Annotated in this window: 40 protein-coding genes, 1 tRNA gene and 1 pseudogene (1 of these 42 running past the window's edge); 27 read left to right on the plus strand and 15 right to left on the minus strand. The window is 58.5% G+C overall.

From position 1 onward, the window contains the following. Positions 1 to 153, minus strand: partial view of a sodium/glutamate symporter gene (gene gltS / locus RTE01_RS15490; protein WP_134528182.1) — the 5' portion only. Its footprint begins 1,050 nt before the window's first position; only the first 153 of its 1,203 coding nucleotides appear in the window; the start codon lies at positions 151 to 153; the stop codon falls past the left edge of the window. Between the two features lie 286 nt (positions 154 to 439). On the opposite strand from gltS, the gene RTE01_RS15495 reads away from it, so the two are divergent. The 4 genes from RTE01_RS15495 to RTE01_RS15510 all read left to right on the plus strand — a co-directional run bounded on the left by RTE01_RS15495 (position 440) and on the right by RTE01_RS15510 (position 6,846). Then, positions 440 to 1,831: a nucleobase:cation symporter-2 family protein gene (locus RTE01_RS15495; protein ID WP_141335150.1), complete on the plus strand. Its 1,392-nt coding sequence runs from the start codon at positions 440 to 442 to the stop codon at positions 1,829 to 1,831. Positions 1,832 to 1,988: 157 nt separating this feature from the next. Next, complete coding sequence (locus RTE01_RS15500) at positions 1,989 to 3,692, plus strand: AsmA family protein (protein ID WP_141335152.1); 1,704 nt, start codon at positions 1,989 to 1,991, stop codon at positions 3,690 to 3,692. A 201-nt stretch (positions 3,693 to 3,893) separates the two neighbouring features. Then, entirely contained in the window at positions 3,894 to 5,453 is a 1,560-nt protein-coding gene (locus RTE01_RS15505) for a PTS transporter subunit EIIC (protein WP_041143255.1), read from the plus strand. Between the two features lie 13 nt (positions 5,454 to 5,466). Continuing rightward, positions 5,467 to 6,846 carry a family 4 glycosyl hydrolase gene (locus RTE01_RS15510; RefSeq protein ID WP_141335154.1) on the plus strand — a complete coding sequence of 460 codons (1,380 nt, stop codon included), beginning with the start codon at positions 5,467 to 5,469 and terminating at the stop codon, positions 6,844 to 6,846. An 86-nt stretch (positions 6,847 to 6,932) separates the two neighbouring features. Here RTE01_RS15510 and RTE01_RS15515 read toward each other — a convergent pair whose 3' ends face one another. Then, on the minus strand, positions 6,933 to 7,670 hold the full coding sequence (locus RTE01_RS15515; protein WP_134528185.1) for a MurR/RpiR family transcriptional regulator: 738 nt from the start codon (positions 7,668 to 7,670) through the stop codon (positions 6,933 to 6,935). Positions 7,671 to 7,741: 71 nt separating this feature from the next. On the opposite strand from RTE01_RS15515, the gene RTE01_RS15520 reads away from it, so the two are divergent. The 3 genes from RTE01_RS15520 to RTE01_RS15530 all read left to right on the plus strand — a co-directional run bounded on the left by RTE01_RS15520 (position 7,742) and on the right by RTE01_RS15530 (position 9,659). Further along, entirely contained in the window at positions 7,742 to 7,942 is a 201-nt protein-coding gene (locus RTE01_RS15520; RefSeq protein ID WP_134528187.1) for a hypothetical protein, read from the plus strand. Positions 7,943 to 8,121: 179 nt separating this feature from the next. Then, a tRNA-Sec gene (locus tag RTE01_RS15525) sits at positions 8,122 to 8,216 on the plus strand. Between the two features lie 417 nt (positions 8,217 to 8,633). Then, positions 8,634 to 9,659 carry a virulence RhuM family protein gene (locus RTE01_RS15530; RefSeq protein WP_134528190.1) on the plus strand — a complete coding sequence of 342 codons (1,026 nt, stop codon included), beginning with the start codon at positions 8,634 to 8,636 and terminating at the stop codon, positions 9,657 to 9,659. Between the two features lie 100 nt (positions 9,660 to 9,759). Here RTE01_RS15530 and RTE01_RS15535 read toward each other — a convergent pair whose 3' ends face one another. Continuing rightward, positions 9,760 to 10,956 (minus strand): porin family protein, encoded by a 1,197-nt coding sequence (locus RTE01_RS15535; protein ID WP_134528193.1) that lies wholly within the window; start codon positions 10,954 to 10,956, stop codon positions 9,760 to 9,762. A 438-nt stretch (positions 10,957 to 11,394) separates the two neighbouring features. On the opposite strand from RTE01_RS15535, the gene RTE01_RS15540 reads away from it, so the two are divergent. The 4 genes from RTE01_RS15540 (at position 11,395) to RTE01_RS15555 (ending at position 15,614) form a co-directional block, all read left to right on the plus strand. Continuing rightward, a complete protein-coding gene (locus RTE01_RS15540) occupies positions 11,395 to 12,402 on the plus strand; it encodes a zinc-binding alcohol dehydrogenase family protein (RefSeq protein ID WP_076946305.1) in 1,008 nt (335 codons plus the stop codon). Position 12,403: 1 nt separating this feature from the next. Further along, positions 12,404 to 12,703, plus strand: a complete 300-nt coding sequence (locus RTE01_RS15545; RefSeq protein ID WP_134528196.1) for a putative quinol monooxygenase — start codon at positions 12,404 to 12,406, stop codon at positions 12,701 to 12,703. 496 nt (positions 12,704 to 13,199) lie between these two features. Next, positions 13,200 to 14,291 (plus strand): acyltransferase family protein, encoded by a 1,092-nt coding sequence (locus tag RTE01_RS15550; protein WP_134528199.1) that lies wholly within the window; start codon positions 13,200 to 13,202, stop codon positions 14,289 to 14,291. Positions 14,292 to 14,564: 273 nt separating this feature from the next. Beyond that, on the plus strand, positions 14,565 to 15,614 hold the full coding sequence (locus RTE01_RS15555) for an NAD(P)-dependent alcohol dehydrogenase (RefSeq protein ID WP_041143271.1): 1,050 nt from the start codon (positions 14,565 to 14,567) through the stop codon (positions 15,612 to 15,614). Here the strand turns inward: RTE01_RS15555 and RTE01_RS15560 are convergent. Both RTE01_RS15560 and RTE01_RS15565 read right to left on the minus strand, forming a co-directional pair. Further along, on the minus strand, positions 15,611 to 16,564 hold the full coding sequence (locus tag RTE01_RS15560; RefSeq protein ID WP_041143272.1) for a GlxA family transcriptional regulator: 954 nt from the start codon (positions 16,562 to 16,564) through the stop codon (positions 15,611 to 15,613). The two genes, RTE01_RS15555 and RTE01_RS15560, sit on opposite strands and share 4 nt — an antisense overlap. 26 nt (positions 16,565 to 16,590) lie before the next feature. After that, positions 16,591 to 17,370 (minus strand): MBL fold metallo-hydrolase, encoded by a 780-nt coding sequence (locus RTE01_RS15565; protein ID WP_041143273.1) that lies wholly within the window; start codon positions 17,368 to 17,370, stop codon positions 16,591 to 16,593. Positions 17,371 to 17,539: 169 nt separating this feature from the next. On the opposite strand from RTE01_RS15565, the gene RTE01_RS15570 reads away from it, so the two are divergent. Beyond that, the gene (locus RTE01_RS15570) at positions 17,540 to 18,094 is read left to right on the plus strand and encodes an NUDIX domain-containing protein (protein ID WP_041143274.1); all 555 of its coding nucleotides are present in this window, start codon (positions 17,540 to 17,542) and stop codon (positions 18,092 to 18,094) included. Here the strand turns inward: RTE01_RS15570 and RTE01_RS15575 are convergent. The 5 genes from RTE01_RS15575 to RTE01_RS15595 all read right to left on the minus strand — a co-directional run bounded on the left by RTE01_RS15575 (position 18,086) and on the right by RTE01_RS15595 (position 22,726). Further along, positions 18,086 to 18,946 (minus strand): DMT family transporter, encoded by an 861-nt coding sequence (locus RTE01_RS15575; protein ID WP_134528203.1) that lies wholly within the window; start codon positions 18,944 to 18,946, stop codon positions 18,086 to 18,088. The genes RTE01_RS15570 and RTE01_RS15575 overlap by 9 nt on opposite strands. A 24-nt stretch (positions 18,947 to 18,970) precedes the next feature. After that, entirely contained in the window at positions 18,971 to 19,780 is an 810-nt protein-coding gene (gene nlpA / locus RTE01_RS15580; RefSeq protein ID WP_041143276.1) for a lipoprotein NlpA, read from the minus strand. A 107-nt stretch (positions 19,781 to 19,887) separates the two neighbouring features. Further along, positions 19,888 to 20,937, minus strand: coding sequence for a bifunctional transcriptional activator/DNA repair enzyme AdaA (locus RTE01_RS15585; protein ID WP_134528206.1), 1,050 nt, complete (start codon positions 20,935 to 20,937; stop codon positions 19,888 to 19,890). Further along, a complete protein-coding gene (locus RTE01_RS15590) occupies positions 20,924 to 21,697 on the minus strand; it encodes an isocitrate lyase/PEP mutase family protein (protein WP_134528209.1) in 774 nt (257 codons plus the stop codon). Before RTE01_RS15590 ends, RTE01_RS15585 begins: the two co-directional genes overlap by 14 nt. Positions 21,698 to 21,820: 123 nt before the next feature. Continuing rightward, complete coding sequence (locus RTE01_RS15595) at positions 21,821 to 22,726, minus strand: AraC family transcriptional regulator (RefSeq protein WP_041143278.1); 906 nt, start codon at positions 22,724 to 22,726, stop codon at positions 21,821 to 21,823. A 117-nt stretch (positions 22,727 to 22,843) separates the two neighbouring features. Here RTE01_RS15595 and RTE01_RS15600 point away from each other — a divergent pair, with 117 nt between their 5' ends. Next, positions 22,844 to 23,380 carry a carboxymuconolactone decarboxylase family protein gene (locus tag RTE01_RS15600; RefSeq protein WP_134528212.1) on the plus strand — a complete coding sequence of 179 codons (537 nt, stop codon included), beginning with the start codon at positions 22,844 to 22,846 and terminating at the stop codon, positions 23,378 to 23,380. A gap of 20 nt (positions 23,381 to 23,400) precedes the next feature. On the opposite strand, the gene RTE01_RS15605 is transcribed toward RTE01_RS15600, so the two are convergent. Both RTE01_RS15605 and RTE01_RS15610 read right to left on the minus strand, forming a co-directional pair. Then, a complete protein-coding gene (locus RTE01_RS15605) occupies positions 23,401 to 23,871 on the minus strand; it encodes a nuclear transport factor 2 family protein (protein ID WP_041143280.1) in 471 nt (156 codons plus the stop codon). Continuing rightward, positions 23,864 to 24,496, minus strand: coding sequence for a pyridoxamine 5'-phosphate oxidase family protein (locus RTE01_RS15610; RefSeq protein ID WP_123552567.1), 633 nt, complete (start codon positions 24,494 to 24,496; stop codon positions 23,864 to 23,866). Before RTE01_RS15610 ends, RTE01_RS15605 begins: the two co-directional genes overlap by 8 nt. Positions 24,497 to 24,598: 102 nt before the next feature. Between RTE01_RS15610 and RTE01_RS15615 the strand changes: the two genes are divergently transcribed. Beyond that, the gene (locus RTE01_RS15615; RefSeq protein ID WP_134528215.1) at positions 24,599 to 25,513 is read left to right on the plus strand and encodes a LysR substrate-binding domain-containing protein; all 915 of its coding nucleotides are present in this window, start codon (positions 24,599 to 24,601) and stop codon (positions 25,511 to 25,513) included. Here the strand turns inward: RTE01_RS15615 and RTE01_RS15620 are convergent. Next, positions 25,510 to 27,003: an MDR family MFS transporter gene (locus tag RTE01_RS15620; protein WP_134528219.1), complete on the minus strand. Its 1,494-nt coding sequence runs from the start codon at positions 27,001 to 27,003 to the stop codon at positions 25,510 to 25,512. The two genes, RTE01_RS15615 and RTE01_RS15620, sit on opposite strands and share 4 nt — an antisense overlap. Positions 27,004 to 27,083: 80 nt before the next feature. Between RTE01_RS15620 and RTE01_RS15625 the strand changes: the two genes are divergently transcribed. Then, complete coding sequence (locus RTE01_RS15625) at positions 27,084 to 27,731, plus strand: TetR/AcrR family transcriptional regulator (protein WP_041143284.1); 648 nt, start codon at positions 27,084 to 27,086, stop codon at positions 27,729 to 27,731. Positions 27,732 to 27,801: 70 nt separating this feature from the next. Here RTE01_RS15625 and RTE01_RS15630 read toward each other — a convergent pair whose 3' ends face one another. Continuing rightward, positions 27,802 to 28,218, minus strand: a complete 417-nt coding sequence (locus RTE01_RS15630) for a GNAT family N-acetyltransferase (protein ID WP_134528222.1) — start codon at positions 28,216 to 28,218, stop codon at positions 27,802 to 27,804. A 377-nt stretch (positions 28,219 to 28,595) separates the two neighbouring features. Here RTE01_RS15630 and RTE01_RS15640 point away from each other — a divergent pair, with 377 nt between their 5' ends. From RTE01_RS15640 to RTE01_RS15675, 8 genes are all read left to right on the plus strand, one after another. After that, entirely contained in the window at positions 28,596 to 29,720 is a 1,125-nt protein-coding gene (locus RTE01_RS15640) for an efflux RND transporter periplasmic adaptor subunit (RefSeq protein ID WP_134528225.1), read from the plus strand. Continuing rightward, positions 29,720 to 32,827, plus strand: coding sequence for an efflux RND transporter permease subunit (locus RTE01_RS15645; protein WP_135183803.1), 3,108 nt, complete (start codon positions 29,720 to 29,722; stop codon positions 32,825 to 32,827). The genes RTE01_RS15640 and RTE01_RS15645 overlap by 1 nt, the downstream gene beginning before the upstream one ends. Positions 32,828 to 32,830: 3 nt before the next feature. After that, the gene (locus RTE01_RS15650) at positions 32,831 to 34,195 is read left to right on the plus strand and encodes an efflux transporter outer membrane subunit (protein WP_134528228.1); all 1,365 of its coding nucleotides are present in this window, start codon (positions 32,831 to 32,833) and stop codon (positions 34,193 to 34,195) included. A 48-nt stretch (positions 34,196 to 34,243) separates the two neighbouring features. Further along, positions 34,244 to 35,407 carry a multidrug effflux MFS transporter gene (locus RTE01_RS15655; RefSeq protein ID WP_134528231.1) on the plus strand — a complete coding sequence of 388 codons (1,164 nt, stop codon included), beginning with the start codon at positions 34,244 to 34,246 and terminating at the stop codon, positions 35,405 to 35,407. 163 nt (positions 35,408 to 35,570) lie between these two features. Next, positions 35,571 to 36,473, plus strand: coding sequence for an N-acetylmuramic acid 6-phosphate etherase (gene murQ, locus RTE01_RS15660; protein ID WP_041143289.1), 903 nt, complete (start codon positions 35,571 to 35,573; stop codon positions 36,471 to 36,473). Positions 36,474 to 36,497: 24 nt separating this feature from the next. Further along, positions 36,498 to 37,931: a PTS N-acetylmuramic acid transporter subunit IIBC gene (gene murP, locus RTE01_RS15665; protein ID WP_141335156.1), complete on the plus strand. Its 1,434-nt coding sequence runs from the start codon at positions 36,498 to 36,500 to the stop codon at positions 37,929 to 37,931. Positions 37,932 to 38,077: 146 nt separating this feature from the next. Further along, positions 38,078 to 38,980, plus strand: a complete 903-nt coding sequence (locus RTE01_RS15670) for an EamA family transporter (RefSeq protein WP_167691000.1) — start codon at positions 38,078 to 38,080, stop codon at positions 38,978 to 38,980. Positions 38,981 to 39,080: 100 nt separating this feature from the next. Further along, positions 39,081 to 39,371 carry a YicS family protein gene (locus RTE01_RS15675; protein WP_041143292.1) on the plus strand — a complete coding sequence of 97 codons (291 nt, stop codon included), beginning with the start codon at positions 39,081 to 39,083 and terminating at the stop codon, positions 39,369 to 39,371. A 129-nt stretch (positions 39,372 to 39,500) separates the two neighbouring features. On the opposite strand, the gene RTE01_RS15680 is transcribed toward RTE01_RS15675, so the two are convergent. After that, a complete protein-coding gene (locus RTE01_RS15680; protein WP_041143293.1) occupies positions 39,501 to 40,442 on the minus strand; it encodes a LacI family DNA-binding transcriptional regulator in 942 nt (313 codons plus the stop codon). A 294-nt stretch (positions 40,443 to 40,736) separates the two neighbouring features. On the opposite strand from RTE01_RS15680, the gene RTE01_RS15685 reads away from it, so the two are divergent. The 4 genes and pseudogenes from RTE01_RS15685 to RTE01_RS15700 all read left to right on the plus strand — a co-directional run. After that, positions 40,737 to 41,051, plus strand: coding sequence for a PTS sugar transporter subunit IIB (locus RTE01_RS15685; RefSeq protein ID WP_041143294.1), 315 nt, complete (start codon positions 40,737 to 40,739; stop codon positions 41,049 to 41,051). Positions 41,052 to 41,062: 11 nt separating this feature from the next. Continuing rightward, entirely contained in the window at positions 41,063 to 42,388 is a 1,326-nt protein-coding gene (locus RTE01_RS15690; protein WP_041143295.1) for a PTS sugar transporter subunit IIC, read from the plus strand. Between the two features lie 133 nt (positions 42,389 to 42,521). Continuing rightward, positions 42,522 to 42,824 carry a PTS lactose/cellobiose transporter subunit IIA gene (locus tag RTE01_RS15695; RefSeq protein WP_041143296.1) on the plus strand — a complete coding sequence of 101 codons (303 nt, stop codon included), beginning with the start codon at positions 42,522 to 42,524 and terminating at the stop codon, positions 42,822 to 42,824. A gap of 92 nt (positions 42,825 to 42,916) precedes the next feature. Beyond that, a pseudogene (locus tag RTE01_RS15700) lies at positions 42,917 to 43,015 on the plus strand (carbohydrate porin); the annotation flags it as partial.

Raw genomic sequence — 43,015 nt, forward strand, 5'->3', positions numbered from 1 at the left:
CACCAGCAGCGCAAGCGCCACCAGCAGGCCGCCGGCAACGGGCTCAGGGATAGTATATTTTTTCAGGAAGGGGACGGTGTGGACGAGCTTTCTGCCCAGCAGCAGCACCAGCGTGGCGGCAACGAGCGTCGATAAGGTATCGAGATGAAACATAAAAAGAGCTCCTTAAAGGCGCATGATCCATTCACACGCGACGATATTCCCGGTGTCGATTGTTTCTCATCATGAGTAATCAGGGACGGATTTTAAGCAGAAACTGGCATAAAAAAACAGGGAAACATATTTTGTATTGCTGATGATGCGATTTAGCATACAAAATGTTAATGACTTATCCCCCCATATTTGCGGCGGAAATATTTTGTCTCAAACACTGGCAAACGTTTGCTTTTGCACTACAGTCCGATAAAATTCCCGCTTTGCCACCTTGGGATTGCTTGTGATGTCCGTGAATACCGCCGAGCCCGAAAATGCGCAACCGGTTGCGCATAAACAAACCAGCGAATTAATCTACCGCCTCGAAGACCGCCCCCCGCTTCCACAAACGCTGTTCGCCGCCTTCCAGCACCTGCTGGCGATGTTTGTTGCGGTGATCACGCCGGCGCTATTAATTTGTCAGGCTCTGGGTCTTCCCGCCCAGGATACGCAGCACATCATCAGCATGTCGCTGTTCGCTTCCGGTGTGGCATCCATTATTCAGATTAAGGCCTGGGGACCAGTAGGCTCCGGGCTGCTCTCCATCCAGGGCACCAGCTTTAACTTCGTCGCCCCGCTGATCATGGGCGGTACCGCGCTAAAAACCGGCGGCGCCGACGTGCCGACGATGATGGCCGCGCTGTTCGGCACCCTGATGCTGGCCAGCTGCACGGAAATGGTCCTCTCCCGCGTCCTGCACCTTGCGCGACGCGTCATTACCCCGCTGGTCTCCGGCGTGGTGGTGATGATTATCGGCCTGTCGCTGATTCAGGTTGGCCTGACCTCCATCGGCGGCGGCTACTCGGCGATGGCCGACCACACCTTCGGCGCGCCAAAAAACCTGCTGCTGGCGGGTATCGTGCTGGGGCTTATCATTATTCTTAACCGCCAGCGCAACCCGTACCTGCGCATCGCTTCGCTGGTTATCGCGATGGCGGCCGGCTACCTGGCGGCATGGCTGCTCGATATGCTCCCTGCCAACACCGCGCCAGCCGACAGCAGCCTGATTATGGTGCCCACCCCGCTCTATTACGGCCTGGGGATCGACTGGAACCTGCTGCTGCCGCTGATGCTGGTGTTTATGATCACCTCGCTGGAAACTATCGGCGATATCACCGCCACTTCCGACGTCTCCGAGCAGCCGGTTTCCGGCCCGCTGTACATGAAGCGTCTGAAGGGCGGCGTGCTGGCCAACGGCCTGAACTCGTTTGTCTCCGCGGTATTTAATACCTTCCCGAACTCCTGCTTCGGTCAGAATAATGGCGTGATCCAGCTCACCGGCGTGGCCAGCCGCTACGTCGGTTTTGTGGTAGCGCTGATGCTTATCGTGCTCGGGCTGTTCCCGGCGGTGAGCGGCTTTGTGCAGCATATCCCTGAGCCGGTGCTCGGCGGCGCAACGCTGGTGATGTTCGGCACCATCGCCGCATCCGGCGTGCGTATCGTCTCCCGCGAGCCGCTGAACCGCCGGGCGATCCTGATTATCGCCCTGTCGCTGGCGGTCGGTCTCGGCGTCTCCCAGCAGCCGCTGATCCTGCAGTTCGCCCCGGACTGGCTGAAGAACCTGCTCTCCTCCGGTATCGCCGCCGGCGGTATTACGGCGATTGTGCTGAACCTGGTCTTCCCGCCAGAGAAAAACTGATCCCACCGTACTCCCCGGTCGCGCACGGCGGGCCGGGGCAGCCCGAAGTTTTCCCTCCTTAACGCCCTCACATCATCTGATTACACAATTCCTGTCTTGAGGATCGCGCATAATTCGGGCATAACAGCCTTATGTGCCTCGCTCAGGATGTAAGACCATGAAATTTCCTGGAAAGTTGATTCTCTGGCTGCTGACCGCTCTGCTGGTCGTCATCGTAGCCGCCTGGTTCCTGCTACAGACTCACTGGGGCTCGCGTCAGGCCAGCGCCTGGCTGAGCGACGGCACCGGCTGGCAGGTCTCCTTCGATGCGATGGATCACGACTTCTCTTCGCCTCTCCACCTGCAGCTGCAGAACGTGACGTTTGGTCGCGACGGCAAGCCGCCGACGCTGGTTGCCAAAACGGTGGATATCGGCTTCAGCACCCGCCAGTTCAGCGATCCGCTGCATGCCGATGAGATTGTGCTCAGCGACGGAACGTTAAACCTCTCCCCCTCTTCCGCCTCTCTGCCTTTTGCCGCCGACCGCCTGCAGCTGCGCAATATGGCGTTTAATAGCCCGGAGACCGGCTGGGACCTGAGCGCGCAGCGGGTAACCGGCGGCGTCAGCCCGTGGGCGCCGGAAGCGGGCAACGTGCTGGGGAAAAAAACGCAGATTCAGATGAGCGCGGGCTCGCTGACGCTTAACGGAGTTGAGGCCAGTAACGTCCTGATTCAGGGCGCTATCGATAATGGCGAAGTCACGCTCTCCACCCTTGGGGCCGATATCGCTCGCGGAACGCTCACCGGCAACGCCAAACGCAGCGCCGACGGCAGCTGGCTGGTCGATAACCTGCAGCTGAATGAAACCCGCCTGCAGAGCGATAAGGCGCTGGCTGACTTCTTCACCCCGCTGACCACCGTCCCTTCGCTACAGATTGGCCGCCTCGATGTGACCGATGCCAGCCTGCAGGGCACCGACTGGGCGGTCACCGGCCTCGACCTCAGCCTGCGCAACCTGACCCTGAGCCACGGCGACTGGCAGAGCGAGGACGGAACCCTGTCGATGAACGCCAGCGAATTCATTAACGGCTCGCTGCACTTCCTCGATCCTATCCTGAATGCCGAGTTCTCGCCGCAGGGTATCGCCCTGCGTCAGTTTACCTCGCGCTGGGAAGGCGGGATGGTGCGCACCTCCGGCCGCTGGCTGCGTGATGGCAAGGCGCTGGTGCTGGATGACGCCGCTTTTGCCGGGCTGGAATATACCCTGCCGGAAAACTGGAAACAGCTGTGGATGGAGCCGCTGCCAACGTGGTTACAGAGCCTGACGCTGAAGAAATTTGGCGCCAGCCGCAACCTGGTTATCGATATCGACCCGCAGTTCCCGTGGCAGGTCACCGCCCTCGACGGATACGGCGGCGAGCTGCAGCTGGTGAAGGATCGGCGCTGGGGCGTATGGAACGGCAGCGCGACGCTCAACGCCGCTGCCGCCACCTTTAACCGCGTTGACGTCCGGCGCCCGTCGCTCAAGCTCAGCGCCAACGCCTCAACGGTCAATATCAACGAGCTTAGCGCCTTTACCGAGCGCGGTATTTTACAGGCTACCGCCGCGGTGTCGCAGCTGCCCCAGCGCCAGGTCAACCTCAGCCTGAACGGGCGCGGCGTACCGCTAAGCGTCCTGCAGGCGTGGGGCTGGCCCGCGCTGCCGGTTACCGGTGACGGTAACTTCCAGCTAACCGCCAGCGGCAGCGTGCTGGCCGACGCGCCGCTCAGGCCGACGGTGAACGGCCAGCTCAGCGCAACCAATATGGAAAAACAGCAGGTTGCGCAGGTGATGCGCAGCGGTGAGGTGAGCGGCGCCCAGCTCGCGCCTGTCGCGCCTTAATTTCCTCGTCCTCCAGCCTTCTCCCTGCGGGGAGAAGGCCCACGATATTTCCCTCCCCCGAAACCTGTTGCCATTTTGCGGCTGTTTGTACCTATTTCCCGCAACCTGTTCCTTTCAAATAGCAGAATTGCTATAACCAAAACACTGGAAGTCAAAAAAATAATTAAAGTCCCTGTACCTACAAAAATAAAAGGAACAACTATGTCCGCAATACGTCAACATGCTCTGGAGAATATGCAGAAATTCTCCAGAGCGATGATCGGTGCAGTATTGTTCTTGCCGGTCATCGGTTTAATTCTGGCACTCAGCTCTGTATTAACCAACCCAACCTTAATTTCTGAAACCAGTTTTTTACACCAGCTTGGGCAGCTGCTCGGCGATACCTTCTGGCCATTATTCGGCAACCTCGGTTTACTCTTTTGCGTCGGTATTAGCTACGGTCTGGCAAAAGATAAAAAAACGGAAGTGGCGCTGGTTTCGGTCATGTGTTTTATCATGTTTCTGGGCGCCAACCATTCGTGGCTGGAGCATACTCACGGCATTGCCGAGAAAATTAACGGCGAATATTACGGCACCGGTCAGACGCAGATCTTAGGGTTTGTGGTGGTCGATATGGGGGTGTTCCTCGGTATTATTCTCGGCTGCACCATCGCCTGGGTACATAATAAAGTCTCCACCATTGAGCTACCCGGCGCGCTGTCGATGTACGGCGGTGCGAAGCTGACCCTGGTGGCCATGACGCCCGTCATCATCTTCTACGCTATCGCCTTCACCTGGATCTGGCCGTTTATGACCCACGGTATCGCGGCGTTAACCGGGTTTATGAAAAACGCCGGCGTCGCGGGCGTCTTCGTCTACGGTTTCTTTGAAAAATTCCTCATCCCCACCGGCCTGCACCATTTCGTATGGTCGCCGTTCCAGCTAACGCAGATCGGCGGCACGCTGAACGTTGACGGCCAGGTCGTTTCCGGTACCCAGGCCATTTTCCTCGCCTATATGCGCCATCCGGACCTCACCCCGGTGATGAACGACGCCCTGCGCTTCTCCCAGCAGGGGATGACCACGATCTTCGGCCTGGCCGGCGCCTCACTGGCGTTTTACCACACCGCGAAGCCTGAGAAGAAAATGCTGGCCAAGGCGATTCTGCTGCCCGCCATTATCACCTCCATGCTGACCGGGATTACCGAGCCCATTGAGTTCACCTTCCTGTTTGTTTCACCCCTGCTGTGGGTGATCCACGCCACGTTAACCGCCGCCTCGCAGGCCATTTGCGACATCTTTACCGTTCGTCCGTGGGGCGCATCCGGGCTGATCGAGTTCCTGATTTATAATCTGCCGCTGCCGGTTTCCCTCACCCGCTGGCCCGGCTACGTGCTGATCGGCATCGGGCAGTTTGCCGTCTACTACGTTATTTTCCGCACCCTGGTAGTAAAACTGAATTTAAAAACCCCGGGCCGCGAAGACGACGAAAATGTGAAGCTATATAGCAAAGCGGACTATCGTAAAAAGATGAACGATAAGTCGGCGGTCACCGATGAAATTATTAATGGCCTGGGCGGTAAGGATAATATTATTTCCGTTGATAACTGCTTCACCCGCCTGCGGGTGGCGATTAAAAATATGGATCTGGTTGACGACGATATATTAAAAAGCACCGGTGCCAATGGCGTCGTGCGCAACAGAAATGAAGTACAGGTTATTTATGGCGTCAAGGTGGGACAGGTTCGTTCCCGGGTTGATAGCTGGCTCGCAGAAAATTAATCAGGAGTTATTTATGAAATTAACCGTATTAGGCGGGGGCGGCGTTCGCTCCGCGTTCCTGGCAAAATCACTGGCTTATAACGCGCATCGCATTGGTTTAACGGAAGTGGTATTTCTCGACAGCTCCGCGGATAACCTGGCCGTCTTCGGGGAAATCGCCCGCTACGTCTTTCAGGCTATCCGCCCGGATATTGATTTCAGTATTACCCGCGACCCGGTCTCGGCGCTGACTCATACCAACTACGTCATTACTACCCTGCGGGTCGGCGGCGACGAAAGCCGTATTCGCGACGAGCGCATTGCGCTTGAGCATAATACCTTAGGCCAGGAGACCACCGGCGCCGGCGGCTTTGCCATGGCGATGCGCTCAATACCGGCGATTCTGGACTACTGCCGGCTGATCGAAGAGCACGCCGCCGAGGACGCGATCCTGTTTAACTTCACCAATCCGTCGGGTCTGGTGACCGAGGCGATTATCAAGTCCGGCTTTAAGCGCCGGGTGTACGGTATCTGCGATGCGCCGTCGGAGCTGATTCGCGAGCTGCCGGAGATCCTCGGCTGCGACGAGCGTGACCTTGGCGTCGAGTGCTACGGCCTGAACCACTTCTCGTGGTTTACCCACTTCACGGTGCGCGGCGAGGACGTGACCGAACGCCTGATCGCCAGCCCGGACCTGTATCGTAAAACGGCGATGCAGTATTTCTCGCCCGAGCTGGTAAAACTGTGCGACAAGCAGCTGCTGAACGAATATCTCTACTATTACTACTACCGCGAAGTAGCGTTAAAAGCGATTCAGGAAGCGCCCGAAACCCGCGGGGAGCAGATCGCCCGCATCAACCGCGATATGCGCGATGAGCTGCATACCGTTGATGTACAGGCCAATCCGGAGGCGGCGTTCAATATCTGGATGAAGCACTACCTGCGCCGGGAAAACAGCTATATGCAGAATGAGTCGCGGCAGGAGAAGTTCCATACCCGCGAGCCGCTCACCCTGCAGCAGTTTATCGAAGAGCCGGATACCGGCGGCTACGCGGGCGTGGCGCTGGATATTCTGGAGGCGGTCAACAGCACCACCACCAAGCGTATCGTGGTGTCGATATCCAACAACGATACCCTCGACTTCCTGCGCCCGGATGACGTGATTGAGATTAGCTGCGATCTGAGCAAAGATGGCCTGAAGCCGGTCACCCCGGCGCACGTGCCGACGGCGCAGAAGAACATGATCGCCAGCGTCAAAGAGTATGAACGGCTGGCGGTGGCGGCGATCCTGCAGCGGGATAAGTCGCTGGCGATACGGGCGCTGATGGCCCACCCGCTGGTCGGCTCCTGGTCGCTGGCACAGAAGCTGGCTAACGCCTATCTCGACGATAAGCTGTTTGCCGACTGGCGGTAATCTTCGCCTGTCTCCCCGCTAGCGGGATGTTAGTTGCCCGGGCTGCCGCTTCAACGCCGCAGCCCGGAAGCGCTGCAGCGCCGCATCTAGAGGGCGTCGCCCGTCCTGCCTTTTGCGGTCTGAATAAACCACATCTTCAGAAAGCGCTCAAAGCCCAATATGCAGTAGCCGAAAAACGGGTTGCTCCAGTAAATATCGTCATCAAACTTCTGCGGGTCGTGAATAATAAACGCGGTATCCGCCGCCTGGGCCAGCGGGCTTTGATAGTCGCCGGTAAAGCAGACCAGGTTAATCTCTTTGCCCTCCAGCTCCTTCACCCAATTTAGCGCCGAACTGCTGCGCCCGGATTTAGAAATTATCCAGATCGAGTCAAATTTAGCGGCGTTTTTCTGTTCAAGAATTTCATAATCCGGCCACAGCGCGAGGCTGGCGTTAACGCCGGTCACCAGAAACTTATTATAAATATATTGCGCAATCAGCTGCGAGAAGCCGCTGCCGTGGACCAGGATGCGGTGCTGCTGCAGGCTTTCCAGCAGCGGGGTGACCCGCTCCGCCGGCAGAATGCTCATATAGTCGATGTCGTTGGTAACATCGAGCTTAGGCATGGTGATATTGAATTTAATAAAATAGACCAGCTCCAGCCAGCCGCTGAACTTGAGCTTCTTTGCCAGGCGCACCAGTGAAGAGGGGTTGCTGTAGCAGCGCTCGGCGACGGCGCGGATCCCCTCCCGCACGCAGCGTTCAGGATCGTGCTGAATAAAGCGCAGGACGGTCATTTCCGTTTTGCTCAGCTTAACGTCACGAAAGATGTTTTCTAAATCCATTCCGGGCTCCTCTCAGCGGCAGAGTACGCTATCACCGAACGGCAAAACTGTCTGTGGCGTGAGTCACCGCAATGAAACAGATATTACTTTTTGCTAATAAATGGAATAAAAAAACCTTTCATCGCTGCCGTATCGGCTGCGGCCAGAAGCAAAAACGCCGCCATCGTCCTTCCCGGGGAACGGCGCTTCAGGCTTTTCTGAACGATAAGGCATCGTTCACCGCATCTTTGCGGGCTTTTTGGACGGGCAAATCGACGCGGCAACTCCTTTGAAGACGATATTGCGCTAACGCGCGAGAATGTAAAAAAGTGTAAGCCACGGATTTTGAAAGGGTTTGCCCAGGAGTGTTCTGTAAAGTCCAGTTTTAACAGTAAAAAAGTGCGTTTAGGTATGTGGTAAATGACTGAAAGTAGCTATAATGCGCCCCGCCTCCATGTAGCAATCGAGGCGCGGAAGATCGTCATCTCCGGTGAGGTGGCTGGACTTCAAATCCAGTTGGGGCCGCCAGCGGTCCCGGGCAGGTTCAACTCCTGTGATCTTCCGCCAGTTGCTCCCTCTGCGATACCCTTCTTATCGTCAATTCTGTACCAGGCGTTCTATCGCTTGTAATAGCTCATTCAGTCCACCATTAAAATCCGTTCTGAAATCTGCATATTTTTTAGTTTTCAAGAGTTCAGGAATCTGACAGTTTTTCAGTAATACTGGTAAAAGGTGTATACGCCCTCTTTCAATTTCCACCCAATATTTGGTTTGCCATGCCCTTTCGGGCTCGTCGAGAAGAGACGGCATTAACTCAGATAAAGCCATTCCTTAAAACGTTTGCCAGATGTTCATATTGCCTGCTCTCAACGTCAAAACTTTGAGTAGCCGCTCCCGGATGCTCCATGTTAACCCGTTGGCTGATGAAATTAATTTGCGGTTTCTGGCATACTGACCATTCAAAGCTGGTTACCTGGAGGCCATATGACAGATGAAAACCTGACGCTATCACCGGCAGGGGAATTTGTAATTTTCAGCAGCGGTGATGGAGAGGTACGTATTGAATGCCGCTTCGAACAGGAAACATTATGGCTGCCACAGGCAACGATCGCGCATCTGTATCAGGTAACACCTCAGGCCATCACACAACATATAAAAGCTATTTATGAAGAGGGGGAGCTTGAACAAGATGCAACCTGTAAGCCTTACTTACAGGTTCAACAGGAAGGGGATCGTAAAGTAAGTCGCAAGACTCTTCATTACAACCTTGCGGTCATTCTCGCCGTTGGCTATCGCGTCCGCTCGCCTCGCGGGGTTCAGTTCCGCCAATGGGCCACCCAAACGCTGCAGGAATATCTGATCAAAGGCTTTGTTATGGACGATGAGCGGTTGAAGAATCCGCCCGTTGGTCCATCCGCGGTACCTGATTATTTCGACGAGATGCTTGAACGTATCCGCGATATTCGGGCCAGCGAGCGCCGGGTTTATTTACGGGTGCGGGAGATCTTTGCGTTAGCTGCCGACTACCAGCCGTCGCTGAAGGAAACGACGCAGTTTTTTCAAACCATCCAGAATAAGCTGCATTTCGCCTGTACGGGCTATACCGCAGCCGAACTCATCCAAAATCGCGCTGACGCCAATAAACCGCATATGGGTTTGACCAGCTATAAAGGTGAAGAGGTGCGTAAAAGTGATGTCACGGTAGCAAAAAACTACCTTAATCAGAATGAAGTCAGCGAGCTTAATCGGGTCGTGAATATGTGGCTGGATTTTGCCGAAGACCAGGCACGCCGTCGACAACAGGTATTTCTGCACGACTGGCAGGAAAAACTCGATCAGTTTCTTCAATTTAACGATCGTGAAGTTCTGCAGGGCCCCGGTACAATCGGTAAGAAAACAGCCGACGAAAAGGCACAGGCCGAATATAGTCAGTTTGCCGAGCAGCGGCGACGATTAAAAGAAGCCGAGGGAGAAAAAGATATTACCGCTTTGCGGCAGTGGGAAAAATAAGGTGAAAAATAACGCGCCACAAACAGCCAGGAGTAGATCAAAGAGGCACTAATCCTCCCGGTCGTACCGTCGCAGCAGGGCCTCCTTGCCCAGCTTCTCATCAGAAGTAATAGCCAATATTGACGTTAGTGCGGAAATACCATTTGCCGCTGCCCTCGGACTCGGTGCTGGTCCAGCCCGTAGCGTTCAGCGCGCCGCCCCATGGATTGGCGTTCTTCGCCCAGCTGAGGTCGACCCACAGCATCACCGGCAGGGCAAATACCTGCACCCCAAGGGTATTCATCTGCGAATCCTGCCAGCCGCTTTTGTCTTTCCACAGCACGCTGTAGTCGTTATAGAAACGCAGCTTTGATACCGCTCCCCACTTCACATCGAGGTCGCGGGCGAGGTTTAGCGACGCGGTGGTACCCTTGGCCGGGATGAGATAGGCCGGCGTCAGGCCGTTGCCGCCCATCAGGATCGTATCGTCGCTGACGCCTGCGGGGTTCTTAGGATCGTACTGATAGCGAATCACCTGTGACGTGAGCTGCCACGGCCCGTTGTGCAGCATTCCGTGCAGGCCTGCCGCCCAAAAGGTGCCGTCATCGTCCGTTTCGCGATTGTGCAGACGCGCCAGCGCCAGCGAGCCGCCCAGCTCGTTACTCCAGCCTCCGCCGCGAAACTCCCGGGTGATGCGGACGTTAACCTGATCGCGCTTCTCGTTACGCTGCTGGTGCTGGCTGGGGTAGAAGGTGTTCTTCAGGCGGCTGTAATCGCCCACCTCCGGCGCGTAGCGCAGGTTTTCCGGCGCCATCCACGGGAAATAAGCTACATCCAGCGACCAGTTTTTATCGTGATATTGATAGTTCACCCCGCTACCGGCGTTAACGCCAAAGCCTAAATAAAAGGGAATGCCGTAGGACCAGCCGAATTGCGGATAGGGTTCAAGGCCAAAGGGTTTACCCGGAATACCGAGCGTAATATTATTATTATCGTTTAAACGATATCCCACATAGGCCCGGTCGACGGCATATTTATGGTGATCCTGAAACCAGAATCCGGCGTCGAAGAAATAGTTATTATAAAACCCGCTGCTGTCGATACGAAAGGTATCGAAACGCAGATGCGGCGGATTGCGATAATTACTGCCCTGCCAGTCTTCATAGCGGTAGTTTGCCCGCAGGGCGCCGCCGAAATCCACCCCGGCGAGATTATCGGCGCTGCGCCAGCCGATATGCGGAAACGGCTTTGCTTGCTCCACCTGCGCGAAGCTTCCGGTACACGCGCCCAGCAGCAGCGCGATCGTTATTTTACGCATAGCACATGCCTCACTTTATATTTTAATAAGCAACAGAAGATCGCCGTCGCTAAATAGCGTCGTTTTAATTAATTTGTCTCAGCAGTGAAACATTCAGCTAAATATTGCGATGAGAATATTTTTGTCTCAAATATGAAACTCTGTTTATTATTTGATATAAAGAAAGTCGCACGCAGCGTAGTGAGAGTCAAGGCGTAAACTTTGAGCTATAACGCAATATTATTATTCAACGCCAGAGGAATTAATATTTTTGAAGTTCACGCAAAATTATTCTCAAATATGAAACAGCGGGGCCCATAGCGTCCTAACCTTGTGCCGTGAGCTGATTTTCTCTTTTTGAATATAACTCTTATCGCCGTCGGGCCGTTTTTCCCCGGCCGACGCCGGTCTATCCTCGACGCATTCAACCGATGAACCTATTTGAAAACCGGAGAGTATATGAAAGCAATCGCCATCACCCGCGCAGCGGCAGAAGGCCACAATATCCCCTTTTTAAACGCCATCGAGCTGCCGGTTCCGACCGCTGAGGGCCATGACCTGCTGGTTGAGGTCAAGGCCATTTCCGTTAACCCGGTGGACACCAAGGTGCGCGCCGGATTCGATGCCGATACGCCGCGCGTGCTGGGCTGGGATGCGGTTGGTACGGTCAAAGCCGTTGGCGATGCGGTCACCCTGTTCGCTCCGGGCGATGAAGTCTGGTACGCCGGCGCGCTGGGCCGGCCGGGAAGCAACGCGGAGTTTCAGCTGGTGGACGAACGGATCGTCGCCCTCAAGCCGCGCTCGCTGGATAACGCTTCCGCGGCGGCCCTGCCGCTCACCGCCATTACCGCCTGGGAATTATTATTTGACCGCCTGGGCGTCCAGGAAGGCGGCAACGCGGGCGACACGCTGCTGATCGTCGGCGCGGCGGGCGGCGTTGGCTCCATCCTGACCCAGCTGGCTCGCAGGCTAACCGGAATGACGGTGATCGGGACGGCATCGCGTCCGGAGAGCCAGAAATGGGTGCTGGACGCCGGTGCGCATCACGTAATTGACCACAATAAGCCGCTAAGCGAAGAGCTGGCTCGTATCGGAGTGAAGGAAGTGACCCACGTCGCCAGCCTGAACAACACCGAACAGCACTATCTGCAGCTGATTGCCGCCCTTGCGCCGCAGGGCAAGCTGGCGCTGATCGACGATCCGCAAACCCTCGACGCCCGGCCGCTGAAGGCCAAAAGCATCTCGCTGCACTGGGAGTTTATGTTTACCCGCTCGATGTTTGAAACGTCGGATATCGTTGCCCAGCATCAGCTGCTGACCCGCGTCGCCGCGCTGATTGATGATAAAACGATTAAAACCACGCTCGGCGAACACTTCGGTGCGATCACCGCGGAGAACCTGCAGAAAGCCCATGCGCAGCTCGAAACCGGCCGCGCCGTTGGCAAAATCGTGCTGGAGGGGTTTTAAGATGACGGCGGAAGTGATTTCTATCATCGCGGTACTGAAAGCGAAGCCGGGAAAAACCGCGGCGCTGCGCCACGCCCTGCAGGCACTGCTGCTGCCTACCCGCCAGGAGCCGGGCAACGTCGATTATGCCCTGTTCCAGCTGCGCGATACGCCGGATACCTTCTATATGCGCGAGTCGTGGCGCGGCCAGGCGGCGCTGGAGGAGCACATCGCCCTGCCGCATTTTCAGGACTTTATCGCGCAGATGGACGGCCTGCTGGCCGAGCCGCTGCGTCTGGATTATCTGACGGCCGTTGAATAATTATTCTCGGATCTCCCGCAACCCGGGGGATCCGTAAATCTCTCTCGCAATTACCCTCTATAAGCAACGCCCCCCACTCCCGATCTCTTTCTCATTGCTAAATTAATCGCCATTAAAAAATATTTTCCGTGTCCACAGCGAAAAAAAGACTCATATTTTTCATCCAACTTCCAGTCCTGATATTTAAACTGTGACAGCCATCAATTTATTGTAACTTTTTTCACGTTTATTATTCGGAGCATTCTGATATGATTGCGCGAATAATAAATATGATTTCGTACTGTTTAAACATACCAACGCGCTAAGCATCCTTAACAAGACAGTGTATGTCATGGCGATAATGATAATCATAAAGGCCTGCTAAACAGACGGGCTGATAGTCATTAAATTAATATAATTAATTCATGTGTTAAGCACATTTAAAACTCAAATTGATTATTAAAAAATAATAATTCAGGAATGGTCATGTATAAAATATTATGCATAAGGGGTGGTATTGAAACTCTATGATGCCCTAAAAAAAGACAGCAATAACATAGATTTATTTAGGGTTATTGCGGCTTGTATGGTGATTTATGGTCATGCTTACGCAATTTCACCCCAGGCAGGTAAAAGTGATTTCATCAGTCACCTCATTCCTTCAGATTACTCAGGTTCAATTGCGGTAAAGATATTCTTCTTCCTGAGCGGACTGGTTGTTACTAACTCATTGATGAATAATGGAGATTTGGTCAGGTTTGCGATTTCTCGCCTCTTCCGAATTTGGCCTGCGCTCATTCTATCAAGCCTGGTGACCGCGTTTGTTATTGGGCCGTTATTCACTTCGCTTTCGGCGACAGATTATTTATCCCGGACAGAGGTGTATAGCTATACGTGGAATATCGCGACGATGACTCCGCAGTTTACCCTTCCCGGATTATTTTCCACAAACCCGTATCCAAATGTCGTCAATGGCTCACTGTGGACCATCCCGTACGAGGTGTTTGCCTATGTGCTGCTGTTTTCTCTCTACGCCACAGGGCTGCTCAAGGCCAAGACGCTGACCTTCCTGCTCTTTGGCCTCATTCTGGTTGAGCCCTTTTTGACATCCAGAGTGCTGTTCCCTTGGGTGATACCTAACCCTGAGGTCGATTTGCTTTCTCCCTGCTTTGCATTTGGCGCAATGATGGCACTGAATCGCGAAGCTATAGAGATAAAAATTAGCCACTGCGTAGGATTCGCAACACTATATTATATTTTTCACGGCACGATGTACGCCCCCTATTTTGCATATGCCTGTATTTTCTTAACGTTGCTCTATATCTCATCACATAAAACCATTTTGCGCCTGAAGCCCAAAGTAGATATTTCTTACGGGGTTTATTTATGGGGCTTTCCGGTGCAACAGATAATAGCGAGCTACTTCAAAGATCACGGCATTCTCTTCAATCAGCTCGCCTCACTTGTTGTGGCCCTCATTCTGGGCTATCTCTCATGGCATTTGTGCGAAAAACACTTTATCCGATACGGTTCAGCGCTAGCGTCCTTTATTAAGAGAGCCAGGCCGCCGGTACTTCATATACCGACTAATCACGATCTTGGAACCTAGCCTATACGTTTCCATCCTGTAAAACGCCGCTGAGCCGGCGTTTTTTTCTTCTAACGACATAAGCCTGCCGGCAACCAACCTCCTGCCAGGCCGTCGTTTTCACATCAACAATGCAACGCAATCTGCTGCTCATAACGTAACCGAATAAATAATATATACCGGCATATTTCCCCTCCCGTCCGGCGCTAGCCAGGCTACGCTTAGCGTTGCCGCGCAAAAAACACGCACCTCCCTCCGCCCCATTCAGCACGTTTATTCAGAAGAGGTTTCGCTATGCAGATCAACGCTATTGGTACCCATTCCGCCAGCCAGCCGCTGGCCGCGATGGCCATCTCCCGCCGCGAGCCGGGGCCGCACGATGTGCAGATCGCCATCGACTACTGCGGCGTCTGTCACTCCGACCTGCACCAGGCCCGCTCCGAATGGGCCGGGACAGTCTATCCCTGCGTGCCGGGGCATGAAATCGTGGGTCGGGTCACCGCCGTCGGCGACCACGTTACCCGCTACGTCGTGGGCGACCTGGTGGGCGTCGGCTGCATGGTCGACAGCTGTCAGCAGTGCGAAGAGTGTGAGGAAGGGCTGGAAAACTACTGCGACCAGATGGTGCTCACCTATAACGGCCCCACTCAGGATGCGCCCGGCCATACGCTGGGAGGCTACTCTCAGCAAATCGTGGTTCACGAGCGTTACGTGCTGCGCGTGCGTCACCCGCAGGAGCAGCTGGCCGCCGTAGCGCCGCTGCTCTGCGCCGGTATCACCACCTACTCGCCGCTGCGCCACTGGAACGTCGGGCCGGGTAAAAAAGTGGGCATCGTCGGCATCGGCGGGCTGGGACACATGGGGATCAAGTTGGCCCACGCCATGGGCGCTCACGTGGTGGCCTTTACCACCTCGGAATCCAAGCGTGACGCGGCCAGAGAGCTGGGGGCGGACGAGGTAGTCGTATCGCGCAACGAGGCGGAGATGGCCGCGCACGTCAAAAGCTTCGACTTTATTCTTAACACCGTGGCGGCGCCACACAACCTCGATGCCTTCACCACGCTGCTTAAACGCGACGGTACCCTGACCCTGGTGGGCGCGCCAGCGACCCCGCATCCGTCGCCGGAAGTGTTTAACCTGATATTTCGTCGCCGGTCGATTGCCGGGTCGATGATTGGCGGGATCCCGGAAACCCAGGAGATGCTCGATTTCTGCGCCGAACACGGCATCGTCGCCGATATTGAGCTTATTCGCGGGGATCAGATCAACGAAGCGTGGGAAAGAATGGTGAAAGGTGACGTCAAATATCGCTTCGTGATCGACAGCGCGACCCTCGCCGGCTAAGCCCCGCGGCGAAAGGTCCGCCGCCACTCTCCCGGGCTGACGCCAAAGCGGGACTTAAACTGCTGGCGCCAGGTGACGGCGGAGCGAAACCCGACCATTTCCGCCACCTGCTCAACGGGCATCTCGCCCGCTTCGAGCAGGATCTGGCTGCGCCGCAGCCGCTCGGCGGTGAGCCAGTCGGCAATGCTCATCCCGGTGGCCTTGGCAAAATGACGGGTCAGGGTGCGGCGACTCATCGCCACCACCTGCGCCAGCGAATCGAGATTATGCGCTTCGTGAATATGCTGCTGGAGATACTCAAGCAGGCAGTTAATGCGCGCATCGCGGGTGCTTTTCGGCACCGGCTGGGCGATAAACTGCGCCTGGCCGCCTTCGCGATGGGGCGGAACGATCATCCGACGGGCAATCTGGTTAGCCGCCAGGCTGCCGAAGCGCTGGCGAATAATATACAGGCAGCAGTCGAGCGCCGCCGCCGTGCCCGCCGAGGTGATAATTCGCCGGTCATCGACGTACAGCGCGTTGATATCCAGCTGCACCTGCGGGAACAGGCGCTGAAAATCCTGCTCAAACTCCCAGTGGGTCGCCGCTCGCCTGCCGTCCAGCAGCCCGGCGTAGCCCAGCACGAACGCCCCCAGGCAGAGACCGACAATTTCAGCGCCGTTATCGTGCGCCCGCACCAGGCTATCGAGCAGCGCCTGCGGCGGACGCTGATTGACCGCGCCCCAGTAGGGCACCACCACAATATCCGCCCGCTCAAGGGCGGTAAAATCATCCCGGGCGTGAAGCGCAAAGCCGTCGCGGGCGGCCAGCAGCCCCGGCCGCTCGGCGCACAGGTGCAGGTTAAAACGCTTCGTTTCTGACACGCTATCGCCAAACAGCATGCAGGGAACGGAGTAGTGAAACGGGCTAAACCCTTCCACCGCGACAATCGCCACTTCGGTTAATTTCATCGCTGCCTCCCCTCCCTGTCAGGAGCTTAAAATACCATGCTTTCCCCATCCTGCGGGATGCTGACTACCCCGGAAATCTGGTTGTCAGCCACGTACTCACTCAGCTCCCGGCGGCTCAGCAGGCAGTGGTTCACCGCCTCCATATGGCCCACCACGATCTGCGCTTCCGGCAGGGTAAAGTGCGTTTTCAGCACGTCTTCTTTGCCCATGATGATCGGCCCAAAGCCGATGACGTGGGCATATCCGGCGTTAAGCACCACCACGTCGGGGCGCAGGCGGATCATGTCGGCTTCGATTTCATCGCGCCAGATGGTGTCCCCCACCAGCCACAGCGTTTTCTCCTGCGGATGGCGCAGCACCACGCCGCAGGCTTCACCCAGACGCTCCGCCATCGCCGGCACGGCATAGGTACGATCGCTCCCGTGCTGCCCGGAGGTGGTTTTCAGCAGGGTCACGCCTGCAAATTCGCTGCTCTCAGACAGCAGGCGAATATCGCTAAACCCCTGACCGCGCAGCAGCCGGGCGTCGGCATCATGCTGGACAAAAACCGGCAGCGCCTTGGGGATCGCGGCGATCGCCGCCGCGTCCCAGTGATCCTCATGGGTATGGGTCACAATCACGGCGTCAACGTCAATAATGGCAGAGAGCGGTAAGGGGAGCGCCACCAGCGGGTTACGCAGCTCGCTGCGGGCGGTACCGGCAAATCCAGGCCAGGCGGCCTTATCCGCCAGCATCGGATCGATCAGGAATTTTTTACCTGCATATTCAATAATCTGTGTCGCGTTACGGATGTGGGTGATGTTCATGGTGCGTATGCCTCTTCGGGGTAATCAGGCGAACATCGTACGTCCCACAAGCCTGGCGCAATATGGGCATTTGGGCAATGATCGATGAGATTGGGCCAACTTTCCCCGCTTGCCAGCCGCCGCCGGCTATGGTGTGCTGAACGCTCAATTTTCTGCACAAGTGGCCCCGATGAAAAAGAGACTGACCGCCGACGATATGCACGACGCCGAAGTGATTGCCCATACTCCGTGGTTCAGTATGCGCAAGGTGGCTATCGACATCACCGCCGACGAACGCCGCGACTTTTACGCCATCCACTACCCGCGCCCGGCGGTAGGCATAGTGGCAATGCAGCAGGGTAAAGTGCTGCTGATCCGCCACTACCGCTATCTGATTGACCAGGTGGTGTGGGCCATCCCGTCAGGCGGCGTCGATGAAGACGAAGAGCCGCGCGCGGCCGCCCTGCGTGAGCTGCGCGAGGAGACCGGCTGGCAGGCTAAAAACGCCGAAGAAATTATCCGCTACAACCCCTCCTACGGCAGCAGCGACCAGCTGTTCATTACCTGGCTTGCCCGCGATCTGGAGTACGTTGGAATGGACGCCGATCAGGATGAGGTGATGGAAACCGGCTGGTTTACCTTCGAAGAGATCGGGGCGCTTATCGCCCGCGGCGAGATGCCTGACGGGCTATCGCTGGTGCCGCTGCTGCACCTGATGGCGCAGCAGCGCGGTGGTTTAGCGTAGCGGCTTAAGCATGCGCCAGCGGAACCACAGCTGGGCGACCAGGATCAGCACGCCGCCGACAATTTTCTGCAGCGGCAGCTGTTCGTGATACCACAGGGCGGCGGCAATTACCGTCAGCAGCGGTTCGAGCACCATAATAATCGCCGCGCTGGCAACCGCCGCGTACTTCTGCCCCTTCATCTGCAGGCCGAAGCGCAGGCTGGTAGCGATAACGATACTGGCGAGCAGCCAGCCGAACGTCGGCAGGGTAAACGGCCGATCCCAGCTTTCCACCGCCGCCGAGATTGCCAGCCCCACCAGGCCGGTGATCCCCAGCTGCACGGCGGTCAGCGGGATCAGCGGCACCTCGCGGGCGCAGCGGCTGGTGTAGCAGAACCAGATTGACTGCACCAGCGCGGTAAGCAGAAACCAGCCCTGGCTGGGGTGGAAGGCAATCGGCATATGCAGGCTCAGCAGGGCAAGACCGACGATCGCCAGCGGCAGGCACTCCCAGTAAGCGCGCGCCGGGCGCGTTTTCATCATCACCCATGCGGTCAGCGGTACGAAGAGCATCGACAGGCTCATGATAAACGCCCCCTCGCCCAGCGACGGCGTGGTCGACACCGCATAAATCCACAGGCACAGGTTGAGCGCAAACCACAGGCCGCTGATGAGTATCGGCGGCCACTGGCGTTTCTCGACGCGAAAACCGCGACAGAAAGGCAGCAGCAGCAGCGCGGCGAAAAAGAAGCGCAGGCCGAGGAAGGCAAAAACCGGCATCCCGGCGATGGCTTCACGCGAAAATATCCACCCGCAGGCGGCGATGAGCGTGGCGGCGACCAGCAGCATATCCGCCTGACGTTGCCGAATCATATACAGCTCTCCCTGCGTGAGTGATTACCAGCCCGGCACCGCGCCGCCGTTGAAGATCGTCTCCGCCGCCTTCGCCACTTCCGGCGACTGGTAGGACTGCATAAACTCCTTCACGTTCTGCGCATCTTTATTATCTTCGCGGGTGACGATGATGTTCACGTAGGGCGAGTTTTTATCCTCGATAAAAATGCCGTCGCGCACCGGAGAGAGCCCGGTCTGCTGGAGGTAGGTGGTGCTGATAATCGCCACATCAACCTTGGGATCGTCGATCACCCGCGGCAGCTGCGCGCCTTCCAGCTCCATGATTTTCAGGCTGTGCGGGTTGGCGGTGATATCGATTGCCGTCGGCAGCAGCCCGGTACCGGCCTTGAGGGTAATCAGCTTCTCCTGCTGCAGCAGAAGCAGCGCGCGGCCAAGGTTGGTCGGATCGTTAGGAATGGCGATGGTCGCTCCGTCTTTCAGCTCAGCGACCGATTTAATCTTGCGCGAGTAGCCCGCCATCGGGAACACGAAGGTGTTGCCGACCGCCACCAGGTGATAGCCGTGCGCTTTATTATCCTGTTCGAGGAACGGCCGGTGCTGGAAGACGTTGGCGTCCAGATCCCCGGCGTTAGTCGATTCGTTCGGCAGCAGGGAGCCGCTAAAACCAACCAGCTCAACGTCGAGGCCATACTTCTCTTTCGCCACCTTCTTCGCCACTTCCGCCACATCCTGTTCTGCGCCGTTAATCACGCCAACTTTAATGTGTTTTGCATCGCCGTCTTGCCGATCGCAACCCGCCAGCAGCAGGCCCGCCAGCACCACCACGGCGGCTGTCCGTAAACGCAATTTCATTGTTTTCACCCTGTTAGTCCATTAGAAAGTCATTATTATTTTCGTGCGAAACTATAACGGCTTTATGGTCAGCTTTTAAACATCAAAAGCAGTAACAGGAAATAAAATCATCTGCTGAATTTCGCCTCATGGGCCAGCAGCCACTCTTTGCGCGCCAGGCCGCCGCCGTAGCCGGTGAGTGAGCCATCTTTGCCGATAATCCGGTGGCAGGGAATAACGAGCGCCAGCCGGTTGGCGCCGTTGGCATTGGCCACCGCGCGCACCGCCCCCGCGTTGCCCATCAGCTCGGCAAGCCCCTGATAATGCTCGGTCGTGCCGTAGGGCACCGCCCGCAGCTGCTGCCAGACCGCCTGCTGAAAATCGCTGCCCGGCGTCTCAAGAGTGAGGGAAAAGCGCTGCCGCTGGCCGGCAAAATACTCCCCGACCTCCGCCACCGCCTGGCGCGTATGGGCGTTTTCCCCGGCAATAATATTGGCCGCCAGCAGGCGCTGAAGGTCGCGAAATTCGCTCTCCAGCATCCGCCGGTCAACAAACTCCAGCAGGCAAACCCCGCGCTCGGTGGCGCAGACAAACATCGGCCCGATGGGGGTGGTAAAGCGCTGGATCAGGATAACCCGCCCCGCTTTGCTCGGCGCCCGGCCGGTGAGCTTTTTGCAGGTATAGCCGAAGCCGCTGAGCGAGTCGTAGCCGCTATCAAACGCCACGTCGGTCGCGCTGCGCCCGCGCTGTAGCTCCTGCAGGGCGGTATTGACCCGCAGCATCCGCTGGAAGGCCTGAAACGTCATACCGTAGTTCTGGCTAAACCAGCGGCGCATGCGTTCCGGGCTGATGTGCTGCTGACGCAGCTGGTCATCGCTGATCCGCACCTTGGGCGCGGCGCGCAGCTGCTGCATCACCTGCTCCACCATCGGCGGCGCAGAGCTGGCGTTTTCCGTCGGTCGGCAAATTTTACACGGACGAAAGCCGGCGCTGAGCGCGGCTTTGAAATCGCTATAAAACTCCACGTTTTCCCGCTTTGGCTTGCGGGCGCGGCAGGTGGCGATGCAGAACACGCCGGTGGTTTTCACGCCGACGTAAAACAGCCCGGCGTACTGGGATGAGCGGGCCACCAGTGCCTCATACCAGGTATCGCATAACCCTTTATCAATCACCTGCATGGCTGAACACCCCGTTAAACGATTGCTGCTGCCTTACGTTATGTAGCAGAGAGTGCAGATACCCCTGCAGGGCACTATGCAGCGCGTTGCCCATAGAAACCCGCTTCACTCCGAGACGAGTCAGCTGGTCAATATCGGGCAGCGCGGGCATCGCCATGACGTTCAGCGGTAGCGCAACCGCCGCCGCTATTGCCGCAATATCCGCCGCCTCGGTAACGCAAGGGACAAACAGGCCGTCGGCCCCATTTCGCGCATACAGCTGACCTCGGGCAACCGTCTCAGCCAGCGCCTGCGGTCGGTTAAGCAAAAAAGGATCGGTACGAATATTAAGAAACAGCGCGACACCCGCCTGCTCCAGTCCGGTTTTAACCGCCCGCAGGCGGCGGGCATAGGTTTCAGCATCCACCAGGCGCCGCTCACCGTCGGCCACCAGGCTGTCCTCGAGATTAACGCCTGCCACGCCGGTTTGCGCCAGCGCTCGCAGATTATCTACCACCTCTGCGACGCTGGCACCGTACCCGAACTCCATATCCACGCTCAGCGGCAGCGCAACCTGCCCGCGGATACGCGTGACGAGCAAGAGCAGCTCAGCAAACGAGAGCTCTTCACCATCGTTATAGCCAAAGGTGTTGGCAATAGCAGCGCTGGAAGTGCCCAGGGCCGAATAGCCCGCTGCAGCCGCGGCTCTGGCGCTGGGGACGTCCCAGACGTTAGCCAGCAGAACTGGCGTGGCCTGGTGATGTTGTTGTGCGAAATCCATATGTCCTCCGGTTTTGTTGTTATGCGCAGGATTCTGGCGCTTCGGCCCTAAAGACGACAACCGAAAACCGGACGACTATTTTCGCCTGAACCAGCGTCCGGTCGGGCGCAACATCACCTTGCTCTACCGACGTCGCCACTCGCCGGGCGTCATCGCGTAGAGCTTCCTGAAGGCCTTCGAGAAGGAGGCCAGCGACTGAAAGCCGCAGCGGTCGGCGATAACGTCCAGGTTGGCCTGCCGCTCCAGGCGCAGCAGGCGGGCGGCCATCGCCATGCGCAGCTGGGTAAGCCACGCCTGGGGAGTGAGATGATAGACGCGGGCGAAATGGCGGGCAAAGGTCGCCCGCGACAGGAATGCCCGCGCGGCCATGGTTTCCAGCGTCCAGGGCTGCTCCGGCGCCGCCAGCACCGCCAACACCGCTGGCATCAGGCGCTCGTCGCTCATCAGCCGCAGCAGACCGCCCGGCGGCTGCTCCGTACCGAGCAGCGTGCGCAGCAGCAGCACCAATAGCGTATCGCCGAGGCTGCGAACGATGGCGCCGCCGCCGGGGCGATCGGCGAGGCTTTCCCGCACCAGCACGTTGAGCAGGATCTCCAGCTCCGGGCACTCCCGGCGCTCGTCGGTATGCAGGTGCACAAGCTCGGCCTCTTCGGCAAACAGCCAGCTGACGTGCGGGCCAAAGTAAAACTCGCCGCACAGCATCTCCAGCGCATCGCTGTCGCTGCCGGTTCGCATCTCGGTCAGCGTGCCGTTAAAGCGGTGCGCAACCGGCAAAATCTGCCCCCATTCGAGCAGGCTTTCCATCAGGTGCGGCGAGCCGTGCGGCAGCAAAATAACGTCTCCCGCCCGCATATGTCGGGTTTGATGGCCAACGGTCACCCGCCCTTCGCCGCGCAGGACAAAATGCCACGGCACCACGCCGCCGGGCATCTGGTCATGGCCGGCCTGCCAGCGGCCGCCAAAACGGCAGTGCAGATTGACTTCGCAGCGCGGGGCCAGCAGCGCCAGCAGATGACTGAGACTATCCATACCTCTCCTGAGACGATAAGACAAAAAGGTGAGACGCAGAGCGCGAGTCTAGCACGCCGCCGGCGCCTAAGATGTCCCCACTGCCACGACATACCCTCAAATACACAGGAGTTAACCATGAGCCGTTTAGCTGAAATTCGTGAACAAGATGCCACAGGTAAAGCCGCAGAAATTTTTGGCGGGATTAAAAAAGCAATGGGCAAGGTGCCGAATGCTTTTCTGACCATCGGCGGCCACTCTCCGGCAGCGCTGCAGCAGGCGCTGGCGCATAACGCCATGCTGAGTAAGGGCAGCCTGAATGCAAAAGAGCTGGAAGCTATCAACCTGGCGGTGAGCGAAGCCACCGGCTGTGATTACTGCCTGGCGGCGCACACCATGATGGCCAAAAGAGCTGGCTACAGCAGCGAGCAGATCCACGCCCTGCGCCGCGGCGAGTATCCGCAGGATGCGCACCTCGATGCGCTGGCAAAATTCGTTCAGACCCTGGTGAGCACCACCGGCACCCTGCCGGAAGCCGACGTCAGCGACCTGCGCAGCGCCGGATTCAGCGACCAGCAGACTATCGAGATTATCAGCGCGGTCAGCGCCATTCTGTTCACCAACATGGTGAACCGGGTTAACGATACGGTTGTCGATTTCCCGAAAGCCGATTAACCCGTAAGTTAACGCCTGCTTTACAGCCCCAGTGCGCTGAGCCCCGGATGGTCATCAGGCCGGCGGCCCTGGGGCCAGTGAAACAGGCGTTCGCTTTCGCCGATCGGCAGATCGTTGATGCAGGCGTAGCGCGTGCGCATCAGGCCGTGCTCATCGAACTCCCAGTTTTCATTGCCGTACGAGCGGAACCAGTTGCCGCTATCGTCACGCCACTCGTAGGCAAAGCGCACCGCAATGCGGTTATCGCTCCACGCCCACAGCTCCTTAATCAGCCGGTACTCCTGCTCTTTGCGCCACTTGCGCTGCAGGAAGCCGACGATTTCCGCCCGCCCCTGCACAAACTCGCTGCGGTTGCGCCATTCGCTATCGGGGGTATAGGCCAGCGCCACCTTCTGCGCATCGCGGCTGTTCCAGCCGTCTTCGGCGGCACGTACCTTTTGCGTCGCGCTTTCGCGGGTAAACGGCGGCAGCGGCGGGCGTTGTTCAGTCATGATCTTCTCCTGTGCGGGTTAACTGCTGCAGGCGCTGATTCTCCTGCTCAAGGTCGTGAATACGCTGCTGCAGCGTCTGGCTATATTCCGCCACCTGCTGCGCGCTGTAGCGCGGCGTAATATGCTGCGGACAGTTCCAGTCGAACGCCTGCAGATGAAAGCGAAAGATACGCTCAACGCTGCCGCGGTAATTTTCCGGCTTCACCCGGGCCAGCAGCGCGGGATCCTCATCCGCCGCCAGCACCTCAACGGTGGCGTAGATTTTCAGCCTGGCACGGCGCGGGTAATCCATCAAAAACAGGCACGCCCTGGCGCTTCCACGCAGGTTGCCGGTGCTGATGTACTGCCGGTTGCCGCTAAAATCCGCCATTGCCAGGGTGGTCTCATCCAGCAGATGCAGAAAGCCGGGCGGCCCGCCGCGATGCTGGATATAGGGCCAGCCGGTTTGCGAAACCGTCGCCAGATAAAAGCTGTCCCTGCTGGTAATCATCGCTTCCTCGCTGGCGGTAAAGCGGTCCGCCTTGCGGTGGCTGTGGGGCGATTGCCACAGCCCGTCGCTGCCCATTTCATGCTGGACGTCCATCACATCCGGGGTGATGGCAATACCAAGAAAGTCACCGGTCATACATCCTCCGCGCCTTGTATCTCTGCCCACAGCATGGACTCTACTGCGACAAATGATAATACTGAGGATCTGGCAATCATCTTTCCGTAAGGCGGGATAATAATGGACCGATTAAGCGCGATGGCGCTGCTGGTGAAGGTTACCGAGCTGGGCAGTATGTCGGCGGCGGCGCGGGCGCTGCATACGCCGCTGACCACCGTCAGCCGCAATATTGCCGAGCTGGAGAGCGCGCTCGGCGCACGCCTGCTGACCCGCACCACCCGCCGGCTTACGCTAACCGATGCCGGCGTAGAGTATGTTGCCGCCGCGCGGCGGATCCTTGAAGAGGTGGAAAACGCCGAGCGGCAGGCGGCGGGCGAGTATCTGCAGCCCAAGGGCGAGCTGGTGATCGCCGCGCCAACGATGTTCGGTCGCGTACACGTTTTGCCGGTGGTGAGCGATTTTCTCGCCCGTTACCCGCAAATTAACGTTCGTTTGCTGCTCAGCGACCGTAATGCTGACCTGATAAGTGACCATGTCGATCTGGCGGTGCGCATTGGCGCTCTGCCGGATAGCGGCATGGTGGCCACCCGCCTCGGGGAGATGCGCATTGTCACCTGCGCCCAGCCGCTGCTGCTGGCAAAGCACGGCGTGCCGCAGCGCCCCCGCGAGCTGGCCGGGCTGCCGATTATTGCGATTGAATCGCCGATGCCCTACAGCGGCTGGCGGTTTCGCGCCGCCGAAGCGGCTGACCAGCTGGTAACCCTGCGCGCCGTGCTGTCGGTCACCACCCCGGAAAGCGCCGCTGACGCCGCCCGGCTCGGGGTTGGCGTGGCGCGGCTGCTGCACTACCAGGCCATCGACGGCCTGACCCGCGGCGAGCTGCAGCTTATTCTGGAATCGGTCGAACCCGAGCCGACGCCGGTGCACCTGCTGTATACCAGCCGGGATCTGGCCCCGCTCAAGCTGCGCAAGTTCCTCAGCTTCGCCGCGCCGGCGCTGCGCCGGGCGCTGCTGCGCATCGCCGGAACCGCCTAGCGTGCCGCCTTTTTCAGCGGCACCTCTTTCAGCAGCCACGAGAGCACAAAGGCGACGGCCATAATACAGGCGGCCATCAGGAAGGCGGCGTGAATGGCCGCGCCGAAGGCGTCGAGATAATCAAGGCGGATCGCCGTCGGCAGGTTCTGTACCGCCTCCGGGTTTAGCGCCCTCGGCAGCTCGGCGCCCTCCGGCAGCAGGCGCTGGAGGTTATTTTGCAGCACGTGGGTAAATACCGCGCCGAACAGCGCCACGCCTATCGATCCGCCAATCGAGCGAAACAGCGTCACCCCCGAGGTGGCCACGCCGTACATCTGCGCCGGCATTGCGTTCTGTACCGCCAGCACCAGCACCTGCATCACCAGCCCCAGGCCTGCCCCCAGCACGCCGGTAAACAGATACAGCTGCCACATCGGCGAATGAATCGTAATGCGGGTCAGCAGCACCATCCCCACCACGCCCAGCAGGGTGCCGAGGATCGGGAACAGTCGGTATTTACCGGTACGGCTGATAATCCGCCCGCTGACGATCGACGTCAGCAGCAGGCCGCCCATTAGCGGGATCAGCTGCAGCCCGGCTTCGGTCGGGGTCGCCGCCTTCACCACCTGCAGATAGAGCGGCAGGAAGGTCACCGAGCCAAATAGCGCCATGCCGATCACAAAACCAATCATGCTGCACAGCAGAAAGCTGCGGTTACGGAACAGCGAGAGCGGAATAATCGGCTCCACGGCCACCCGTTCCTCATAAATAAAGCCAATGATTCCCACCACGCCAAAGGCCAGAATGCACCATAGCTGCGGGTCATTCCACGGCCGCACGCTGCCGCCTTCGGAGGTGAAGAGGATAATGCACAGCAGCGCCATGCTCAGGTAAAACGCCCCCAGCCAGTCGATCTGGTGCGCGCTGCGCTTATTGCTGCTGTGGAACACCGCCCCGATCACCAGCAGAGCAAACAGCCCCAGCGGCAGGTTGATATAAAAAATCCAGCGCCAGGAGGCGTGCTGCACCAGAAAACCGCCGATCAGCGGCCCGATGACCGTCGCCAGGCCGAACACGCCGCCGAAGAGGCCCTGATAGCGGCCACGGTTTGCCGGAGGGATCACGTCGGCGACCGCCGCCATGCTGATCACCATCAGGCCGCCGCCGCCCAGCCCCTGCAGCCCGCGCATCAGCACCAGCTGCGTCATATTCTGCGCCAGGCCGCACAGCGCCGAGCCGACAAGGAACAGCACAATCGCCACCTGGAGCACGATTTTTCGCCCGAACAGATCGCCGAATTTACCGTACAGCGGCACCACGATAGTTGAGCTCAGGATATAGGCGGTCACCACCCACGAGAGCTTATCCAGCCCGCCGAGTTCGCCGACAATGGTCGGCAGCGCGGTCGATACGATGGTCTGATCCAGCGCCGACAGCAGCATCACCAGCAGCAGCGCGCTGAACAGCAGGCGGATCGACGGCGCCGGCCGGGCGGCGATTTCAGATGTCATAGCAACACTCGCTTGAAATTAATTAAATGCATAATTAATATTTAGGGAAATGATGAATCAGGTCAAGAGACAGTGAAGAAATGACAGCACAAAAAGACCATGATGCGCCGCGCCGTCCAGGCCGTCCGCGCGGCAAAAAGCCGGGCACCGCTAACCGTGAACAGCTGATGGATATCGCGCTGGCGCTGTTTGCCCGCCAGGGCATCGCCCGGACGTCGCTGAACGCCATCGCCAAAGAGGCCGGGGTCACGCCGGCGATGCTGCATTACTATTTCAACTCGCGGGAAGTATTAGTCGATCAGCTGCTGGAAGAGCGCTTTATGCCGCTGCGCGGCGAAATCAGCAAAATTTTTATCGCCCATCCGCAGGATCCGCTGACCGCGTTTACCCTGCTGATCGAGGCGCTCGCCGCGCTGGCGGAGCAAAACGACTGGTTTGCGCCGCTGTGGATGCAGGAGATGATTGGCGAAATGCCGGTGCTGCGCCAGCATATGCACGCCCGCTTTGGCGACGATAAATATCACCGAATGCTGGAGACCATAGGCCGCTGGCAGCAGGAGGGGAAACTCAACCCGGCCCTGTCGCCGGAGCTGCTGTTCACCAGCCTGATTAGCCTGGTGCTGGTGCCCTATTCGCGCATTCGCACCGATCCGCGCTTAAAAACGATGTCCCGGCAAACCATCGTCAGCCACGCGCTGGCGATGATCCAGCAGGGGATTGGCGGCTGATATCCCCGGCTGTTTGCCCTCTGTCGCCCGGATCGGACGCATCGCGCCGCAGTCCGGGGCGGCAGCAGCCTTACAGCACCTTCGAGAGATAATGCCGCTCCATGCCGGGGTGCGGGAAATCAGGCAGCGACATCTGCAGCCGGTAGCCGAGCTTTTGATAAAACGGCAGCGCCTGGAAGCTGAAGGTATCCACCAGCACGTGGCTGCAGCCCCTCTCCCGCGCCAGGTCTTCCGCCGCATGCATAATCTCGCTTCCCAGACCGCTGCCGCGTGAGGCTTCGCTGACCCACAGATACTCAATGCTCAGCCAGCCGCCGACTTTTTTGCCGATCAACCCGCCCCGCATCGCGCCCGATGCGTCCCGGGCATAGACGCCCACGTCGCCAAACTCCGCCGGGTCCAGGTAGCGCCGGTTGTATTCCCGTAGACCCGCCAGCAGCTCATCACGATCCGCGGGATTAATGCTGGTCGTCATTATTAAAGCCATTAATGCCTCCTGATTAAATTATGTAAGAGTATTACTGGTGCTTACTTTCACAAAAAATTCTTATTTCCTCCATTATTTTTTGCCTTAATTTTCACGATTCAAATTTAGACAAAAAAACCTTTTCATTGGCCGTTTGAGACGTATAATGAGCAAAAAATGAGAATGATCATTCTCACAAAAAAACCAGGAGTGGAGCCATCTCATCTGCAGAGAAGCCAAAAAATGACCGCTCCGGCGGCCGTCGTCGAATAACAGCATACAGGAACGTCTGAGTTCCTTTTTAGCCATTTTCGTTTACCCGAAGATGCCTCAGCGCCCAACCCATCACCTCACTATTTAATTAGTGGGGCGGACGTCGTTTATCCTGAGAAAATATAATGAAATACACCATCATACCCATCGCAATAGCATTATTTCTGCTGGTCGGATGCGATAATTCGCAAACATCTGCCCGGCCGCAAATGACGCCGGAAGTCGGCGTTGTCACCCTCAAAGGCCAGCCCGTTTCCGTTATCAGCGAACTGACCGGTCGCACCACCGCGTCGCTCAGCGCCGAAGTGCGTCCGCAGGTGGGCGGCATCATTCAAAAGCGCCTGTTTACCGAAGGCGACAGGGTGAAAGCCGGCCAGGCGCTGTATCAAATTGACCCGGCCAGCTATCGCGCCGCCTATAACGAAGCCGCGGCTGCCCTGAAGCAGGCGCAATCGCTGACGGTTGCCGACTGCCAGAAGGCCCGCCGCTATACGCAGCTGGTCAAAGACAACGGCGTGTCGCTGCAGGATGCCGATGACGCGCAGTCCACCTGTAACCAGGACAAGGCCAGCGTCGAGTCGAAAAAAGCCGCGCTGGAGAGCGCCCGCATCAACCTGAACTGGACCACCGTCAGCGCGCCGATTGCCGGGCGGATTGGCATCTCCTCCGTGACCCCGGGGGCGCTGGTCTCTGCCGATCAGGATACGGCCCTGGCGACGATCCGCGGGCTGGAGACGATTTACGTCGATCTCACGCGATCGAGCGTTGATCTGCTGCGCCTGCGCCAGCAAACGCTGGCAACCAACGCCAATACCCTCAGCGTCACCCTGATCCTCGAAGACGGCAGCACCTATGCCGAGAAGGGCCGCCTGGCGCTGACCGAAGTGGCGGTGGACGAATCAACCGGCTCGGTCACGCTGCGCGCGGTGTTCCCCAACCCGCAGCACGTTCTGCTGCCGGGAATGTTCGTCCGCGCCCGCGTCGATGAGGGCGTGATGGACGATGCGATCCTCGCCCCGCAGCAGGGGATCACCCGCGATGTCAAAGGTAACGCCACCGCGCTGGTGGTCGATGCCGACGGTAAAGTCGCCCAGCGTGAGGTCGCAACCGGCGAAGCCTACGGCGATAAGTGGCTGGTGGAGAGCGGCCTGAAGAGCGGCGACAGGCTGATCGTTGAAGGCACCAGCAAGGTGGCCGCCGGGCAGCAGGTCAAAGCCGTTGAAATGAAAAACAGCGGAGGCAACGCCTGATGTTCTCCCGCTTCTTCGTTCGACGCCCGGTGTTCGCCTGGGTCATCGCCATCCTGATTATGCTCGCCGGGATCCTCGCCATCCGCACGCTGCCGGTCGCCCAGTACCCGGACGTCGCGCCGCCGTCGGTGAAAATTTCCGCCACCTACACCGGCGCCTCTGCCGAAACCCTGGAAAACAGCGTCACCCAGGTTATCGAGCAGCAGCTTACCGGGCTGGATAACCTGCTCTATTTCACCTCCACCAGTAGCTCCGACGGCTCGGTGAGCATTAACGTGACCTTCGAGCAGGGGACCGATCCGGACACCGCGCAGGTGCAGGTGCAAAACAAGGTCCAGCAGGCCGAATCGCGGCTGCCCAGCGAAGTGCAGCAGTCCGGCGTGACGGTGGTGAAATCGCAGAGCAGCTTCCTGCTGATCCTCGCGGTGTACGATAAAACCGACAAGGCCACCAGCTCCGATATCGCCGACTGGCTGGTGAGCAACATGCAGGACCCGCTGGCGCGCGTGGAAGGCGTCGGCAGCCTGCAGGTATTTGGCGCTGAATACGCGATGCGCATCTGGATGGACCCGACCAAACTGGCCTCCTATGCGCTGATGCCTTCCGATGTCGAAACGGCAATCGAAGCGCAGAACGTGCAGATCTCGGCGGGTAAAATCGGCGCGCTGCCGTCCTCTAACGCCCAGCAGCTTACCGCCACCGTGCGCGCTCAGTCGCGCCTGCAAACCGTCGATCAGTTCAAAAACATCATTGTGAAGAGCAAGAGCGACGGCTCGGTCGTCCGCCTGAGCGATGTCGCCCGGGTTGAAATGGGCAGCGAAGATTACACCGCCTCGGCGAACCTCAACGGCCACCCTGGCGCCGGTATCGCCGTCATGATGGCGCCGGGCGCCAACGCGCTGGATACCGCGACGCGGGTGAAGGATAAGATTGCCGAGTATCAGCGCCAGATGCCGCAGGGCTACGACATCGCCTATCCGAAGGACAGCACCGAGTTTATTAAAATATCGGTTGAGGATGTGATTCAAACGCTGTTTGAAGCCATCGCGCTGGTGGTCTGCGTGATGTATCTGTTCCTGCAGAACTTCCGCGCCACGCTGATCCCGGCGGTGGCGGTGCCGGTGGTGCTGCTTGGCACCTTTGGCGTGCTGGCGCTGTTTGGCTACTCCATCAATACCCTGACGCTGTTTGCGATGGTGCTGGCGATCGGCCTGCTGGTGGATGACGCCATCGTGGTGGTGGAAAACGTCGAGCGGATTATGCGCGATGAGGGGCTTCCCGCCCGGGAAGCCACCGAAAAGTCGATGGGCGAAATTTCCGGGGCGCTGATCGCCATTGCCCTGGTGCTGTCGGCGGTGTTCCTGCCGATGGCCTTCTTCGGCGGCTCAACCGGCGTTATCTATCGTCAGTTCTCGGTCACCATCATCTCGGCGATGATGCTCTCCGTGGTGGTGGCGCTGACCTTAACCCCGGCGCTGTGCGGCGCGCTGTTGAGCCACTCTAAGCCGCATACCAAAGGCTTCTTCGGGGCGTTTAACCGCCTGTGGGGGCGCACGGAGCAGGGCTATCAGCGCCGCGTGCTCGGCGGCCTGCGTCGTTCGGCGATGATGATGGGCGCCTTCGCGCTGATTTGCGCCGTCATGGCGCTGGCGATGTGGAAGCTGCCGGGCAGCTTCCTGCCGGCAGAGGATCAGGGCGAAATCATGGTGCAGTACACCCTGCCGGCAGGCGCGACCGCCGTGCGCACCGCCGAGGTTCGCCGCCAGGTGACCGACTGGTTCCTGACCAAAGAGAAGGCCAATACCAACGTTATCTTTACCGTCGACGGCTTCAGCTTCAGCGGCAGCGGGCAGAACGCCGGGATGGCTTTCGTGTCGTTGAAAAACTGGTCCCAGCGCAAGGGCGCAGCCAACACCGCGCAGGCCATTGCCCTGCGCGCCACCAAAGAGCTCGGCAGCATCCGCGACGCCTCGCTGTTTGCCATGACGCCTCCTTCGGTAGACGGCCTCGGGCAGAGCAACGGCTTTACCTTTGAGCTGATGGCCAGCGGCGGCACCGATCGCGACAGCCTGATGAAAATGCGCAGCCAGCTGCTGGCGGCGGCTAATCAGAGCCCGCAGCTGCAGTCGGTGCGCGCCAACGACCTGCCGCAGATGCCGCAGCTGCAGGTGGATATCGACAACAACAAAGCGGTGGCGCTGGGGCTATCGCTGAGCGACGTCACCGCCACCCTCTCCAGCGCCTGGGGCGGCACCTACGTCAACGACTTTATCGATCGCGGACGGGTGAAAAAGGTCTATATCCAGGGCGATAGCGATTCTCGCGCCGTCCCCGCCGATCTCGGGAAATGGTTCGTGCGCGGCAGCGATGACGGCATGACGCCGTTCTCCGCCTTCGCCACCACCCGCTGGCAGTACGGCCCGGAAAGCCTGGTGCGCTACAACGGCTCCGCCGCATTTGAAATCCAGGGCGAAAACGCCGCCGGCTCCAGCTCCGGCGCGGCGCTGGATAAGATGGAAGCCCTCGCCAACAGCCTGCCGGCGGGCACCACCTGGGCATGGAGCGGCATGTCGCTGCAGGAAAAACTGGCCAGCGGCCAGGCGATGAGCCTGTACGCCATCTCCATTCTGGTGGTGTTCCTGTGCCTCGCGGCGCTGTATGAGAGCTGGTCGGTGCCGTTCTCGGTGATCATGGTTATCCCCCTCGGCCTGCTCGGCGCGGCGCTGGCGGCCTGGCTGCGCGATCTGAATAACGACGTCTACTTCCAGGTTGCGCTGTTGACCACCATTGGCCTGTCGTCGAAGAACGCCATTCTGATCGTTGAGTTTGCCGAATCGGCGGTGGATGAAGGCTATTCGCTTTCGCGGGCGGCAATCCGCGCCGCGCAAACCCGTCTGCGCCCTATCGTCATGACTTCGCTGGCGTTTATCGCCGGGGTGCTGCCGCTGGCGGTGGCGACTGGCGCGGGGGCCAACAGCCGCGTGGCGATCGGCAGCGGGATCATCGGCGGCACGCTAACCGCCACGCTGCTGGCGGTGTTCTTCGTTCCCCTGTTCTTTGTGCTGGTGAAGCGGTTCTTCACCCGCCAGCGTCCTTCTCAGGAGTAGGTTATGTTTCGTTTTACGTTAGTTTTTATCGCGCTCCTGAGCGCAGGCTGCGTCTCCCTTGACCCGCACTACGAGCGTCCGGCGGCGCCGGTGCCCGCCACGCTGCCCGGCGCCCACGGCGAAGCGACGACGGTCGTCAGCCAGTGGCAGCAGGTGGTGAACGACGCGCGGCTCAAAAAGGTGGTGACCATCGCGCTGAACAGCAACCGCGACGTGCAAAAAGCGCTGGCCGATATCGAAGCCGCCCGCGCCCAGTTTGGCGAAACCCGCGCTTCGCTGTTCCCCACCGTTGACGCCGAGCTGAGCCATACCCGCAGCAAAACGGTGGCCAGCGGCCTCACCTCATCGGCGGAAGCCGACGGGGCGGTCTCCAGCTTCGAGCTGGATCTGTTCGGCAAAAACCAGAGCCTGACCCGCGCGGCGCGGGAAACCTGGCTCGCCAGCGAATTTACCGCTCAGAATACGCGGCTGACGATGATAGCCGACCTGACTACCGCGTGGATCACCCTCGCGGCGGACAACAGCAGCCTGGCGCTGGCCGAAGAAACCATGGCCAGCGCCGACAGCTCGCGCAAAATCGTCGCCCGCCAGATGGCGGTCGGCACCGCTGCGGCCAGCGATCTCAGCGATGCCGAAGCGGTTTACCAGCAGGCGCGCGCCAGCGTCGCCAGCTATCGAACCCAGGTCGCGCAGGATAAAAACGCGCTCAACCTGCTGGCCGGCGAAAGCGTCCCTGAGAGCCTGCTGCCCGGCACGCTGCAAAGCCTCGGTGATAGCAACATCGCCCTGATCCCCGCCGGCGTCTCTTCGTCAGTCCTGCTGCGCCGCCCGGATATTCAGGAGGCCGAGCACAACCTCAAGAGCGCCAACGCCGATATTGGCGCCGCGCGCGCCAACTTCTTCCCGAGCATTTCGCTCACCGCCAGCGCCGGGGTCGGCAGCGATTCGCTCTCTTCGCTGTTCAGCCACGGGATGCAGGTGTGGTCGTTCGCGCCGTCAATCAGCCTGCCGCTGTTTACCGGCGGCAGCAACCTGGCGCAGCTTCGCTATGCCGAAGCGGAGAAAAAGGGGCTAATCGCCACCTACGAGAAAAGTATTCAGAGCGCGTTCAAAGACGTCGCCGACGCCCTGGCGCGCCGGGAAACGCTGGGCGAGCAGCTGGATGCCCAGCAGCAGTACGTCGCCGCCGAGCAGAAATCGCTGGATATCGCCACCCGCAGCTATCAGGCAGGGATCGGCAACTATCTGTCGGTGCTGACCGCGCAGCGCACGCTGTGGTCGGCGCAGGCCACGCTGATTACCCTCCAGCAAACCGATCTGCAAAACCGCATTACGCTCTGGCAGTCGCTGGGAGGCGGCGCCAGCTGATCTGCTCCCGCCGGGCCGCAGGGCCCGGTATCCTCATAAGGACCTGCTATGCCGCGTATTTCTCTCTCCTGGGTTGTTATTCTCGGGCTGCTCTCGGGCATCGGCCCGCTCTGTACCGACTTCTACCTGCCGGCGCTGCCGGATATCACCCGCCAGCTGAACGCCACCAGCACGCAAACCCAGCTCTCGCTGACCGCCGCGCTGCTCGGGCTGGGCCTCGGCCAGCTGTTTTTTGGCCCGCTCAGCGACCGCATCGGCCGCCGCAGGCCGCTGATCCTCTCGCTGCTGCTGTTTATCGTCTCCTCGGCGATGTGCGCCCTGACCCAGGATATCCATCTGCTGATTCTCTGGCGCTTTTTGCAGGGCTTTGCCGGCGCGGGCGGCTCGGTGCTGTCGCGTTCGATTGCCCGCGACCGCTACCAGGGCGCGCTGCTGACGCAGTTTTTTGCCCTGCTGATGACCGTCAACGGCATTGCGCCGGTTCTGTCGCCAGTGCTTGGCGGCTACATTATCACCGCCTTCGACTGGCGCATTCTGTTCTGGGCGATGGCGGCGATCGGCGGCGTACTGCTGCTGTTAAGCCTGGCGATCCTCCACGAAACCCTGCCGCCGAAAAGCGCCGCGACCTCGCGTAAAGCGGGCGGCTCGCCGGTGCTGAAAAATCGCCGCTTTATGCGCTACTGCCTGATTCAGGCCTTTATGATGGCCGGCCTGTTCTCCTATATCGGCTCGTCGTCCTTCGTGATGCAGAGTGAATTTGCCATGAGCGCCATGCAGTTCAGCCTGCTGTTCGGCCTGAACGGGATTGGGCTGATTATTGCCGCGCTTATCTTCTCCCGCCTGACGCGCCGCTTTTCGGCCGAGTCCCTGCTGCGCACGGGTCTGATGCTGGCGGTGCTGTGCGCCGCCGGCATGCTGCTGTTTGCCTGGCTGAAGCTGCCGCTGCCGGCGCTGATCGGCCTGTTCTTCACCGTGTCGTTTATGAGCGGCATCAGCACCGTGGCCGGGGCCGAAGCGATGAACGCCGTTGATGCCGGGCAGTCGGGCACCGCGTCCGCGCTGTTAGGTACGCTGATGTTTGTCTTTGGCGGCATCGCCGCGCCGCTCGCCGGACTCGGCGGTGAAACCATGTTGAAAATGAGCCTGGCCATGGCGATAAGCTATTTTCTGGCCCTGCTGCTGAGCCTGAAACCCCCCGCTGCGCTACGCTAGCCCAGCCTGCGGTAATAAAATATTCCAGTTTTATTACCGCACAATCCCCCGCCATACCTACAAATATCTTATTATCTGCCGTGCGCTAATCGTGATAACCTTCACATGAATGGAATAATTAATTCCTTAGAATACCCGCCACTGTGAATAATGAGGTTTTGTTATGAGTATCGACCTGAGCAAACTGCTGACCGAACGGCGCAACGCCAATAGCGCCAATATTGACACCCTGTCTACCGTTGAAATGCTGACGGTGATTAACCAGGAAGACAGGCTGGTGGCCGAGGCAATTACCCCCTATTTGCCGCAGATCGCTCAGGTTGTCGATAAGGTCGCCACCGCGCTGCAGGCGGGCGGACGCCTGATTTATATCGGCGCGGGCACCTCCGGTCGCCTGGGGATCCTCGACGCCAGCGAATGTCCGCCAACCTTCGGCACGCGTCCGGAGCAGGTGGTCGGGATTATCGCCGGCGGGCATAAAGCCATCCTCAGCGCGGTGGAAAACGTCGAAGACAACAAGGCGCAGGGCGCAATGGACCTGCAGAACCTCAATTTCAGCAACCGCGACGTGCTGGTTGGCCTCGCCGCCAGCGGACGGACGCCGTACGTCATCGGCGCAATGGAGTATGCCCACAGCCAGAACGCGTTTGTCGCTATCGTCAGCTGCAATCCGCACGGCGAGATGGCCCGGCTGGCGGACGTCGCTATCACTCCGGTCGTCGGCCCGGAAGTGGTGACCGGCTCAACCCGCCTGAAGGCAGGCACCGCGCAAAAGCTGGTTCTGAATATGATTTCGACCGGGGCAATGATTCGCGTCGGCAAGGTCTACAGCAATCTGATGGTTGACGTTGAGGCCACCAACGCGAAGCTTATCGAGCGTCAGATCTCCATCGTCATGGAGGCAACCGAGTGCGATCGCGACGCCGCCCAGCGCGCGCTGGACGCCTGCGGCCGTCACTGCAAAACGGCCATTGTGATGGTGCTTGCCGATCTTAGCGCCGAAGAAGCGCAGTCGCTGCTGGCCAAAAATAGCGGCTATATCCGCAAAGCGCTGGGCAACGCCTGAGCGCCAACAGACAGGTAAACTGCAATGGCAAAAATAAATAAAGAGATGATAGCGCGGATCCTTACCCACGTCGGCGGAGCCGGAAACGTGGCGCAGGCCGGTAACTGTATGACCCGCCTGCGCCTGACGCTGCGCGACGAAGCGCTGGCCGATAGCGCCGCAATCCGTCAGGTTGAAGGCGTGATGGGGGTTATCGTCAGCGATGAGCAGTTTCAGGTCGTGCTTGGCCCGGGCAAAGCGCAAACCGCGGCGGAAATGATGAACGCCATGCTGGAGGATGCGCCGCAGGACGCCCCGTCGCTGGCGGAGGTCGCCGCCGAGAAGAAACAGGCGCTGAAGAGCAAGCAAACCGGCGGGGTACAGAAGTTTCTCGCCAAATTCGCCACCATTTTTACGCCGCTGATCCCCGGCTTTATCGCCGTCGGCCTGCTGCTCGGCTTTGCTACCCTGGCAGAACAAATCTTCGTCCTGGAGAATGCGCACCCTAACGCCAGCCTGGTAGCGCTGATCGGCTATATGAAGATCTTCAGCAAAGGGATGTTTACCTTCCTGAGTATCTTAATCGGCTATAACGCCCAGAAGGCGTTTGGCGGCTCCGGGGTCAACGGGGCGATTATCGCCTCGCTGTTCGTTCTCGGCTACAACCCCGAAGCGACCAGCGGATTTTACGCCGGGATCACCACCTTCTTCGGCCACGGCATCGACCCGCGCGGCAATATTATCGGCGTGCTGATCGCCTCGATTATCGGCGCATGGGTGGAAAGACAGGTGCGGCGTTTCATGCCGGCCAACCTCGATATGATCCTCACCTCGGCGGTCACGCTGCTGATTATGGGCGCGGTCACCTTTACGGTGATCATGCCGATTGGCGGCTGGCTGTTTACCGGAATGTCGTGGCTGTTCCTGCACCTCAACGGTAACCCGTTCGGTTCGGCGGTGCTGGCGGGGCTGTTCCTGCTGGCGGTGATGTTCGGCGTCCATCAGGGCTTTGTCCCGGTCTATTTCGCGCTGGTGGATGCGCAGGGCTTTAACTCGCTGTTCCCGATCCTGGCGATGGCCGGCGCTGGGCAGGTGGGCGCCGCGCTGGCCCTCTACTGGCGGGCAAAGCACGGCTCGCTGCTGCGCACCCAGATCAAAGGGGCGATTATTCCCGGCTTTCTGGGTATCGGCGAACCGCTGATCTATGGCGTCACCCTGCCGCGGATGAAGCCGTTTATCACCGCCTGTATCGGCGGCGCCTGCGGTGGCTTCTTCCTCGGCCTGATCGCGTGGCTGGGCCTGCCGGTGGGGCTGAATACGGTCTTTGGGCCCTCCGGCCTGGTGGCGCTGCCGCTGATGACCTCCGGCAGCGGCATCTACGCCGGGATGGCGGTCTACGCGGCGGGGTTGGCCGTCTCTTACCTGTGCGGCTTTGCGCTGACCTGGCTGTTCGGCAGTAAGAACGTTGATTTGAGCTAAGGCTCAGCGCTGGTCAGGGGGTGCCTGGCCGGCCGTTCCCCGATCTGCGCCGCACTTATGCGGACGGCGACTACCATTTCCTTCCCCGCCGTCCGAACGCGCCCATGCTATGATTCCCTTTTCGCGATATACCACCTGAGGGAAAGATGGGCTCCAGTAAAAAAGGGATGCTGAATGTACTTATAGCCGCCGTGCTATGGGGGAGTTCCGGCGTCTGCGCGCAGTACATTATGCAGCAAAGCCAGATGTCATCACCGTTTCTGACCATGACGCGCCTGCTGTTCGCCGGCCTGATTCTGCTGATGCTCTCTTTCGTCCACGGCGATAAAATTTTCCGCGTCCTGCAAAACCGCAAAGATGCCGTCAGCCTGCTGATTTTCTCGCTGTTTGGCGCGCTGACCGTGCAGTACACCTTCCTGATGACCATCGAAAAATCAAACGCCGCGACCGCGACGGTGCTGCAGTTCCTGTCGCCGACGATTATCGTCGCCTGGTTCGCGCTGGCCCGCAAAACGCGCCCTCGCCCGCTGGTGCTGGCGGCGATCGGCACTTCGCTGGCTGGCACGTTTCTGCTGGTGACCCACGGCAACCCGACAACGCTCTCTATTTCACCCGCGGCGCTCTTCTGGGGGGTGGCTTCGGCCTTTGCCGCCGCCTTCTACACCACCTATCCGTCAACGCTTATCGCCCGCTACGGCACCCTGCCGATCGTCGGCTGGAGCATGCTGCTCGGCGGGGCGATGCTGCTGCCGTTCTACGGCGGCCAGGGCAGCAACTTTGTGGTCAACGGCCCCCTGCTGCTGGCCTTCTTTTATCTGGTGGTGATCGGCACTTCGCTGACCTTCAGCCTTTATCTGAACGGCGCGCAGATGATTGGCGGCGCGAAGGCGGGGATCCTCAGCTGCGCCGAGCCGCTGAGCAGCGCCCTGCTCTCTTTGCTGCTGCTGGGCATCACCTTTACGCTGCCGGACTGGCTCGGCACGCTGCTGATCCTGTCATCGGTGGTGCTGATAGCCTTGGATTCACGGCGGCGCGTTCGGGCAGCATAGAAAAGCAATTTACTGATTTTAAACAATTTATAATCCAGATGATTTGCGTGTTTTGCGCACTACGCATATAGTTTGGTATCACCCTTGAAGGAGAAGCGCCATGAAAGCGTGTTGGATGTTGTGCCTGGTCAGCGCCCTCAGCGCCTCGGCCGCGTGGGCCGAATCGCCGCTACAAAGCCTGCAGTTCGAGCAGCAAAAACAGCTGGTATTAAAAGCGGTGAAGGAAAAATGCACCCCGGCGGCAACGCTTAGCGATAACGACTTTGCCAATAAGGTTCTCGCCTCGAAAGAGAATCAAACCTACGTGCGTGAGGCAACCCTGGCAAAAGAGCGTAATAACCAGAAGAACTACCAGGCGGCGATCGACAAGATTACCTGCCCGGCGCAGTGATCGCGCCTGCGACGCGGCCAGCAGGCCGCCCGCCGCGCAAATAAAAATACCTGTCAGTTACGCCACTGGCAGGTATTTTTTTGACTTCATCATGGCCCCGCGGCTGTGTGCGCCCGCGCGCGGGCCAGCTTAGATTTTCGGAATAATAAGATCCCCGCGCAGCATGCTGCCGCCCAGCATTTGCGTCTTTTCCGTCAGCCAGCTGACGATCCGCATCGCCATCACATCCATCGAGTACTCAATCGCCGGAATGGTCGGAATACCCGGCAGCTGTAGCGAGCCGGCCAGGCTAAAGACCATCACCTTTTCCGGCACCGCGCGGCTGAACGCCTGCAGCTGCGGGACAACCCGCTGCGCCTGCTGCTCGTCCGCAACCAGCAGCGCATTGAAGTTCAACGTTGTCGCGTTGCTCACCAGCTCCTGTACCGCCACCGACGGCGAAGTGCTGTCGAGGAATACCAGGTTGCGATTAAACGGCAGGAAATTTTTCTCCAGCGCATGCTTGTAGCCCAGCAGCACCTGATCGGCAAAGCCGCTTCCCTCGGGATGGATGAGCGCAATCTGGCGTCGCCCCTGGCTAATCAAATAGTTACAGGCAGTTTCCGCGGCAAAAGCGTGGTCAAACTGAATGCTGTTCGCCCCTTCGCTCTCGAGGCAGTCAATCAGCGCCACGTCCGGCCGGTCAATATTCAGCGGGAAGCGGGCGCCGATAATCAGGATATCGTCGCACAGGCCGCAGCTGAGCTCTTCGAGCGAGTTCATCACCCCGTCGCGGGTGTTGGCGAAGCGCAGCAGCAGATGCTTTTGATGCTGACTCAGCTGTTTTTCCAGGGCATACAGATAGCTGGTGGTTTGATTGATATTATCCTGGGCGCAAATCACCCCGATGCAGCCCGTGCTCTGGCTGAACAATGATTGGGCAATCATATTTGGCCGGTAATTGAGCTCTTCCGCCGCCTGCAGTACCGCCTGACGACTGGCCTCTTTGACGCCGCGAGAGCCGCTCAGCACGCGTGAAACTGTGGCCTTTGAGACGCCAGCTAACCGTGATACATCGTTGATTGTAGACATCTTTCTCCCCTGACAGGGTCGGGCCGATCCCTGTAAATCTTTAGACCTGAATCGCTTCAATAGTAACCAACGGCAGTATATCCGTTTCCTTTTTTATTTGGAAACCGATTTTCCGTTTCATGGAAAATCATCGCAAAAACCACGGAATTATGTGAGCCGAATCTAATTAATCAGCCCCGTACACGGTAGATCTTGACGGTTATCACAGTTCTGTTTTTTATAAATGGAAACCGGTTTCCGTCTGATATCAAATCATCCACGCAATAACTTTTTACATATTGAGGATGAGTGTCGATGTACAAGATTATGCTGTGCTGCTCTGCGGGGATGTCCACCAGTCTGCTGGTCAGGAAGATGGTCGATGAGGCGAAGGAACGTAACCTGCCTGTGCAGATAGACGCCTACGGCGTTTCCGAATTTGACATGCAGTTTCCACAATACCAGGTGGTTCTGCTCGGACCCCAGGTAAAATACATGCTGAAAACATTATCTGAGAAAGCCGCTTCCCTGAATATTCCGGTCCAGCCGATAAACGCCATGGACTACGGAATGCAGCGGGGAGATAACGTCCTGGATTATGCTCTGTCGCTGATAGCAGCGGCGCATTAAGAGGTGTGCAAATGAGTTCTCTGTATCAGTCCATGATTGCCGTGATCGAGCAATCTATTACTCCGCTGGCAGGACGCCTTGGGCAGCAGAAATACGTTATCGCCATCCGCGATGGCTTCACTGCCGCATTGCCGTTTATGATCATCGGCTCTTTCATGCTGGTATTTATCTTTCCGCCTTTTTCACCCGACACCACCAACGGTTTTGCCCGCGGCTGGCTGGATTTCTCACAGCAGTATCGTGAGCAGCTGATGCTGCCGTTTAACCTGAGCATGGGGGTCATGACCTTCTTTATTTCCGTCGGCATTGGCGCCAGCCTCGGCCGCCAGTTTCAGCTCGACCCGGTGATGTCCGGCCTGCTGGCCTTTATGGCCTTCCTGCTGGTCGCAGCACCCTACGCTGACGGCAAAATTTCCACCCAGTATCTGTCAGGCCAGGGGATCTTCACCGCCTTAATTACCGCCATCTACTCCACCCGCGTTTACGCATGGCTGAAGCAGAATAATATTACTATCCGCCTGCCGAAAGAGGTGCCCACCGGCGTCGCGCGCTCGTTCGAAATCCTGATCCCGGTACTGGTGGTGATCGGGACGCTGCATCCGCTGAACCTGTTTATCGAAGCGCAGACCGGTATGATCCTGCCGCAGGCGATTATGCATCTGCTGGAGCCGCTGGTGTCGGCCTCCGACTCCCTGCCGGCAATCCTGCTCTCCGTGCTGATGTGCCAGATTTTCTGGTTCGCCGGGATCCACGGCTCGCTGATTGTGACCGGGATTATGAACCCGTTCTGGATGGCGAACCTGTCGGCAAACCAGGCGGCACTGGCCGCTGGCGCCGCGCTACCGCACGTTTATCTGCAGGGCTTCTGGGACCACTATCTGCTGATTGGTGGCGTGGGCTCGACGCTTCCGCTGGCATTCCTGCTGCTGCGCAGCCGCGTGGCGCACCTGCGGACCATCGGCAAAATGGGCATCGTGCCAAGCTTCTTCAACATTAACGAACCGATTCTGTTCGGGGCGCCGATTATCATGAACCCGATGATGTTTATCCCGTTCGTGTTCGTGCCGATGATCAACGCGGTGCTGGCCTACGGCGCAACCCGTCTCGGCTGGCTGACGCAGGTGGTCTCGCTGACGCCGTGGACCACGCCAGCCCCTATCGGCGCCTCCTGGGCCGCCAACTGGACCCTGAGCCCGGTGGTGATGTGCGTCATTTGCATGGTGATGTCAGCCGTCATTTACCTGCCATTCCTCCGCGCCTATGAACGCTCATTAATGAAAACTGAAGTCGAAAAAGCCAAAGCTGCCGTTCCGGTTGCTGAAACAGTCAGTCAGTAATAGTCGGGAAATACGCTCTTAGCTGTATTTCCCGGAGCGTCCGATAAAAATAACACCGTCATCAGGAATTATGCGGAAAAGGGACTTTCGCCGTACGCTTTAAATAATAAAGTTAATGATCTCAGGAACTATTATGATTGAATTAGAAGATGCGGTAATGGAAATTATCGTGAATGCGGGACAGTCACGCTCATTATGTTTCGAAGCGATTCATGCTGCCCGCCACGGTAATATTGATGAAGCTAAACTGCTCCTTAATGAAGCCGACGGCTACGCCCGCCGGGCGCACCAGATGCAGACCCAGCTTATCGAGCAGGATGCGGGCGAGGCGCGCCAGCCGATGACGCTGATTATGGTCCACGCGCAGGACCATCTGATGAATTCGCTGCTGGCTCGCGAGTTTTCACAGGAAATTATTCACTTATACCAACGTTAATATATAAACGTCATCCCCTAGCTCACCCCTTATATTAATCGGGGCGGGATGGTTATTATCTTAATATATAAATTATTACCAGCGAGATAATTATGAATAATGTAAAAATGCTGCCATTAGCCATGGCGGTCGTTGCCGCACTGTGCCCAATTTCTGTATTAGCGCAAGATTTTACTCAGCAACAAATAGAT

Source organism: Klebsiella terrigena, from assembly GCF_006539725.1.
Lineage (GTDB): Bacteria > Pseudomonadota > Gammaproteobacteria > Enterobacterales > Enterobacteriaceae > Klebsiella > Klebsiella terrigena.

Bases quoted from the DNA above. Each gene is read 5' to 3' on its own strand.
- RTE01_RS15520 (WP_134528187.1), top strand. From the start codon at position 7,742: ATGAAACAGATATTACTTTTTGCTAATAAATGGAATAAAAAAACCTTT.
- RTE01_RS15675 (WP_041143292.1), top strand. From the start codon at position 39,081: ATGAAAGCGTGTTGGATGTTGTGCCTGGTCAGCGCCCTCAGCGCCTCG.
- nlpA (WP_041143276.1), bottom strand. From the start codon at position 19,780: ATGAAATTGCGTTTACGGACAGCCGCCGTGGTGGTGCTGGCGGGCCTG.
- RTE01_RS15500 (WP_141335152.1), top strand. From the start codon at position 1,989: ATGAAATTTCCTGGAAAGTTGATTCTCTGGCTGCTGACCGCTCTGCTG.
- RTE01_RS15495 (WP_141335150.1), top strand. From the start codon at position 440: ATGTCCGTGAATACCGCCGAGCCCGAAAATGCGCAACCGGTTGCGCAT.
- RTE01_RS15695 (WP_041143296.1), top strand. From the start codon at position 42,522: ATGATTGAATTAGAAGATGCGGTAATGGAAATTATCGTGAATGCGGGA.
- RTE01_RS15630 (WP_134528222.1), bottom strand. From the start codon at position 28,218: ATGGCTTTAATAATGACGACCAGCATTAATCCCGCGGATCGTGATGAG.
- murP (WP_141335156.1), top strand. From the start codon at position 36,498: ATGGCAAAAATAAATAAAGAGATGATAGCGCGGATCCTTACCCACGTC.
- RTE01_RS15620 (WP_134528219.1), bottom strand. From the start codon at position 27,003: ATGACATCTGAAATCGCCGCCCGGCCGGCGCCGTCGATCCGCCTGCTG.
- RTE01_RS15595 (WP_041143278.1), bottom strand. From the start codon at position 22,726: ATGGATAGTCTCAGTCATCTGCTGGCGCTGCTGGCCCCGCGCTGCGAA.
- RTE01_RS15515 (WP_134528185.1), bottom strand. From the start codon at position 7,670: ATGGATTTAGAAAACATCTTTCGTGACGTTAAGCTGAGCAAAACGGAA.
- RTE01_RS15590 (WP_134528209.1), bottom strand. From the start codon at position 21,697: ATGGATTTCGCACAACAACATCACCAGGCCACGCCAGTTCTGCTGGCT.
- RTE01_RS15570 (WP_041143274.1), top strand. From the start codon at position 17,540: ATGAAAAAGAGACTGACCGCCGACGATATGCACGACGCCGAAGTGATT.
- RTE01_RS15505 (WP_041143255.1), top strand. From the start codon at position 3,894: ATGTCCGCAATACGTCAACATGCTCTGGAGAATATGCAGAAATTCTCC.
- RTE01_RS15560 (WP_041143272.1), bottom strand. From the start codon at position 16,564: ATGAAATTAACCGAAGTGGCGATTGTCGCGGTGGAAGGGTTTAGCCCG.
- RTE01_RS15610 (WP_123552567.1), bottom strand. From the start codon at position 24,496: ATGACCGGTGACTTTCTTGGTATTGCCATCACCCCGGATGTGATGGAC.
- RTE01_RS15685 (WP_041143294.1), top strand. From the start codon at position 40,737: ATGTACAAGATTATGCTGTGCTGCTCTGCGGGGATGTCCACCAGTCTG.
- RTE01_RS15680 (WP_041143293.1), bottom strand. From the start codon at position 40,442: ATGTCTACAATCAACGATGTATCACGGTTAGCTGGCGTCTCAAAGGCC.
- RTE01_RS15555 (WP_041143271.1), top strand. From the start codon at position 14,565: ATGCAGATCAACGCTATTGGTACCCATTCCGCCAGCCAGCCGCTGGCC.
- RTE01_RS15540 (WP_076946305.1), top strand. From the start codon at position 11,395: ATGAAAGCAATCGCCATCACCCGCGCAGCGGCAGAAGGCCACAATATC.
- RTE01_RS15655 (WP_134528231.1), top strand. From the start codon at position 34,244: ATGCCGCGTATTTCTCTCTCCTGGGTTGTTATTCTCGGGCTGCTCTCG.
- RTE01_RS15585 (WP_134528206.1), bottom strand. From the start codon at position 20,937: ATGCAGGTGATTGATAAAGGGTTATGCGATACCTGGTATGAGGCACTG.
- RTE01_RS15510 (WP_141335154.1), top strand. From the start codon at position 5,467: ATGAAATTAACCGTATTAGGCGGGGGCGGCGTTCGCTCCGCGTTCCTG.
- RTE01_RS15605 (WP_041143280.1), bottom strand. From the start codon at position 23,871: ATGACTGAACAACGCCCGCCGCTGCCGCCGTTTACCCGCGAAAGCGCG.
- RTE01_RS15530 (WP_134528190.1), top strand. From the start codon at position 8,634: ATGACAGATGAAAACCTGACGCTATCACCGGCAGGGGAATTTGTAATT.
- RTE01_RS15545 (WP_134528196.1), top strand. From the start codon at position 12,404: ATGACGGCGGAAGTGATTTCTATCATCGCGGTACTGAAAGCGAAGCCG.
- RTE01_RS15625 (WP_041143284.1), top strand. From the start codon at position 27,084: ATGACAGCACAAAAAGACCATGATGCGCCGCGCCGTCCAGGCCGTCCG.
- RTE01_RS15600 (WP_134528212.1), top strand. From the start codon at position 22,844: ATGAGCCGTTTAGCTGAAATTCGTGAACAAGATGCCACAGGTAAAGCC.
- RTE01_RS15615 (WP_134528215.1), top strand. From the start codon at position 24,599: ATGGACCGATTAAGCGCGATGGCGCTGCTGGTGAAGGTTACCGAGCTG.
- RTE01_RS15575 (WP_134528203.1), bottom strand. From the start codon at position 18,946: ATGATTCGGCAACGTCAGGCGGATATGCTGCTGGTCGCCGCCACGCTC.
- RTE01_RS15640 (WP_134528225.1), top strand. From the start codon at position 28,596: ATGAAATACACCATCATACCCATCGCAATAGCATTATTTCTGCTGGTC.
- RTE01_RS15535 (WP_134528193.1), bottom strand. From the start codon at position 10,956: ATGCGTAAAATAACGATCGCGCTGCTGCTGGGCGCGTGTACCGGAAGC.
- RTE01_RS15565 (WP_041143273.1), bottom strand. From the start codon at position 17,370: ATGAACATCACCCACATCCGTAACGCGACACAGATTATTGAATATGCA.
- RTE01_RS15690 (WP_041143295.1), top strand. From the start codon at position 41,063: ATGAGTTCTCTGTATCAGTCCATGATTGCCGTGATCGAGCAATCTATT.
- RTE01_RS15650 (WP_134528228.1), top strand. From the start codon at position 32,831: ATGTTTCGTTTTACGTTAGTTTTTATCGCGCTCCTGAGCGCAGGCTGC.
- RTE01_RS15645 (WP_135183803.1), top strand. From the start codon at position 29,720: ATGTTCTCCCGCTTCTTCGTTCGACGCCCGGTGTTCGCCTGGGTCATC.
- RTE01_RS15670 (WP_167691000.1), top strand. From the start codon at position 38,078: ATGGGCTCCAGTAAAAAAGGGATGCTGAATGTACTTATAGCCGCCGTG.
- murQ (WP_041143289.1), top strand. From the start codon at position 35,571: ATGAGTATCGACCTGAGCAAACTGCTGACCGAACGGCGCAACGCCAAT.